The organism is Pseudoalteromonas sp. OF5H-5 (assembly GCF_021530695.1).
In the GTDB taxonomy this organism is placed as follows: Bacteria; Pseudomonadota; Gammaproteobacteria; order Enterobacterales; family Alteromonadaceae; genus Pseudoalteromonas.
Window position 1 is genome coordinate 1 of the sequence record NZ_JAKGBF010000017.1, and the last position, 57,671, is coordinate 57,671.

39 protein-coding genes and 1 pseudogene are annotated in these 57,671 nt (G+C 42.6%); 16 read left to right on the top strand and 24 right to left on the bottom strand.

The annotated features are described in order from the left end of the window. Nucleotides 1-331: 331 nt before the first annotated feature. Complete coding sequence (locus tag L1271_RS20175) at nucleotides 332-1,303, top strand: integron integrase (protein ID WP_130165411.1); 972 nt, start codon at nucleotides 332-334, stop codon at nucleotides 1,301-1,303. A gap of 203 nt (nucleotides 1,304-1,506) precedes the next feature. Here L1271_RS20175 and L1271_RS20180 read toward each other — a convergent pair whose 3' ends face one another. Beyond that, nucleotides 1,507-2,202: a hypothetical protein gene (locus L1271_RS20180; protein WP_235368652.1), complete on the bottom strand. Its 696-nt coding sequence runs from the start codon at nucleotides 2,200-2,202 to the stop codon at nucleotides 1,507-1,509. A 331-nt stretch (nucleotides 2,203-2,533) separates the two neighbouring features. On the opposite strand from L1271_RS20180, the gene L1271_RS20185 reads away from it, so the two are divergent. Next, nucleotides 2,534-3,142 carry a hypothetical protein gene (locus L1271_RS20185; protein WP_010605268.1) on the top strand — a complete coding sequence of 203 codons (609 nt, stop codon included), beginning with the start codon at nucleotides 2,534-2,536 and terminating at the stop codon, nucleotides 3,140-3,142. Nucleotides 3,143-3,249: 107 nt separating this feature from the next. Here L1271_RS20185 and L1271_RS20190 read toward each other — a convergent pair whose 3' ends face one another. From L1271_RS20190 to L1271_RS20200, 3 genes are all read right to left on the bottom strand, one after another. Further along, entirely contained in the window at nucleotides 3,250-3,870 is a 621-nt protein-coding gene (locus L1271_RS20190) for a LysE family translocator (protein WP_206471908.1), read from the bottom strand. 103 nt (nucleotides 3,871-3,973) lie between these two features. Next, the gene (locus tag L1271_RS20195) at nucleotides 3,974-5,587 is read right to left on the bottom strand and encodes a PepSY-associated TM helix domain-containing protein (RefSeq protein WP_235368653.1); all 1,614 of its coding nucleotides are present in this window, start codon (nucleotides 5,585-5,587) and stop codon (nucleotides 3,974-3,976) included. Then, nucleotides 5,584-5,904, bottom strand: coding sequence for a hypothetical protein (locus L1271_RS20200; RefSeq protein WP_102057945.1), 321 nt, complete (start codon nucleotides 5,902-5,904; stop codon nucleotides 5,584-5,586). Before L1271_RS20200 ends, L1271_RS20195 begins: the two co-directional genes overlap by 4 nt. A 540-nt stretch (nucleotides 5,905-6,444) precedes the next feature. On the opposite strand from L1271_RS20200, the gene L1271_RS20205 reads away from it, so the two are divergent. From L1271_RS20205 to L1271_RS20235, 7 genes and pseudogenes are all read left to right on the top strand, one after another. Further along, nucleotides 6,445-7,194 (top strand): substrate-binding periplasmic protein, encoded by a 750-nt coding sequence (locus L1271_RS20205; RefSeq protein WP_235368654.1) that lies wholly within the window; start codon nucleotides 6,445-6,447, stop codon nucleotides 7,192-7,194. Between the two features lie 115 nt (nucleotides 7,195-7,309). Continuing rightward, nucleotides 7,310-9,460: a DUF6351 family protein gene (locus tag L1271_RS20210; protein WP_235368655.1), complete on the top strand. Its 2,151-nt coding sequence runs from the start codon at nucleotides 7,310-7,312 to the stop codon at nucleotides 9,458-9,460. A gap of 62 nt (nucleotides 9,461-9,522) precedes the next feature. After that, a complete protein-coding gene (locus L1271_RS20215) occupies nucleotides 9,523-9,873 on the top strand; it encodes a gamma-glutamylcyclotransferase family protein (RefSeq protein WP_199539716.1) in 351 nt (116 codons plus the stop codon). A 262-nt stretch (nucleotides 9,874-10,135) separates the two neighbouring features. After that, nucleotides 10,136-12,472, top strand: coding sequence for a TonB-dependent receptor (locus L1271_RS20220; protein ID WP_102057941.1), 2,337 nt, complete (start codon nucleotides 10,136-10,138; stop codon nucleotides 12,470-12,472). Between the two features lie 76 nt (nucleotides 12,473-12,548). Continuing rightward, a complete protein-coding gene (locus L1271_RS20225) occupies nucleotides 12,549-13,676 on the top strand; it encodes an alkaline phosphatase family protein (RefSeq protein WP_102057940.1) in 1,128 nt (375 codons plus the stop codon). Beyond that, nucleotides 13,673-14,751 (top strand): annotated as a pseudogene (locus tag L1271_RS20230) (alkaline phosphatase D family protein). Before L1271_RS20225 ends, L1271_RS20230 begins: the two are co-directional and overlap by 4 nt. Before the next feature lie 198 nt (nucleotides 14,752-14,949). Continuing rightward, complete coding sequence (locus L1271_RS20235) at nucleotides 14,950-15,705, top strand: hypothetical protein (protein WP_235368656.1); 756 nt, start codon at nucleotides 14,950-14,952, stop codon at nucleotides 15,703-15,705. 287 nt (nucleotides 15,706-15,992) lie between these two features. On the opposite strand, the gene L1271_RS20240 is transcribed toward L1271_RS20235, so the two are convergent. The 10 genes from L1271_RS20240 to L1271_RS20285 all read right to left on the bottom strand — a co-directional run bounded on the left by L1271_RS20240 (nucleotide 15,993) and on the right by L1271_RS20285 (nucleotide 34,915). After that, the gene (locus L1271_RS20240) at nucleotides 15,993-27,986 is read right to left on the bottom strand and encodes an Ig-like domain-containing protein (RefSeq protein ID WP_235368657.1); all 11,994 of its coding nucleotides are present in this window, start codon (nucleotides 27,984-27,986) and stop codon (nucleotides 15,993-15,995) included. A 93-nt stretch (nucleotides 27,987-28,079) separates the two neighbouring features. Then, complete coding sequence (locus L1271_RS20245; RefSeq protein ID WP_235368658.1) at nucleotides 28,080-29,411, bottom strand: S8 family peptidase; 1,332 nt, start codon at nucleotides 29,409-29,411, stop codon at nucleotides 28,080-28,082. A 145-nt stretch (nucleotides 29,412-29,556) separates the two neighbouring features. Next, entirely contained in the window at nucleotides 29,557-30,090 is a 534-nt protein-coding gene (locus tag L1271_RS20250; RefSeq protein WP_206471903.1) for a phage tail protein, read from the bottom strand. An 11-nt stretch (nucleotides 30,091-30,101) separates the two neighbouring features. Then, a complete protein-coding gene (locus L1271_RS20255; protein ID WP_206471902.1) occupies nucleotides 30,102-30,626 on the bottom strand; it encodes a phage tail protein in 525 nt (174 codons plus the stop codon). An 11-nt stretch (nucleotides 30,627-30,637) separates the two neighbouring features. Beyond that, nucleotides 30,638-31,159 carry a phage tail protein gene (locus L1271_RS20260; protein WP_206471901.1) on the bottom strand — a complete coding sequence of 174 codons (522 nt, stop codon included), beginning with the start codon at nucleotides 31,157-31,159 and terminating at the stop codon, nucleotides 30,638-30,640. 11 nt (nucleotides 31,160-31,170) lie between these two features. Next, nucleotides 31,171-31,464: a DUF6916 family protein gene (locus L1271_RS20265; RefSeq protein WP_223192109.1), complete on the bottom strand. Its 294-nt coding sequence runs from the start codon at nucleotides 31,462-31,464 to the stop codon at nucleotides 31,171-31,173. A gap of 120 nt (nucleotides 31,465-31,584) precedes the next feature. Continuing rightward, nucleotides 31,585-32,094, bottom strand: a complete 510-nt coding sequence (locus tag L1271_RS20270; RefSeq protein ID WP_039494928.1) for a GNAT family N-acetyltransferase — start codon at nucleotides 32,092-32,094, stop codon at nucleotides 31,585-31,587. An 18-nt stretch (nucleotides 32,095-32,112) separates the two neighbouring features. Beyond that, nucleotides 32,113-33,420, bottom strand: a complete 1,308-nt coding sequence (locus L1271_RS20275) for a class I SAM-dependent methyltransferase (protein ID WP_235368659.1) — start codon at nucleotides 33,418-33,420, stop codon at nucleotides 32,113-32,115. Between the two features lie 47 nt (nucleotides 33,421-33,467). Further along, a complete protein-coding gene (locus tag L1271_RS20280; RefSeq protein ID WP_235368660.1) occupies nucleotides 33,468-34,085 on the bottom strand; it encodes an aspartyl/asparaginyl beta-hydroxylase domain-containing protein in 618 nt (205 codons plus the stop codon). Between the two features lie 98 nt (nucleotides 34,086-34,183). Continuing rightward, a complete protein-coding gene (locus tag L1271_RS20285) occupies nucleotides 34,184-34,915 on the bottom strand; it encodes a hypothetical protein (RefSeq protein ID WP_235368661.1) in 732 nt (243 codons plus the stop codon). Nucleotides 34,916-35,171: 256 nt separating this feature from the next. Here L1271_RS20285 and L1271_RS20290 point away from each other — a divergent pair, with 256 nt between their 5' ends. The 4 genes from L1271_RS20290 to L1271_RS20305 all read left to right on the top strand — a co-directional run bounded on the left by L1271_RS20290 (nucleotide 35,172) and on the right by L1271_RS20305 (nucleotide 41,983). After that, nucleotides 35,172-39,008: a TOMM system kinase/cyclase fusion protein gene (locus L1271_RS20290; protein WP_235368662.1), complete on the top strand. Its 3,837-nt coding sequence runs from the start codon at nucleotides 35,172-35,174 to the stop codon at nucleotides 39,006-39,008. A 10-nt stretch (nucleotides 39,009-39,018) separates the two neighbouring features. Next, on the top strand, nucleotides 39,019-39,267 hold the full coding sequence (locus L1271_RS20295; RefSeq protein WP_010605248.1) for a hypothetical protein: 249 nt from the start codon (nucleotides 39,019-39,021) through the stop codon (nucleotides 39,265-39,267). 185 nt (nucleotides 39,268-39,452) lie between these two features. Then, nucleotides 39,453-40,391, top strand: coding sequence for a hypothetical protein (locus L1271_RS20300; RefSeq protein ID WP_102057930.1), 939 nt, complete (start codon nucleotides 39,453-39,455; stop codon nucleotides 40,389-40,391). Nucleotides 40,392-40,393: 2 nt separating this feature from the next. Beyond that, complete coding sequence (locus L1271_RS20305) at nucleotides 40,394-41,983, top strand: hypothetical protein (protein WP_235368663.1); 1,590 nt, start codon at nucleotides 40,394-40,396, stop codon at nucleotides 41,981-41,983. 131 nt (nucleotides 41,984-42,114) lie between these two features. On the opposite strand, the gene L1271_RS20310 is transcribed toward L1271_RS20305, so the two are convergent. Next, nucleotides 42,115-44,298 (bottom strand): OsmC domain/YcaO domain-containing protein, encoded by a 2,184-nt coding sequence (locus L1271_RS20310; RefSeq protein WP_235368664.1) that lies wholly within the window; start codon nucleotides 44,296-44,298, stop codon nucleotides 42,115-42,117. Between the two features lie 262 nt (nucleotides 44,299-44,560). On the opposite strand from L1271_RS20310, the gene L1271_RS20315 reads away from it, so the two are divergent. Beyond that, on the top strand, nucleotides 44,561-45,463 hold the full coding sequence (locus L1271_RS20315) for a phytanoyl-CoA dioxygenase family protein (protein ID WP_235368665.1): 903 nt from the start codon (nucleotides 44,561-44,563) through the stop codon (nucleotides 45,461-45,463). Nucleotides 45,464-45,544: 81 nt separating this feature from the next. Here L1271_RS20315 and L1271_RS20320 read toward each other — a convergent pair whose 3' ends face one another. The 8 genes from L1271_RS20320 to L1271_RS20355 all read right to left on the bottom strand — a co-directional run bounded on the left by L1271_RS20320 (nucleotide 45,545) and on the right by L1271_RS20355 (nucleotide 55,159). Beyond that, the gene (locus L1271_RS20320; protein WP_010605243.1) at nucleotides 45,545-46,153 is read right to left on the bottom strand and encodes a GNAT family N-acetyltransferase; all 609 of its coding nucleotides are present in this window, start codon (nucleotides 46,151-46,153) and stop codon (nucleotides 45,545-45,547) included. 128 nt (nucleotides 46,154-46,281) lie between these two features. After that, a complete protein-coding gene (locus L1271_RS20325) occupies nucleotides 46,282-46,875 on the bottom strand; it encodes a sulfotransferase family 2 domain-containing protein (RefSeq protein WP_102057926.1) in 594 nt (197 codons plus the stop codon). Between the two features lie 70 nt (nucleotides 46,876-46,945). Beyond that, nucleotides 46,946-47,608: a hypothetical protein gene (locus L1271_RS20330; protein WP_102057925.1), complete on the bottom strand. Its 663-nt coding sequence runs from the start codon at nucleotides 47,606-47,608 to the stop codon at nucleotides 46,946-46,948. Nucleotides 47,609-48,006: 398 nt separating this feature from the next. Beyond that, nucleotides 48,007-51,123: an efflux RND transporter permease subunit gene (locus tag L1271_RS20335; RefSeq protein ID WP_235368667.1), complete on the bottom strand. Its 3,117-nt coding sequence runs from the start codon at nucleotides 51,121-51,123 to the stop codon at nucleotides 48,007-48,009. A 12-nt stretch (nucleotides 51,124-51,135) separates the two neighbouring features. Further along, complete coding sequence (locus tag L1271_RS20340; protein ID WP_235368668.1) at nucleotides 51,136-52,863, bottom strand: efflux RND transporter periplasmic adaptor subunit; 1,728 nt, start codon at nucleotides 52,861-52,863, stop codon at nucleotides 51,136-51,138. After that, nucleotides 52,856-54,178: a TolC family protein gene (locus L1271_RS20345; protein WP_010605238.1), complete on the bottom strand. Its 1,323-nt coding sequence runs from the start codon at nucleotides 54,176-54,178 to the stop codon at nucleotides 52,856-52,858. Before L1271_RS20345 ends, L1271_RS20340 begins: the two co-directional genes overlap by 8 nt. After that, nucleotides 54,178-54,651, bottom strand: coding sequence for a DUF411 domain-containing protein (locus L1271_RS20350; protein WP_235368669.1), 474 nt, complete (start codon nucleotides 54,649-54,651; stop codon nucleotides 54,178-54,180). The genes L1271_RS20345 and L1271_RS20350 overlap by 1 nt, the downstream gene beginning before the upstream one ends. 124 nt (nucleotides 54,652-54,775) lie before the next feature. Then, on the bottom strand, nucleotides 54,776-55,159 hold the full coding sequence (locus L1271_RS20355) for a hypothetical protein (RefSeq protein WP_235368670.1): 384 nt from the start codon (nucleotides 55,157-55,159) through the stop codon (nucleotides 54,776-54,778). Between the two features lie 151 nt (nucleotides 55,160-55,310). On the opposite strand from L1271_RS20355, the gene L1271_RS20360 reads away from it, so the two are divergent. Then, nucleotides 55,311-55,919, top strand: a complete 609-nt coding sequence (locus L1271_RS20360) for an outer membrane beta-barrel protein (RefSeq protein ID WP_102057919.1) — start codon at nucleotides 55,311-55,313, stop codon at nucleotides 55,917-55,919. Nucleotides 55,920-55,952: 33 nt separating this feature from the next. Here L1271_RS20360 and L1271_RS20365 read toward each other — a convergent pair whose 3' ends face one another. Then, nucleotides 55,953-56,870, bottom strand: coding sequence for a LysR family transcriptional regulator (locus L1271_RS20365; protein ID WP_102057918.1), 918 nt, complete (start codon nucleotides 56,868-56,870; stop codon nucleotides 55,953-55,955). Between the two features lie 116 nt (nucleotides 56,871-56,986). Between L1271_RS20365 and L1271_RS20370 the strand changes: the two genes are divergently transcribed. Continuing rightward, complete coding sequence (locus L1271_RS20370; RefSeq protein ID WP_010605233.1) at nucleotides 56,987-57,616, top strand: LysE family translocator; 630 nt, start codon at nucleotides 56,987-56,989, stop codon at nucleotides 57,614-57,616. The last annotated feature ends 55 nt before the right edge of the window (nucleotides 57,617-57,671 follow it).

The window sequence follows — 57,671 nt, forward strand, 5'->3', positions numbered from 1 at the left end:
CTGTTTTGACTTGTTCTATGAGTGGGTTCATGACTTACCTCCAAGTTATGGGATAACCTCAAGGTAAGTGTGGCTCAGTTGGTGAGAGTAGGATCTCCGCGTAGCGGCTTAGTTCAACAATTTAATATCGACCCAATGGGTCGTTTATCTACCGAGTCATGGGGCATTATTCTCATTGTACCAGTTCTATCACAATAACTAACTTGTTGCTACAGATATATTTTTCATCATTATGAAAAGGATGAAAACGACCCAGTGGGTCGTTTTCTTGACTATAGGAGAAATACGCCAACACTGTATATAAATACAGTTTCTTTTTAGAGCTAATTCAATGAGAACTCGTTCACCATTTCTAAACCACATCGCAGAGTTTATGCTGACTAAGCAATATTCGCTCAGAACAGTTGATACATATCTTAAGTGGATTTCTTCCTATATTCATTTTCATGATAAGCGTCACCCGGCTTCAATGGGCGATAACGAGGTTGTCGAATATCTCGACTACCTCGTGCTTAAACGTAATGTGTCGCCTAAAACACAAGCGACAGCGTTAAATGCATTATCTTTTCTGTATAAGCAAATAATTAAACAGGATTTGTGCCCCAATCTAACGTTTATCAGAAGCAAGCGCCAATCTAAGTTGCCAATTGTTATGACCCCCGAGGAGGTTAAACGTCTCATGTCGTTTTTAAGTAAACGATATTATTTAATTTCAGGCTTAATGTATGGTAGCGGCTTACGTGTAATGGAAGCTGTTCAACTACGAGTTCAGGACATTGACTTTGACTACAAGTGCATCCGGATCTGGAATGGAAAAGGGAATAAACATCGGGTGGTTACTCTCGCCACAGAACTTATACCTTTGCTAAGAAATCAAATTGCTCAGGCTGATGAATACTTAAAATTAGATTCCCAGAATGAACGATATGCAGGTGTTTGGATGCCAAACGCACTAGCAAGAAAATATCCTAGCGCCAATAAGTCAATTGCTTGGCAGTATCTATTTCCCTCATATAAGTTAAGTGCAGATCCTGAAACTGGGGAGATCCGCCGACATCATTTTCATCAAACAGGAGTACGTAAAGCGGTTAAAGAGGCAGCCAAAAAAGCACAAATAACAAAACCTATAACACCCCACACTTTTCGCCACTCTTTTGCTACACACCTGTTACAAAGTGGGGCAGATATTAGAACAGTACAAGCTCAGTTAGGCCATTCAGACGTTAAAACCACTCAGATTTATACCCATGTTTTACAGCAAGGCGCAAACGGTGTTGTAAGCCCTTTGAGCAAAATTTTCTAGCTCATTTTGGGGCATAAATGAGTTAGTGGAACGTGCGCTTTGTAGAACAAAAGTAACGTTGACGGCCGTCTTTTGTTCCACAAAGCGCATGTCAGGTAAAGTCTCGCCCCGTTCTTTTTAAACGGTGAGTTTCGGGTATGGGCTACTACATTTTATACCTGGTAAAAAGTGCAAATCCCAGCAAACAATAATGATCACGGCAATCAAGTCGCGCCAGTTACTGGCATATCCGAATCAAAGCCAACACAGGTAAAGAGGCTATCTAATTCAAGCTCAAAATCTTTGCGATTTACATCCAACGCTTTTAATGTTGTTCCACCAAGTAACGCCTCTTGGCCCTTTTCTAGGCGTGCATGTAAACTTGCAATTACTGCACGAATGCGATCTCTATCTTGCTGCACCAATGCTTTTTGACTTTCAGTTTCATGGTCAAGCTTTGCTAACATTTCCAGCCGCTCAGAGAGCTCCTTGTACGCTAAGAAATCTAGCTCTAAATTTTTAAACAGTAATTGCTGCGCTTGATCTTTACTACTGATATCAACCTTTACAGGCCCTGTCATCATATCAGCCAGCAACGCTCGGAGCTTTTCGTAAGCAGCCTCATCATGAGAGGCGATGCTTGTAAGGTCGAATAGAACTTCGTGATCCGCAAATTGGAACTGCAGTAATGCTTCACTTTTGTCATGTTGCGACGTTTCACCAGACGAGCCATTGCTCATGGCATTCATAAAGTTTTGTTTAAAGGTGTGAGCACGACCGCCGCCAGCAAGGTGATTGTCATTTGCTGTAAGCTGACTATGAACGCTCGGGATCACTAATTTCTCTCGCTCTACAGGTGAAAAGTTCAGTGAAGTAGGCTCAATGAGCGATACTTGATGTCCAGTTAAAAACGTTGGCATTGGGCAAGTCTAAAAAACAATCTCGGTGCTAGACCTTTGCAAGCATTATTCCAAATAAATATTTTCAACAATCAGCCGATGAATTGATATCAATAGCCACTGAACACGGAAATATTTCATTTTCTTAAATAACACGTACAGCTTCATGGGCAATTCATTGCCGCTTAGGTACGTTAGATTGCCCTATTTGAAGGCTAAATGGCAACAAGTCTACTGCTGAACAAATTGCAAAGCCCGTACTTAAAAAAGAAACGCCGCAGTAGCAATCAAAGCGGAATTTGGTATAAACCTTGCTGTATAAATATCAACCACCCAATGGATGTGCTTAATCATGAAATTGACGAAGGAAGAATTACAATTCATTAACCGAACCCTAGCCGGTAATCGCGTTGCAGGTTCGCTATTGCCGGAAGCTAGGGATCAAAAGCAGCAAACGCACAGCGAGATTAAAAAGTTACTTGCGAGTATTTCAAATAGTTCTCAGTTTAGTCTCGTTGCCAAAAATGCCAACGAGCAGGTCGAGTTTCCACTTAGCGACCTATCGGCATTGATGGAGATTTTAGACAACAACTTAGAAGCACCTAATATCGTGGAAGCCGCTAACTCTAGTGCACCACGTAGCTGGCGTACCTGCCCATCAACGCCGGTCAGGTTTAGATTGTCCCCTCAAATGATGCCGTTTAACATGGTCTCCATATCCCAATCCGGTGGACTGATTAATACTTTTCCCTACCAAGCAAATGCAATCCAAATTAATGTGATCAGTCGGATAGCTAAATTATATCTTGCCGACCCGATTCCACTGTTTGCAAACGTCCACTCGATAAAGGTGACAAGCCCACTGGAGCTCGCCGTATCCTTTGCAATGAATAAAACCGATAACGAAAAACTCAAAGCATTTATTCTTCATAACTACATACAGCGCAAGGGGTTAGATTAGTTCAGCTTGATAAGCGCGAACTGGCGATCCCCGCTCCCTATGCATATTATGCGATCATTCCTGATGGACGCAAAGATAGAGCGCCTACCAAGAAGTGCTTACGATGGCTACAAGGATTGGTAAATCACTCGTATGGCGAGCAGTAAAAAGGCACAGCCAAGAATTTTATCAATCACAGCTCGCTTAGCCGTTAAATCGAATTTATCTCTTGCTGAAGCACTCAAAATTGAGACAATAAAATACCACAACGCATCTATCGTTAGCACGGTGATACACATGATAAAACCTACCGTTAATGTCATCTTTTCTGGGTCGATAAACTGCGAAAAGAGCGCAACGAAGAAAATAGCTAACTTCGGATTCAAAAATGCAATTGCAAAACCATCCTGCGCAGCTTTGGCATACGACGTTGCCACTTGAGACTGTGATACCGCTAACCCTTGGCTCTTACTCATTAGGATTTTTATCCCCATCCATGCCAAGTAGGCGGCACCACCGTAAACCAAAAATTGGTATACAATCGGAAATTGATGAATAAGCCCTGACAACCCTAAAATTGCTAGACTGGCATAAATTCCAACTCCCAAACCATGCGCAAGGCTTGCGACAATACCGTGTTTGGCACTATGAAATAGGCTATAACGCAAGACAACCGCTAAACTTGGGCCTGGTGACATCGCACCAAAAGCACAAATAGCAGCAAGGCTTAACCAGGCTGTAAGCTCCATAATTTTTCCGTAGAGAATTGCAAAACGAGTAGGATAACAGATTTGAAAAAATAGATGGCACTTTGTAAGTAAAAAGGAGCTACCAGCCCCTTTCTACGTGTTTTTATACAGACTGCGTTTGTAATTCACATTCTGTTTTATGCTGACCAATAAACCAAATGCTATTGGCTTCGCCATAGTAAGCCCTATGCTTTGTCTTATCTGCCATTCGCCAAAAAATAAAACCTAGGATCATAGCAGTTAACTCTAAACCAATAGAAGACCAAGCTGTCGCAGGCCAAATACCTAGACTTGGGATTGCAAACGCAATGACTGAAGTCAGTGGCAACGAGAAGCACAAAATGGCAATCGCCTTTTGTGACCAAATTGCCGTTTTACTCATACCGATAGCGAACGCTGCAATCAAGGTAAAACCAAAACACAGATAATAGACCCACATATACACAACATTGATGTTTATTGTGGTCAAGGCGGCCCATTTTGTTACAGCAAACGCGGCAGCTACACCAAGTAATGAGCCCATTGCCACGCCAATAGTCAATTTACCCATCACTCGGGTTGATTTTGACTGCTCCGGCTGCTTTTGCTTACGGCGCTTCTCAAGCCACAATAAGTTACCCGTATAAAACAGCACTGCGCCTAAAATACCCATAATAAAATAAGCCCAACGACCAAACTCACCACCGTAACTCCCGAAGTGAAGACCGAATAACGTGGTCACTACCGCCCCCCATACCCCTTGCGCATCATCTGCAACACTGCTTGCCGATACTTCAAATGTGTAAGGGTTCATAAACAAATAGTCAGTTTTAGGTCCACGCATCAAGTGTTTATCACTTAACAGTTGAATTGACGCAGAAGGCATGGCGCTATTTAATCGACTCAGGGTTATACCTTTGACTTGGTAGTCAGGTGCGTAGTCTTTCGCTTTTTTCAAAATTACGTCGAGACTTGGCAAGTTTTCAACCTTGTATTCAACGGCTGAGGGGGCTTGACGTGAAAAAAGAGGTTTATCTCCATATAATTTACCTAACCCATCGTACAAAATATCGTGGAATGCGAATACAATCACAGTGATGGCGATAATAATATGAAACGGTAAGCTAGTGATCCCAATTAGGTTATGAGTATCAAGCCAAAAACGGCTCGCGCCTTTTTTATCTCTTAGGGCAAAAAAGCTTTTTACTAAGCTCGGCAATAAGAAAATAACGCCCGAAACAAGCGCAATAAAATACAAAATTGCCGCAATACCGAGTACATAAACCCCTGCCTGATCATGGCCAATTTCCCCCGCAATGCCTGCACTGCGGTGAAGATAATCCACTAGTGATGATAGTTCATTAATATAGCTGGTATGCGCATCAAGCTCCCCTGCTTCATTTAAAGTGCCGTGCCAGAGCGTTTTATCAAGGCTCAAGCCCCGAGCGCCACCTTGCTCATACCAATTAACTGGAGAATTGTCTGCTTCGAAACTAATATTGATACCACTTAGAGCTTCAGGATGTTGTTTAAATACACGGTGGATAAGCGCATCATATTGGCTGGCATCGACTTGAGGCAAATGGTGAGAAGGAGGCGTTGCCCACTTGTCGATGCTACCTGCAAACATGGTGATAGCGCCAGCAAAGAAACCGATAAACAGCAGTAGACCGGTCGTTAATCCCGTCCAAGTATGTACACTTTGATAAATCCTTAATATATCGGCGCGGATCTTCATGCCATCCCTCTTACAACAAATAAAATAACGTAAACAACTAAATTAGCGCCGCCAAGCCAAAGTACTGCTTGTTTTGAGTTTTTGAACATAAAAACAAAACTCAAAATGAGCAACCAGATAGGAGAAATCATCCACATACTAAATTGAGTCCGCCAACTTTGTCTCGCAGGAGTTAACGTCTCCATCAAACCATCACTGCCCACCCAAGCGAAAAGACCAACGATCCCAAAGCTTAGTGCCAAGCCAAGTATGACACCTGCAAGTGTCTTCCCCCACCAGTCAGGCTGGATTTTATCAGCATGTGACAACCTGCTCATTGTGATTTCCTAAAAAGTATTAAAATGGTGAAGGGAATAAGCGCGGTAAGTACCATGACACCGATAAGCCAACTAAATACGACCGCAGCACCAGTGAAAATTTGTATTGCAAAAATGAATGTAATTGCCAGAAGAATGTAGCCAGCAGTTCTAGCATTGTTTGGCAGTGGTCGCTTTAACAAGCGCTGATGCTTGTTTGTGCAGTAAATTAACGTAATTGCAAGGCTCAGAAGAGCGACAAAAAACACACTTAACAAGGTAAAACTCCGTTTTACAGTTAGATTGAGGATTAAGGTGAGGTTAAGATTATAGCGAATGTTTTATTTTCAGCAACACAAAATACAATTGATATGATAATCATTTTTATTACAGATAAGATATAACGAATAGCCTGATACTTCTGGATGCAACGGTCAGCTAATAGCGGCCACATTGAATTGATTTATGTATAAACGTAAAACAGTCATAATATGTTCTTTTGTTGCGCTTTTTCCAATCTATCATTACGCTTAGAGAAGGTAATTTAGGACAAACTTGCCGATGCGCATTATTTTTATTTTGCTACTAACTCTCTCCAGTATTTGTACTCAGGCAAAAACGGATAGTCGGGCGGTACACATTTGCTTTGAACGGTGGTGGCCTTACAGCTTTGTTAACGAGCAAAAACAAGTTCGGGGCATAGAGGTTGATATAATTAAATCAGCACTTATAGGTACTCCCTATCGAGTCACATTTCATGAACTTCCTTACCGTCGCTGTTTAGCAGGCGTTGCCGATGGTACATTTGATTTTACCTTACATGTGGATGAGGCCGATGGCTTTCCAATTATCGATGTGTCATTCACCACCTGGCTGCTTTCTCTTGCGGTAAAACAAGGTCGCTTCAGCAACCCTGATGACTTTTATCAACTTGCCGCCCCAAGAGTCATGATCTCAGAGGATTACAGCTACCCGGAAGCGGCTGTACAAGGGCTGAAAAAAATCAACGCAGCCATTGTAAGACGTTCGTTTTATGAGCAAAACCATGATGACGGCAAAAAGTTTTTTAGCGTACTCAATAACAACAGAGTTGATGCCATTTTAGTCGATAAAGTGTGGGCTTTAGAGATGATCCGCCGCCATCAACTCGAAGTCACTTTTCTACCGCGTCCTTTTCATGCTGAGCAGCAATTTATGGGATACAACATCGCTAACCAAGCGATGGCGAAGCGTATCGAATCGCTCTTAGAAAAGGTTCCGGATAAAACAATTAAGACTATTGAGATTAAATACTTAGGCGATGATTTTTAATTCCTAACGCAATAATTTCATGTTCAAATAACAAACAAATAACCACACTAGGATGATCTAGTTCTACACTTATAATATCCGTTTATCCATTTGCCTCGCACTCGAAGGAGCTCATATGAAATCCTTATTTTCTTGGCTCACCGCAGTATTATCTTTGATTGTTCTTGGCGCTTGTGGTTATTGGTTTTGGCTAACGAGTGCGCAAGAAGAAATACACAGTGTAGAAAAAATAGCAAACAGCGAAAGCAATCCTATTCTTGAGTTTTATCCGCATATTTCAAAAGTTAACAGGCCCGTCGATACCTTCGTATTTCCGATTTCGATAGGAGATATTGGTCCTAATACCAGCCTATACTCTGGCCCTAACCAATATCCTTTTTACTGTATGACCCTAGACTCAGACCTTGGTCAACCAGAGATAGACAACCACGCGGGGCTCGGTGTGCCGGTGATGGATGAGCAATCAAACCAGATACTTGGTTTTAGTAAGGATTGCATGGCAAAAACGCGGTTACGCTACTTTGCGATAACCTCTGACAATCAAATCAAGCCGTTAGACAAGGGAAATAAAACGATAGACACAAACTTACTGTTACGCGTTGAGCAAGGCACCATAAATCGCTTCATTTACACCATAGTAATGCCAATCACAGTTGACGAAATGGGTGATAGACAGGCTAAGTCTCAATGGAATAACCGACTTATCTACCAATTTAATGGTGGTTCTGGGATTGGCTTTAGACAAGGCAGGCAAAAACCAGAGCGTGTGATAGATAGACAGCTTGAGCAGTTAAAGCTTGGCTACGCTGTTATAAGCTCTAGTGGCAATAAAACTAGCTACACCTACAACATGTTATTGGCCGAAGACACCGCAAGACGGGTGAAAAAGCAATTCACGAGTTTGTACGGAGAGCCGCTCTATACGGTCGGAATTGGCGGCTCTGGCGGTGGACTCGCACAATATTTGATTGCACAAAATAGCCAAGGGATCTTAGATGGCCTTATTCCACTTTATAGTTACCCTGATATGATCACCCAAACCACTTACGCGTTAGATTGTGATTTACTAAATAACTACTTTACTTTTAGAGCTAATGACAGAAAAGCATGGCGTGATTGGACCCGCCGCCGCCATATTGAAGGCATGAATGCAATCAACGACTTTCCGCAACGAGCTGGTTTTTTACAACCACTCAACCAATTAATGTCCGGGTTTGTGCCCTCCTTTCCTGACGGCAATAGTGAATGCATCAATGGTTACTTTGGATTATCTACTTTTATTAATAATCCGAGGCAAGGGTTTTTAAGGGCCTTTTTTGAGGATGAGGTAGTAGAGAGAACAAACTGGAGTTACTGGCAAGACATGGCCAACGTATTTGGCACGGATCAATCAGGCTTAGGATTAAGCACTTGGGATAACGAAGGCGTTCAATATGGACTAGAAGCATTAAAGGCTCAGCAGATCACGATGGCTGAATTTATTGATCTCAACAAAAAAATAGGCGGATGGAAGCCCCAAAACCAAATGCAACAAGAAGAAATTGTATTACCGTTTGGCCACAAAGTACCTATTTGGCTCACTCTTTGGGGCAATCATAATATCACCACGCCAGATGACAATGGTATAGCACCAAGGCACAGTGGCAACCTTGCGGCGATGGAAAAAGCGTATCGCTCTGGACAGGTATTTATTGGCAAGGTTGATATCCCTATTATTGATGCCAGACATTATCTTGAGAACGAGTTAGATATGCATCATATGTCTGCTTCATTTTATACTCGATTGAGAATGTCCGCCGCTGATTCAACCCCAGAGAATCAAGTGATTTGGGTTGCACATCAAGCGTTTAATCCAACTCAACTCGCATTTGAAAAAATGGATGAATGGTTACTCAACCTCAAAGCGCAGCCGAATTTATCCGTTACAGACGCAAAACCGAAGACACTTGCTGATACGTGTTTCGACGAACAAGGTAAAGTCATCGCCAGCGGCAACGCAGTGTTTAATGGTATCTGGAATAACCAGCCGCAAGGAACTTGTACCGCCAGATATCCAATGTTTTCTACCAGCAGAATTCAAGCTGGTGCAAACTGGGCTGGTGATATATTTAAGTGTCATAAAATTTCGATTGAAGCGGCGCTCGCGCAAGGGATCTACGGGGATGTAGATATCTCAACACAACTCACCACACTTAAACAAATTTACCCTAAGGGCGTATGCGATTATAGCCAGTCCGATATGGGTAGACCGCAAGATCTTGATTGACCATGAAAATGTCGCAGCTTAGACTTAAAACTTACAGGAGAGCAACGGATTAGAATTAAGTGATGCAAGCATTATTTTCGTACGGCACACTGCAGCAGGAGCAAGTGCAACTTGATACATTCGGCAGACGATTAGAAGGCGAAAAAGCGGTACTTTGTGGATTTAAAATTGGCCAAGTTAAAATAACAGATCCCGCTGTTATTGCCAGTAGCCAAAAGGACATTCATCCCATTTTAATCACGACAGGTGATGCAGAGGATAAGGTAGAGGGCACTGTATTTTTAATCACGGAAGCTGAATTAGCTCATGCAGATGGGTACGAAGTGGATGAATATCAGCGCATTTCGGCAACGCTAAGATCGGGAAAAATCTGCTGGATTTACTCGGCGGCTCCTAATGCCCAATTAATTTAGTTCCCAACTAATCCTCGAGTTATTCGTTGTGAATAACTCCGCTTTTCCTTTGCTTGCTATTCAGAGCCACTCTCAAATGTAGATTTTACGTCCCACGAATAAAATACAAATATGCCCTGTGTCTTAATTCTTCCTGTGTCTTAATTCTTTAAACTTTTATTAATTGAACGTTCAATAAAAATGGCCTGAATTGTCATAAAAGCTCCCCATACTTGCGCCGACTCTTTCAGCGATCACAATTAACCTAGAAGTTGGAACAATTATGAAAACGCAGCGCAAGCTAAATCTGATCACTACCGCACTACTATCCACCCTAGCAATTAACGCCTATGCTAACGATGACAAGACTAAAGACGATAAAGTCATTGAAGAAGTTACGGTTGTTGGACAAAGTGTTTCCTTTGCAAATAACGCAACAAGTGACGAAATGAGCAAGCAACAGTCTGCTATGACATCGGCTTTGGCTGTTATCGATAATTTACCTGGTGTACTCATCAACGAAGGGGATACTTTTGGTTCTGACGACTGGTCAACCACCGTTTCTATTCGTGGCTTTCAGCTGAGTTTAGACGAGCAGCAAATCGGTATTACGGTTGATGGCATTGCCAATGGTAATTCAAACTATGGTGGTGGTGCGAAAGCAAACCGCTACATTGATACTGAAAACTTGGGTGCAGTGCAAGTATCTCAAGGTACCGCTGATATTGCCTCACGCTCCAATGAGGCATTAGGTGGTACACTTAACTTCACTACCATTGACCCCACTGAAAAGAAAGGTTTAACGCTGTCTATCACCAGTGGTGACTTTGAAGCGCAAAAGTACTTCGCTCGTTATGAAACCGGTGAAATAATTGAGAATACCTATGCTTGGATCAGCGTTTCTAGCTCAAGCAACTCAGACTGGATCCAACAAGTCGCGAATAATGAACGCGACCATTTAGCCGCTAAAATAAAACACCAAAAAGGCCCGCTGACGGTAAAAGCTTATGCATCTTATGACGATGTGGTTGAAGCAAACTACCAACGTGTAAGCCAAGAACAATTTGAAGCAGATCCAGCATGGGATAGACTAACGGATACTATCACCGGCATTCCACATATAGACCAAGTATACCGCAATGGCTGGCGTACGCACCGCGAAAACATTTTCGGCTACATAGAAGCAACCTATGAACAAACTAATTGGGCACTAACGAGTAATGTCTACTATCACACCAATGAAGGTCGTGGTGATTGGGTTCCTCCCTATTTAGTTGATATCAACAACGACGGATTAAATCAGCCTCATTCAGAAGTAACAGGTACTGCGCCTTATACTGGCGGTAGTCCTATCGGACGCATTTACTTCGTTGATAGCGAAGGTAAAGCACTAAAACCAAATGCAAAATGTACCTCAAGCCTGACTTTCCCATACGGTGGTGCTGACGAAGAGTATGACCCAGCATGTTATGGTGCAGGCGCCATTCCGGTAGGCTCTTACCGACATACGCACTACGGTAAAGACCGTCTCGGGATCAATGCTGATTTTACTTTCTACGGCAAAATTGCCGATATGGATAACACCATTCGCGCAGGGTTTTGGTATGAAGACTACCAACGTGAAGAATGGCGAGATTGGCACAAGCGTATTGATGCTCGAGTCTCTGCTAATTTTGATCATACGCCATATTGGATCCAATATAGCCGTGAGTTTAATGTCGATACAACCATGCTCTACATTGAGGATGAATTAGACTTTGGCCTAGCTCGACTGCGTGTTGGCGCTAAGAAATTCTTGGTCGAGTTAGAAGGTGTCGACAAGTTTAGTGGTCAAAAAGTGGCGCTAGACTCAGACTCTGACGCATTACTAAGCGCAGGGATCGTCGCCCCCATGCCAATTGAAGGCCTAGAATTATTTGCAGGCTATGCCGAAAACTTTGCAGCTATAAAAGACAACGTACTAGAACGCGAAGCCTCTGCACTTGAACAAATCGAGCCTGAAACTGCTGAAAACATTGATTTAGGTTTTAGGTATTCATCTACCGAATTTAATGCCAGCCTGACCTATTATGATGTAACGTTTGATAACCGAATTAGTTTTATAGCTCCAGATTCACCAGATGGTATTGATTATCTGATTGGCACAAATGGTTCATACGTGAATGTTGGCGGTATCGAGTCGAACGGTTTTGAAGCTTCTGCAACTTGGTATGTAACCAACAGCTGGGGTATTTATGCATCATATACATATAACGACTCCATCTACACGGGTGGTTTGAATGACTTCCCGGCGGGTAACACAGTATTTGGCTCCGCAGAAGATTTAGCCGTTATTTCTATTGATTGGGCTGAGGGGCCATATTTCGTGGGTCTTTCAACGAAATGGGTGGGCGAACGTTACATAGATGCAAAGAATACTCAAAGAGTCGATAGCTATATGACTTCAGATTTTTATGCCGGTGTTGCGATTGATTCACCACTATCTGGTGTTGAAAATATGGAGCTAAGGTTAACTATCAATAACCTAACCGATGAAAGTTATATGGGTGGTATTGCTGGTCAATCTGCATGGATAGGTGCTCCACGCACCGCTGCTGTGAACTTTAAGCTCACTTTTTAATAATAAAGCCAAGTAAATAAGGGCACTTCGGTGCTCTTTTAACACCGATACGCCCTAATGTGGATTGGGAGATAAAATGAAGCGTGCAATGTGGTTATTCATACTCACTTTTAGTGTATTTACTCAAGCAAAGCAAAGTGATCCGAACCTTATTCTGGTTACAATAGATGGTGTTAGATGGCAAGAAGTTTTTTACGGATTGGATAATCAGTTAGTTACCGATAAAGAATCAACAAGCGATCCAAAAGCGCTAAATACACTTTTTCAAGGACACAACGCTCAACAAAGCCGTGAAAAGCTAATGCCATTCTTATGGCAATACGTGGTCGAAAATGGCGTCATTCTCGGCGATAGAAAACAAAACTCAACAATGCGAGTTTCCAATCCATGGTATTTTTCATACCCGGGTTACAACGAAGTAATTACTGGTATTGCCGATCCCAATATTGACTCTAATGACAAAAACCCGAACCCAAATATATCGTTTCTAGAATGGCTGCAATCTCAGCCTAGTTTCGAGCCAAATCTTGCCGTGTTTGGTAGCTGGGACGTGTTCCCTGCGATTTTTAATCGTGAAAGGAGCAAATTGCACATAAACGCTGGATTTGAAATTGCAAAACACACAACTAATCCCAAGCTGCTATTTTTAAATGAATTACAAGAGCAAGTTCCGAGCCCTTGGTCCTCTGTGCGCTTAGATGCCTTTACGTATCAATATGCAAAAGCCTATCTTCAAACCCAAAAACCAAGAGTGATGATGCTAGCACTGGGCGAGCCAGACGATTATGCGCACGGTGGAAACTACGACGAGTACATCAAAAGTATTCACCGTGCTGATAAAATATTGGCCGACTTATGGCAAACCTTACAAGCAATTCCGCAATACAAAAACAACACCTACCTACTCATTACTACCGATCACGGCCGAGGCATGGATCGTGAGGATTGGAGACATCATTCATCAAAAGCAGCGATTGAAAAGAACTACCCCAGCATGCTTGAGAAGCAGCCTGCGGGGATCGTAGGTTCTGAGCAAGTTTGGTTTGCAGCAATCGGACCCAAGATAAAAGCCAAAGGATTAGTGATCCCAAAGCAAGAGCAAACCTTGTCGCAAGTTACCGCGACTGCACTTCAATTACTTGGGCAAAGTCCTTCTACCTTTAACCCCAAGATAGCACCACCGCTTGAAGGCATAGCGCAATGACCAAACTAAAACGACCTAAACTCTCTGAGCGCAAGCGTTTCACTTGCCTAATGTTATTTCCTTTAATGGCGTTTGTTGCAATGAACGTGTATGCAAACAAGCAAGCCCCTTTGTCAACAATTCTCTTTGGTTCATGTTCTCATCAAGATAAGCCTATACCTATATTAGCGGCAATTAATAAAGAGAACCCAGAGCTATTTATCTTTCTCGGAGACAATATCTATGGTGACACCACGGATATGGATGTGCTTAAGAAGAAATATGAAAAGCTTAACGCAAACGCGGGTATACAAGAACTAAGGCAACAATCTCAAGTTATCGCCATTTGGGACGACCATGACTACGGTGAAAATGACGCAGGTTTGGAATATTCTCAAAAAGAAGCCTCACGAAAGATCATGTTAGACTTTTGGCGTGAACCTGCAAACTCTTTGCGACGCACTAGAGACTCCGGAATTTATACCTCGTATGAATACGGCCAAGGAAATCAGCTAATTCGCGTCATTATGCCCGACTTGAGATGGAACCGACCGGCGTTAACGTCAGTATCAAAATCAGATTACGACAACAAACGTAAGCCAAAAAATAGGGAACCGTATAGCCCGGTTCTAGATGCGAGTATGCTGGGTGAGCAACAGTGGCAATGGCTTGAGTCTGAGTTAAAAAAACCTGCCGCTATTCGAATTATTGCCTCTAGTCTACAAATATTACCCGAGTTTACTGGGTGGGAAGCTTGGGCCAACTACCCTACTGATAGAGCACGCCTTCTGAACTTCATCACGCGCGAAAAACTTGGTGGCGTTATCATGATTAGCGGTGATACACACTGGGGTGAAATTTCGAAGGTAGTACATCAAGGCTACCCGTTTTGGGAAGTCACCAGCTCGGGGCTTACAGAAGAGTGGAAACAAGTCAGCCCAAATCGGCACCGAGTGTCTGGGTTTACTCATGATGTGAACTATGGGTTCATCGATATTGATTGGTCTCAATCAGATCCCACAATCACAATCGGCTTAAAAATGTGGAAGGTAAAGAAGTGATGTCAAATATGCTTAAGCTATCTGATATTCAATAAATGCCGCCAGTTAAGTCGTATACCTCCATTGTTTCTTCATATTTACGCAGTAATATGACAGCGTTTTTATCTAGGAACATGGAGGTTCCCTTTCTACTTTGCATCACAACAAATTGTTATAAATTGTTAAACCCTATTCTAGAAACATTAAAATAGCGCTACACTCTTTTTGCACATATTGAAGAAAAGGAAATATTCGTGAAACGAGCCAGTGTTTTATCGAGCTGCATTGCTTTAGCATCACTAATTGGTTGTTCAACTGAATCAACACAATCAGATGTAGTAAAAACAGAAGGGATTTGGGCGGATATTCGTGTTACTTCAAATGGTGAAGGCTCCGGAGTTGTTACTGAGTTCAATTTAAACAACAGTTCCGGCGCAAACATCATTCTTTCTGAAGGTGATAGTGTGGTTGCCGAACTAGGAAACGAAAAGAAGCAATTAGAAAAAGATGACGACTTATTTGATGTCGATTATCAAGGCTATTTTACAGCGACCGAAAAAGACACTGAGTTAACTCTTGAGTTTCTTCGAGATAAAGAAGATGAAACGCTAACCTCCAAAGTTAGACTTCCTACTCCAATTAAACTTTACTCTCCTGTTTCTGAACAGTTTAATCGTAATGATGATCTTTTAGTCGAGTGGAAACCGGAAAGTGACATAAATACCACGTTACTTATCAGCTTAAACTCAACTTGTATAGCGAATAATGGCGCTTCACATTTTGTTAATTTTGAGTCTGAAATCTCTGAGTCTAGCGGCCAATATAAAATCCTGTTGGGTGAATTAACTGGCTTTGATAACGAAGCACTGGATAAAACTAAACCGTGTGAGACAACAGTTAAGTTGTTCCGTATCCGAAAAGGTACTATTGATAGCAAGTTTAAACCCGGTAGTCGAATTAATGCGATTCAAGAAAAAGAATCTGAAGAATTCAAAATTACTTTAAATTAGTTTATTAGCGTAACTTACCCCTCTTCTAAAAGTTCGTTCGAATAACTAGTCTAGAGTAAACATAGCCCAAAAGCTCTCGCAAGAGAGCTTTTTCTTTAATGTGTATCCCACTTCTTACCCGCACTTTCCGATTCAAAGCAGCTGAAGATTTCCAAATAAGCTATTGAAGGGACTTACCTCGTATCAAAATGGCTCCATCATGAAACAAACTGGCACGAGTGACAGCCAATATAAAAAGGCCTCAACATTTAGTTGAGGCCTTTTCAATGCTAAAACTGCAGTTAAGCTTAAAAACGATAGCTCAAATTAAGAGCTAGGTCATTTACATCATTTGCTGAAATGAAATAATGGCTATAATCGACTCCAAGTGATAATGATTCACTTAACTGATAGTGAACACCACCACCTATGTAACCGCTAGTACCGCTGTCTTCATAACGAGTGGAAAATTGACCATCCCGAACGCTGTTAATCTTGTAATCCCAATTAAATGCGCCCAAGAACATCTTCCCTACAAATTTGTCTGCAAATGGTTTTGAATAATTGAACTGCAACGCAAGACCCTCAGGCAAGACAGGAGCAACTCGTGCCAAAGTCATTTGGCTTTGTTCAGGATCAGCACTTAAGCCCGAAAACTCAACGCGACCTTGGCCAAGATCGATATAACGAAGTCCAATATGCCAATTGGGTATTAATTCGTAAAATGCGCCTATCGACCAACTGCTACTTTCCTCATCTAAGCTGACAACGTTTAGCTCAGTAGAATTAATTTCACTGTCTGCATTTGACTGCCCAAATGTCGCCTCTAACTCCCAATTACTTGCCTGTGCCTGTGTTGTTAATAAACAACTACTACTTACCAATGCAAAGGCAGGTAAGAGTGATTTTCTGCGGCGAATCACCACCGCGCTGATTAATAGTATCAACATTCCTCCCATAGTCCCTGAGGACTTGTTAGTTATTGATGTAACTTGTTTCACCGCTACAGTGACATTTACTTGGCCTTCAGCCGTCGCACCAAACTCATCTTTAACAACATAGTTAATTGTATCTGTACCTTCAAATCCCGTTTTTGGTGTGTAGCTCAACGTACCATCGATATTGACGGCCACAGAACCTTGGCCTGCTGTTGCAGAAACAATGCTTAGCACGCCACCTTCAGGGTCACTATCATTTGCAAGTACATCAATGATAATTTTTGAGCCATTTGAGGTTGCCGTATCGTTCGCAACTTGTGGTGGTTGATTAGCAATAATAGAAACCGTTGCGGTACTATTACTCGATCCCCCCTGACCATCAGTGACACTATATTGGATAGTAGCATTACCCATAAATGCAGCTGGTGGCGTGTAATTCAATTGATTATTTTCTATACCAACCACACCAAAATCAACGCTTGCACCAGTTATGGTGAGTGCATCATTATCACTGTCCGTATCGTTTGCAAGTACGTCAATAACAATAGTTTGCCCCGAAGCAATTGTCACACTGTCGGCGTTAGCTATGGGTTGTGCGTTATCCGTAATTGGTACTGCAACTCCACCTGGGTCGACAATACTCCCATTGGCAATACCATCGTCATCGTTCGGACCACCATCAACTATACGTAGTTGCACACACCAGTCACCATCGCTAAGACCAGCAGTCCATTCGTTACTTCCAGGAGGTGGACAGAAGCCAGGTTCACCTTGAGTTGAAAGCAACTCGTTCCCCTCTCCAATCACAAAGTCTTGCCACTCACCACCAATTAGCTTGCGATACATCGCATTGAATGGAATTGGTTTACGCTGAGGTAAAACGATACTATACACATCACCAGGCTGTGGTAACCCCGTAGCAATAAAGTCGAACAAACCACCTGCATTATTTGCATCCGGATCTGAAGGTAACTCAGACTCTAACAGCTGTAAGCCACCCGTATTGTTCTGCGGTACAGTTGCACCTTTACGTAAGCAAACACCAGGGTCACCTTCCACCAAGAACTGATTTGATTCTAATGCTTGTTCTTGCACCACATTACAATCGGTGATCGCATCCATGAAGTCAGGAATACCATCACCATCCTGATCGACATAGCCTTCTTGATCATCAGGAATTAAATCCCCATCAGTATCTTCTCCGGACAATAACCCTAATGACGGAACAACCTCAATAAACACGGTTCGAGATGTCGACAAACTTGGGCTAGCATTATCTTCTGCCGTAACCCCTACTTTATAAATACCCGTAGGTACATTTTCAGGGTTAAACTCAAAGATAAATGGATCATCCGATGTATTGACTAACACTGCATCTGGCTGCCAACTGACACTCACTTGATCATTTGGATTAGGATCAGCAACCAAAGCTTCTATGGTAACCACATCATTAGAGGCGGTAATTAGGCTACGCTCTTCACCACTTTGCTGCACGACCGCCGTTAAGCTCGGTGCCACATTCTGCTCAACAATTGTTACTGTTGAAGTAGATTTAGCGCCTCTGTTAACTGAGTCACTCAAGGAAATCACAATGGTTTCGTTATCTTCACTTATACCATCAGCAAAGATATTAAAGGTGATGGTAGCACTAGTACCTGCGTTTATTACCACTTCACCCGACTGCAAATCGTGATCACTACTATCGGCTGTACCAGTTACAGTATAAGGCACCGTTACTGGGTAACTTGGTGCTGTGCCATTTAGATACACCTTCACAGAATGACTACGATCTTCGGCAACTCGACTATCTTTTTGCAGCGAGATCAGAGGATTGACGTTTAGATTTTGACTCGCAGTGGCTTGTTGTCCTTGATTATCAGTTGTCTGCCAATAAACAATATGTTTACCAGGTGCAAAGATAGGTGTACCTCTAACCAATGATACTGGCAGTGGGTTTCCTGAGCTATCTGTAGCGACAGCAATACCAAGGTTCACTTTTGTGAATAACCCAGTTGCATCCACTGTTAAATCACTTGGCGTAGTGATTGAAGGAGCATTGCCGGTGCTTGTATTATTAATCGTAATACTTGCATTAGCCTTTGCTCTGGCTTTACCTTCATCTTCAATCATATAAGTGACAACAATTGGCCCTTGTGTATTTTGCACGGCTTGGTAAGTCAAGGTGTTATTTGAAATAAACGCAGAGCCTATCGATGCTTTTGCACCTATAATTCTTAGCGTTCCGCCATCTGGATCACTATCGTTGCTCAAGACTGGCAGTACATACTGATTAGAAGCCACAGCATCGAAGGTGAAACTGTCATCAACGGCAATAGGTGCATCATTTACGGAAGTTACTGTCATCGTGACTGAAGCCGTATTTGACTTAAATTCACCGTCTGACACAGTGTAAGTAAATACATCGGAACCATTAAAGTTTGGCAATGGTGTATAACTAAACACGGTGCCTTGAATTTGAACTGCACCATTTTGTGGCTGCGACACTAACTCCATTGTTAATGCATCACCATCTGGATCGCTAACATCTGCTGAGAAGCTTGTCGTTCCATCTTCAAGCACGCTTCTTTGCATATTGTTTGCAATCGGCGCTGCATTAACTGCCTCAACATTGATTTCAAATGCAGGTAAGCTTGCTTGCAAGGCACCATCGCTTACACTAACGACAATATTGCTATAAGTACCTACATCTTCTCTAGTCGGCGTCCCCGCAATATTACCAGAGGACGTATCAAAACTTGCCCAAGCTGGTAAGTTGGTCACAGCAAACGTCAATGTTTGAGAATCTACATCAGATGCCGTCGGCGTAAAGCTATATGCTTCGTCTTGTTTAACACTTGTTGATGGCGTACCTGAGATAACTGGAGCGTCATTCACAGCGTTTACCACTATGCTGAACGCAGGCAACGATACATCAGCTTGGCCATCTGACACCGTAATAACAATACCGCTATATGTGCCATCTTGTCCTTCAGTAGGCGTTCCTGTAATAGCCCCTGTTAAATCGTTGAAATTTGCCCAAACTGGAAGGTTTGTGACGCTAAACGTTAAACTATCACCATCTGTATCCGTCGCCGTCGGTGTAAAGCTGTATGCATCATCTTCATTGACAGAAGTTGAAGGCGTTCCTGAAATAACAGGCGCATCATTTACTGATGTCACGGTGAGATTCACTGTAGCCGCGTTTGAAACTAGCCCTTCAGTATCTTGTACCGTATAAGTAAAGCTATCATTGCCGAAGAAATTAGCATTTGGTGTATAAACAATATTACCTGTTGTGAGTACTTGTAGTGAACCGCCTTGAGGCTGACTAACAATAGCAACACTTGCGACATTGAGCTGACTATCTACATCCGTATCGTTACCCAATACGTTGATTTCAATGTTGCCATCTTCAAGTAATTGAGCCGTATTGTTAACAGCAACTGGCGCATCATTAACTGCTGTGATATTGACTGTAACCGTCGCCGGATCAGAACGCAGCCCTTCACTATCTTCTACGGTATAAGTGAAGGTCAATATACCATTTTGGTCTTGTTTTGGAGTGATCGCGAGCACACCATCCGAACCAACTGTAACGGTTGCAAGGTCGTAGTTACCTGCACCATCGCCTTTATCTTCAAGCGCAATATCCGAACCATCAAAACCTTGGTCTTCAACATCAGAGTCATTTGCAAGAATTGCCAATGTTGTCGCGGTATCTTCGTTTGTTGTTACCGTGTCATTACCCGCTATAGGTCGGTCGTTTACAGCGCCAATATTGACGGAAATAGTCGCAATATTTGACTTCCCACCCTCACTGTCAAGAATCGAGTAAGTAAAGCTATCACTCCCGGTCTCATTGGCATTTGGTGTATAGGTAATAGTGCCATTATTCAAGTCTATTGCCGCTTGACCTTTACTGGGCTGAGACTCAAGTGCAATAGTACCAGTTGGGTTGGTATCTTCGACATCCGTTGCATTTGCTCTGACGGGCAATGCTGAAGTTGGCGTGTCTTCGTCTATATTCGGTGTAAAGTTAGCCGCGATTGGTAAATCATTTACAGGTGTAATGGTTATACTAACCGTTGCCTCATTAGATTCAGCCAGAGTCGAGTCTTTAACCGTATAAGTAAATGAATCCGAACCATTTTCATTCTCGGTTGGCGTAAAGGTCACTACCCCATTAGTAACGCTTAACTGTCCCTTAGTCGGTTGAGTTTTGATAGTAACCGATGAGGCAACCATGTTGTTTTCAGGGTCACTATCATTAGCAAGCACATTCACTGAGTTTGAGGCATCTTCAAGCGTAGTCAGCGTATCATTCACAGCCGTTGGTGCGTCTTCAATCGCGTTCATATTGATTGTTACGGTGTACACCGGTGAGCTGGCATTAGCACTGTCTTCAACATGATAAGTGAAGCTATCGGTATGATTCTCACTCCCCCCATGAACATAACTAAAACTACCATCGGCATTCAGGGTTAACGTACCGTATTGCGGATCTGTGTCTTTTACTATCGTTAGACTATCGTTGGAATCGAGATCATCGTCACTCGCAAGCGACAGTAAGCCATTGTTGAAGTCCCGCGTTAATGTTGCGCCTTCATCTATAGTGAAGCTAGTGCTTTGCCCCGTTGGCGCATCATTGGTATTAACTACTTCAATATTAAATGCTGTGAGTGTATCGCTATCCGTTCCATCGCTCACCGAAATTTCAATATTAGAAGTCGTGCCAACATGAGAGTCATCTGGAGTACCTGAAAGTTTACCCGTTTGCGTATCAAATGTTGCCCAACTTGGTTTATTCGTAATACTAAAGGTATGAGTATCGGCTGTGTCAGAATCAGTCAAGGTCGGCGTAAAATCGTATTCACTGTCTTCATTGACGCTCGTTGCCGGTGTGCCTGTAAGCACAGGGGCAACATTATACTTTTTAGTGACGGTGTCAGTTACTGCACTCGATTCATTCCCAGCGTTATCAGTTACAGTAACAGATAACGTCAATGTTCCTTCGTTTAATGAGGTGACATTAATTCCAGTCTCTTGGTGGGTAGTACCCGTTATAGATATTGCACTTGAGCTAGTTACTGAACTGCTACCGTCTGAGATTTCATAAGTAAAACTACCCGCTGATTCCAAGCCCGTTAATGTGAAGCTAAATGCAGTTTCATTACCTGCATTGATTAAATCTTGGTCAATCTCAGCTGAAATCCCACTTGGTGCAGAGTTGTCTAGCGTGACTGTCGTGCTCGCTGCGCTTGAGGTATTGCCTGCAGCATCACTTTGCGATGCCGTTACCGTCAATGTGCCATTGTTAAACGTACTAACATCAAATTCTGAGCCACTTATTGTCCATTCGCCGGAACTATCAGCAGTGACAGTACGATCCAAACTATTCGCACCATCATTGATAGTGACAACTACGCTATTTCCAGCTTCCGCTCCCGTTCCTACTATCAAAACATCATCATCTTCTGATGCATTTATTAAATCATCGCCTTCTATAGGCGTTGTGATCGCAGGTGCTGAAGGTGCTGAGTTATCCAATGTGATCGTGGTGCTAGCTGCACTTGAGGTATTACCTGCTGCGTCACTTTGAGTAGCTGAGACAGTAAATGTGCCATTGTTAAACGTACTGACATCAAATTCCGAGCCACTTATAGTCCAGGCCCCTGAGCCGTCCGCAGTGACCGTTCGATTAAAACTATTTGCACCGTCATGAATAGTAACGGTTACACTATTACCCGCTTCAGCGCCCGTTCCTACAATCAACACATCATTATCTTCCGCCGCATTTACTCGGCCATCACCTTCAATTGGTGTCGTAATTGCCGGTGCTGAAGGTGCTATATTATCGAGTGTAACAGTGGTACTTGCTGCACCAGAGATATTTCCTGCTGAATCTGTTTGCGTCGCCGATACAGTTAATTCGCCATTACTAAATCCGCTAACATTGAACTCACTGCCACTGATAGTCCAGTTCCCGCTACCATCGGAAGTTACATTTTGATTCAGCGTTGCTGAACCGTCAGTAATACTCACGCTAACAGTCACGTTAGCATCGGCACCAGAGCCAGCAATCAAGACATCATTGTCTTCAGCGGCATTAATTTGACCATCACCCTCAATTGGAGTCGTAATACTAGGCACTGAAACACTCGTATCAATGACCATTGATAAGCTATTGCTATTGGTAATATTACCGGCTGTGTCCGTTGATCGCGCTGTGATTGCGTGCGTACCACTGGTCATCGCCGAACTAGGAGTAATAGTCCATGCACCTCCCGCAGCTGTGGCTGAGCCAACAACGCCATCAAGATCAGAAATTAGTGTCACTGTGTCGCCGGTAGATGCACTTCCTGTGAATGTGGGCGTTGTATCATTAGTAATGTTATCTGCATTTGAGGAGCCGGTATCACTCCCAGCGGTCAGATCTGGCGTACTTGGCGCGGTAGGGGCTGTATTATCGATCGTTACGCTTAAAGAACTAGAGCTACTACTTACGTTCGAGCTCGCATCCGTGGCGGTCGCAAAAATCGCATGTGATAACCCTGCAGTCAACGGATCCGTTGTAATTTGCCAATTACCACCAGTTGCTGTGCCAGTACCAATGACCGTGGTACCTCCGCCTACCTGATCACTATATAATTTAACCGTCGCCCCGCTCTCAGCAGTACCACTGAAGGTTGGTGTGGTGTCATTGGTAATGTTGTCTGAGCTTGAAGCCCCAGAGTCTGAAGCTGCATCCAAGTCTGGTGTCGATGGCGCATTTGGGGCCACGTCATCGTTGACTGTTATCGTGAATGACTCTTGGTAACTTGCGGTTCCATCACTCGTTTGAATACAAATAACATAGTCACCCGGAGATGTTGATGCTTGCGTTTGTAACGTATCTCCTGAAAATTGGAAACTGCCGTTACCCGTATTTGCGCTACATGTACCACCATCGCTACTGCCAGCCGTAACCAAGCTATAGGTATGACTGTCACCACTTTCCACATCTGTGGTGCTGGCTGTCGCCACGGTCGCAGCAGTTCCGGTATTCGATTGGTCTATGCTTGTTGCTGTCAATGCAATATCGGTAGGGGCATCATTTACAGGAGTAATAGTAACTGCGGCCTGATTTGTACCAGTACTGTCTGCCGTACCATCATTAAAGGTATAGTTAAGTGTTACAGATGAGCTTGGATCCTCAGAGCTGTTACCGTAGCCAATTGATTGCAATACATTATCCACTAGAGCAGAAGTAGCACTGCTGTTGAAAGTGAGTACCAGTGTGCCTGCAGAGTTAGTTGTTACTGTACCGACCTGAGTGCTATCGTAACTTAACGTGCCTCCCTGAGTCAGCGTACCAAGCAATCCTGTGTTACTAAAGATATCTTGACTGTTAGCGCCACCTGAGCGTGAGATTGTTAGCGACGCACCATCATAGTTACCATTTCCGCTATTAAGTGCGTCAAGTTCAGTATCTGAAATGGTTACATCGCTGTCTATCGCAATCGAAGTTCCATTTTCAGTAAAGGTATTACCACCATTTAAATTACTAAAGATAGGCTCATCATTCGCAGCTTCAAAGGTGATCACTGTATCACTGCCAGAGTCAGCGACCGTAAACGCAAGATCGTTCCCTGCGGCATTCGTGAGCGATATACTTATTTCTGGGTTAGCAAAAGTAGTAGCGTTGGTGTCCACCTCCAGCGTACTAGTACCATTAAAGCGAATATTGCTGGTTGATAATCCTGTTACACCTGTAATTGTTATCTTATCTCCGATGCTAAGATCGGCTATTGTGTCACCATTTAAGTCACTTTGCGCTCCGATAAAATTATCGTTACCATCGTTACCTGTCATGGTATCTGTACCGCCGCCAGGACGTATAGTGTCTGCACCACTACCACCTGTGATCGTATCAGAACCATCCAAATCTGTTGCCGTTATTTCTAGCACATCACTAGAAAAGGCCGAAGCGTCTATGACTAAGTCTGACGTGATTGCACTGCCGCTGGCATTTGTAACCGACACAGTTTGACCGTCGGCATTAAAGTTATCAGTAAGGGTGATCGTTGCTGCGCTATTGGTGCCAATTGAAATGCCTTCAACAGCAGAAACCGAGGTGGTCGAGAAGTCAAATTCTCCACCATCCATAAGTTTTAATGTCTCACTGCCCGCCGCCCCTGAAATCGCTGTTGCAAAATCACTCAGATTGGCCGTATCAATCGCAACAGTTGCACCACTTGATAGACTAAGGTTTCCTATATTGAAGAATCCACCTCCAGTTACATCCGCACCATCTGACGCTAAAACAAGATCTGCTACGTTCGTGTCGCCAGTTAAATCGCCAGTGTAGGTGCTACCACCGATATTAAACGTTACAGCATCATCGCTCGACGTTGCAGAAACATCAGTGGTACCGTTACTGATGGTAATAGTCCTAGTATTGCTAGAATCGTCACCAACACTATAAACTTCAACCGAAGAGAAAGTTGTGATATCCCCATCACCAGAAATATTGATAGTTTCTGATCCAGCTGCTGAAATATTACCAGTAAAACTTTCATGTTGAGCTACTGTCATGGAAACAGACGCGCCGGAGGCTATCGTTAAATTACTGACCGCGTTTATACTTGCTGCCGTAATATCAGCACCAGAACTTAAAGACAAAGTATCGGCAGTGGTATTTTCGCCTGTAATTGTTCCAGTATAAGTGAGCGAACCTAAATCGAAGGTAATTGCATCTGAAGTTGAAGTACCAGTAACAGAATGACCCGCACTGCTCACGGTCACCGTTCTTGAATTGGTTGAATCATCGGATAAAGTATAATTTTCAAGCGCTGAGACCGTTGTAATATCACCATTGCCAGAGACAGTTAGAGAATTAGTGCCGTCGCCAGAAACCGAACCAGTAAACGATGACAACTGAGATACTGAAACTGTTGCAGAGCCACCAGTTGCTACAGAAAGGTTTTCAAAACCGCTTACTGACGCGCCTGCGATATTTCCGCCATCACTAATTGAAAGCGTATCTGTACCACTGCCTCCTGCTAGCGTACCAGTAGCTGTGAATGTACCAACATTTACGGTGTCGTCACCACTGCTGCCTGTTACACTTTGCCCAGCAGCGCCAAGCGTAAAGGTATTAGCCGCTGAAAGTATGTAAGTTTCAATTGCACTGTTACCTGTTAAGCCATCACTCACATCACTGATAGTGATACTCTCAGAGCCTGCCGCAGTAATCGTCGTAAAGCTGTCATGCTGAGCTTCCGTCATAGTGACTGAGGCATTATCACTTAAGGTCAGTGATTCGAAACCGCTGAGCGTAGCACCACTGATGTTTGCACCATTATCTGCTTGTAGAGTATCTGTGCCTGCGCCAGCTGCGAGTATACCTGACGGCGTAAACCCGGTTACATTAACCGTGTCATCCCCGCTGCCACCCGTCACATTTTGTGCTGCTGCTCCCATGGTAAAGTTCATTGCAGCGCTTAACACATAGGTTTCAATATCGCTATCACCGGTTAGGGTTTGATCTCCATCAGCACTAGATATTGTAAATTGGTTTGTACCTGAACCGTTGATGGTAGTAAACGCATCATGCTGCGTTTCGGTCAGCGTTAAAGAACCGTCATTGTCTGGGGTTAATGTTTCGAAATTAGCTAGCGACGTAAAGTTAGCTAGATTAGAGCCAGTTACTACAAATAGCGTATCGGTACCAGCGCCCCCATCCGCAGTTGAACCGGCGATATGAATAGTATCAGCAATAGTCAGTGTTTCATCGTCACCAGTAAAGGTGATTGCTGGAGATAAGTTTGTGCCGTTTGTTGTATTAAAACCGGCTGCGGCACTGCTCGCTGCAGTAACGTTGCTCACAGAGACAGTGGCTGTGCGAGATACACTATTGCTGGTACCATCGTTGATCACAACAGTTACGGTTCTTGCGGTTTCGTTGGGAGTACCGGAGGTATTGTTGTAAGTGATCGCCTGTAGGAACGTTTGCACTTCTGACGCTGAAGCAGTTGCACCAGTTATAGAAATTGTATCTTGTAGCGAAATATCAGAAGAACCCGAAATTCCCGTCAATGCATCTTGAGCGGATGCACTGACATTCAGGCCTTCAGATGCACCGTCTTGATCGTTGGTAAGACTTACTGTTATGGTGGTAATTGTGTCGCCATCAGCTTCCGTCACAGCAGCATTCGCGGCGATATTTACCGCTCCACCACCTTCAGAAAATGAAGCACTACTATTATCGCTACCACTCGTTGAATCTAAATCAACTGCAGGAGCGGTGTTAACCGTCGAGAAATTAAAGGTAGTATCGTCACTGATCCCCGCAAAACTATTTCCCGCAGAGTCATCAACAGCAGTTGCATCAATACGAATGGCGTAGTCGCGATTACCGGTTAGGTCATTAGTAGGGTTTATATAAATTTTATCATTTGTAATGCCAATACGACCTGCACTTGGGCTAGTCGTCGTACCGTCGCTTTCTGTCGCGACATCAAACACTTCAAAATCACTACTACCACTGACGTCACGAATAGTAATGTTACCAGTTCCAAGGGCTATATTTTCGTTGAAGTCAATAGTAATATTACTACTTCCTGAGACCCCTGTCGCATTGTCATTCGGTGTTGAGTTTCCACCATCGAACGTAGGTGCAACCTCATCGATATCTGTAACCGTAATGGTAATATTTTGTGTCGCTTCATTGTTGCTACTTCCACCATCATCGGCAGTAACCGTAATATTGTAAATATTGTCGCCGCCGTTGTCTCCCGGCGATTCATAATCCGGTGCAGTCTTAAACGTGATGACACCAGAGCTTGAGTTAATATTGAACTGCGAAGCATCTGTGCCAGATAAAGAGTAAGTGATCCCTGAGTCATTGCTACCGCCATCACCATTGTCAGCATTAACATCAAGCACTGTGCCCGTGTCATTTTCTGCAAAGTTAGTAGATGCGCTGCTGTTAAAGGATGGAGGATTATTACTAGGTGTTCCAGGATCCCAAGCACAAAGAGGTGCGTAAGCATTACATGCCGTCTCGGTAAGAAATTGACTACAATACGTATTTGCGGGGTTCCCGTCAGCAGGTCCACATTGCAGAAATTCCAGCCGCCCCCAATTTGGATCGCGCGTGACCGTAATGGTTTTGCTAGTCAACCTTGACTGCACGTACTCTAGCGCTTGCTGGTTAACAGCTGTATGAGCCGCCCCGCCCTGTAATGTCTCTGCATTTGCTAGCGTTGATGAAGCCACCGCCACAGGCAACTGAATAGCAGCACTGCATAGCAATGCAGCCTTAATATGGGTTTGTAGTTTACTGTGCGTAAATACCATTGCGCTGTTATGTTCTGTATCCATAGTTTTATCCACATTTTATACCCAGAAGCTCACTTCCAAGGTAGGAACGACCTTTATCCAACTTGTTGTGTTATCAGTAGCTAACACAGCAGGTTAATTACTTTGCTTACTCTGGTTGTCCAACATTAAACCAGACACTTGAGCCAGCTTTTGCTTGACTTTATTTGCCGATAATTCAGGTTCAGCAGCCAACAACAGTGCAATCATACCCGTTCCATATGCCGCTGCGTAAGAAGTACCACCAAAACCACTGTAAGCATTATTTTTTGCGGTTACCTTGGCGCTGTAACCTGGCATCCAAGCACTTACCGATTTACCAAAGTTGCTAAAACTTGCCGGCATACCGCCACTATTCATTGCGCCCACCACCACCGCAGACGCAATACTCGCCTCTGTGCTGTTTGCTTTAATCATCTTCCCGCTGTTTCCGGCGGCTATTACTACCAGCGCACCTTTACCGCCTCGGCTGGTTTGTGCTAAGCCATCAATGGCATCTTTTATTGGTTCTAGTAGTAACTGTGTTCGCCAACTCATGTTAACAACATCGGCTTGCGCCAGTTGCGCGATATGTAACGACTCCAATGTATGGCTTGTCCAGCTTTTTGTTTGCCTTATTGCAATAAGCCCTGCGTCGATTGCAAGGCCCGCCATTTCAGCTGGCAAAGCGTCATTTGCTCTGGCAAAAATCACTCCAAGTACCTTAGTACCATGGATATCAAAACCGCTTTGCGGCTGTACGTCCTTGACTCTTCTTTCAATATCGTAGGTGAGTAATACCTTAGTTTTACTTAAGGCCTCATGTTTTAAATCAAAGCCATCATCGATAACAACTATTGTTACTCCTTCACCTTGAGTCGATTGTTGTAGTTCTTTTTTCCATTTCTCTAACTGAAATAAACGAAAAGGTAAGCTTTTCATAGAACCTGATTGCGACAAGGTTTTTGTTAACCATTGAGACGCGTTATGATTTTCAACTTCGAGCTTACTTTTTATTTGTAAAATATCTGGTTGGGCATATATTACCCCCTCCAAACCACTGGCAATCGCTAGTGCAGCAGTCAAGCGCTTTGCGGACGCGTCTTTTAGCGATACCACCATAAACTCGTGCTCTGCAAAGGGCCCAAAGGTGGCTAGCTGACCCACCTCTATTTTTTGCTTTAAGGCGTTTGCAACGTCACCGCCCATCCCAGCCTTTATTTTTATAATTATTCTGTTACTCAGCTCTACCAATTGCTCTGAATTAGCAAACTTATACACACTCTTAGGTTCAGCGTTGCTCTGTTCAAGCTTTATCTTGTTGCCAAAATTAACAAACTCAATTCCCTGTGCATTCGTCGTACCAATAAATAAAACAACAAATATAAAGCACAGCACTAGCTTAAATCTTGTTAGATAAAAAAGCTGACAAACCTCTTTTTTACACATTGGTTACCACTCTTACAAACACCACAGTAAGTTACTAATTTAAAAGCTATAATAACACCCAATTACCACCGTAAAATATAAGTATTAGTAAGGACCAGCACCAACAACAGGCCAATCTCTTACCAACACTTTGCGCCTTACTAAGCTAGTTCCTTGGTGGAAATGTACCATCTAGTGCCAATGCAAACTGAATCGCCAAAAATGGTTGGCGGTTTTCATGCCCCAAATTTGCCATGCCATTAGTACCAAGCGCAGTATAATCCATCTCTACCTGCTCTTGCGCGTTAGGAGCGTTATCATAAACGTTACCGCCTGAAGATTGTGCGAGTAGATTCCCCTGCCCCGTATCAACCGTTCCGCCTAATGAAGTCGTACCATTAAAAGTATGGGTATGAGCAGGTAAGTTCGACTCATATAACACAACTTCATTTTCGCCTTGCTTTTCAGTTAACATATTTGGTGTCAGGCCTGGGCCTGTCCCCGTCCCCATCGGAACTCTACATTGTAAATTTGGCACCCCCATGGTGGTGCGACAATCACCACCAAAGTTACAGCCTATTACCGCAAAAAGTGCTGAATTTTGCGATATAGGTAGTAGCTGTCCTCCACAACTGGTCCACCACTCTGGTGTAAAATTGCAAACAAACATTCGAACTTCACCTAAAAAACAATCAGCCATTCTTCTTCTCCTTAATTTCTAGGTGGATATATGCCATTTAGGCATATGATAAAATTAACCCCAAGGCTAGGCATTTTGTTTTCATGAGCCTGATTGCTTCCCGCTGAGGCAATGATGCCGTCATACATAGCTGAAGGACCATCATTATACTGGGCCGTTGCTGGTTCACAGTACATATCAGCTTTACCCAACACTTGCCCACCAGGGTTTGTACCCGTAGCGGTATTGTTACTTACCTGAAAATTATGGCTATGCGATGGTATTTGACTGACGTCCAAGGTAACCGTTTCCACCCCTTTCATTGTTCCTATCAGTGTTGGCGTTAATCCGGTACCATTGCCAAATCCCATAGGTAATCGACCTCGCATATCAGGAAACCCAAAACTACTTCTACCATCTCCACCATAAGTATTCCCAAGCAAAGAGAATAACGCTTCATTCCCTGGAATTGCGGTGATCTGTCCGTAGCAAAACGCCCATTTAAACGGCGAGTAATTGCCGGCAAACATCGTTATCTGTCCAATAAACCCTTCCATTTACGACCTCCTTAGTTTCGGCTCGGATAAATGCCAGTGAGTGCAATGGCAAAGTTAAGAGATAAGCTGGGTTGCATATTATTGTGGCTCTGACCGCCGCCAATGCTTGATACCGTGGAGTCAGAGGTATTTACCAAACTTGTAGCTGCGGCATATATAGGCTCTGCCGTCTGCGTCGCCATTTGGTTTGGTCCCGGAATATTAGCAAGTGGAGAGTTAGCCGTTTTCGTACTTGCTTGCACATCGTGGGTGTGTGCAATATTTGCTAAGGTTAAGGTTACGTTTTCAGCGCCACCAGCATTGCCTCTATCGTAACTAGCGTTTCCTAAGTTACCAAGCCCCACCGGCACTCTGCCACGAAAGTCTGGCAGACCAAAGGTTGTTCTACCATCACCACCATACGCGGTGCCGGTAAGAGAATAAAGCGCTGGATTTTGGCTAATTTGAATTAGCTGACCATTACATAAAGACCAATTTTTAGGTGCCCAATTGTAGCCATAGAGGGTAACCTGTCCAATATAGGGTTCTGACATTTTAAACTCCTTTATGCTTCTTTTTTTATACTGATAATTATTTGATACTTGTCTTTTTCGTATGCAGATAAAAACAGTGGCATTTCACCCAGCTTTTGATGCTTTAATGTATACGTATCATCAGTAAGCGGAAAATTTGATTTGGCGGTTAACGTTACAGAAAATCCTTCAAATTCATTACTGTTTAGCTTGCACTCATCAATAGCATCAACTTGCAACTCATTTAGCTTATGCTTGCCATCGGCCGTAAATACTTCAACATCCTGACCGATTAAGTCTTCAAATAAACTACTAGTTAGTTTCACAACACTTGCTCCTTTGCTCATTAAGTTAGACTCGCTCTTGTTAACTAAAAAAACAGTTATTACTACCAATGACCAAGCGAGGCGCTTTATTACCTTTCGTTTATTACTCCTCTTTTTAAATTAACCTAAAACTATATTCCTCAACGCTGGCGGATACCAAATTAGCAACTCATAAGGAGCCTTAATTGATTCAATTTTAAAGCCTAGCTTCTGATATAAACGCTTTGCATCGTAATTATTTTGCAATACCGACAGAGTCATCGGCACGCCGGATTGAGCAGCAGCTTGCTGGAAAGATTGAACAACTGCTGCACCGAGCCCTAATCCACGAGCTTGAGGTATTAAAGCAATTTCTATTAATCTCACTTCATTATTACCAAAGTCAATTGTCGCCTTGCCTATTCGCTCATGGTGTTTTTCAATAATGAAATACATAGCGTTTGGAAATTGATCTCCATAGCCATTACTTTGCGCTTTAAACTGCATTTCAATAATTGACTCTATAAAATCCTTATCTCCATCAATCAACTGCAAATCTTGCCGAGTGCTATGGTGTAAGCTTTCCAGAAAGCCTTTATCTTCTGGTTTTGACGGTCTAACATATAAACCATCTGGAGGCGTAAACTTCATCACTCTTACCTTTATATTTTAACTATAAAAACCAACTACTTTTCGATTAATAGCACCAACTAATTTATCATCAAGTCGATTACCAATTTTATCAAGCAGCCAAAACTCAAATTCCTCAAACAACCTAAACCGATACAAGGCTTCTAAAACCAATTCTAAACTTAACTCAAGTTCACCCCATATTTGTGTATCCAAAGACCACTCACATTCATGGTTGTTAATATCAAGCTTATTTACTTTATTTAATTGGCATTTAACGAAGATACGTTTAATTTGGAAAATTCCAGACTCACCCACCTCATGATAAGCGGGAAGATTTGGTAAACTTTCATCAGGGAAGCTAAAGATGAACTCAGGTATTGGATCGTCAATATACTCAAAAGTAATCCGATCACCGGCCTTTAGATTTTTATCTTGGTACTTAATTGGTAAATTCAAGCTGCATTGGTTTTCGGTGAGTCTATGCTCCCTATAGACTTTGATTTCCGTTTTCAATTCCAGTGTATGATAAACTTTCCCGCAATCCGGTACCTCAAACGAACCAGATAAAACATCTAGATTATTCTCATTAAGTGCGCTTGCTGTGTTTTTATCGAGACGGAAAAACGAACCAAGCTCAGCTGGGTTGACTCTTTGCTCACTTTTCGTCAGAGGACTTGGATTGCATAGCCAAGCAGTAAGCTCAATTTCTTGAGGTATGAGCTCTCCATCTGGCTTTAAAAACTGTTGAAGGTGACTAAAAATCCATACTTGAGGCTCTCTGCGTAATAAGGTATTCATGGTCTCGGAAATAATGAGATCAAACTCTATTGGTTCTTCAGGTAGCCAAGTCGTTGCATCTGCGTGCACTATACGTTTCACCATATGAGCGATATCAAGTTTAGTTACCAGCTCATGTATTGCTTGCGTATTTTCTGGATGAATATCTAAAAGTGTTACTGAGACTGGACTCGTTTTGTGGAGCGCGAGAAAAGGTAATAGTAATACACCATATGGCCCGGTCCCTGCGTAGAGGATATTTATATTATCTTGCTGATTGATTTTGTCTCGTATCGCGCTCGCAACGCCCTGCATAAATATCTGACTACGTAGCGTTTCTAGTAAACATTTAGCTGCCTGAACAGGTGAAATCGCGACCCCTTTGTCAGTGTTTATATCAGACCAATCATTCATATCGAAGTCAGTGGATACGCCTGTTAGCTCAGCTAGAGCCTCAGACATAGATAGTGCGTGAGGTCTATTTAGCCCAGCATCAATGTCATTTAGGAGCAAAGCTTGAGAGTGCTCTAGCAATTTTTTTACTTGGTACACGCTGCCAGACGTCATTACAGATCCTTCAACCTATTATTTTTAAATCGCTTGCTAACATTTTTTTAGCTTGTATACTCTTCACAAGGAACGCCCATTGACCCTGACTGGCAACCTAATAACCAATCATTTACTTTGCAATCAATAACGATATTGACTCTATCAAGGTTTCCTCGGTTAGCGACACTGTGTATTTTGTCCGCATTTATGTACCACACCTCTCCTTCTTTCATTGGTACTTGCATACCATCAACGACAAACTCAAGAGCAGTGTCGATGACCAAAGGTATATGAAGTCTTGCTTCACCATTTTCGATACAAAGGCCGCCATCTCTGTGAGGTTTTATAAAAGCACCTGCTTTCAATCGCATGATTCTTACAGAGAGAACTTCACAGGGGAAATTATCAACGAATGATTTAAGTAGCGGCTTTTCTTCTAATATAGGTAAGTTTTGCCAGTGAGTGCCTGACTCAATCGCAAAGTTTTGTAAGATCGGGTGAGCAGATAAATGCTCTGACAAACAACGCAACGCAACTACGTCCCACCCGCCGTCGTAATTTGCTTTATTTACATGGTCAGTCCAGGCCAGCTCATTCAGCGTCCCAAGCTCGTCGAGTACTTGTTGATGTTCAAGAAAAATTGGAAGCTTAAAATAAGCTAACCGTTCCTTACTATATGGCATAACCATCCTTAAGTTCACAGATAACTAACCTAACGTAACTCAAGCTCCAAACTGCTTAAGTGGCAAAAAAGTAAAATCCGATCAAGCCCTTCCTCAGCTTAGTCCACCTCGATAAAATTGCGAATATTTTGATCTAATTTCCATTGGCGATCTGAAAACTTCCCACCATTGATAATAATCTGATTAGCGCCATCGATACTTGTAACTGTGCGTTTTTGCTTTTGACTCAATGTATAGTTTTTTAAAAATACTCCATTGCTTTCAAAAACTTTGATACTAGAACTGCCAGAATTCAAAACAAATAACTGATTAGACTTACCAATGGTGATGCTCTTTGGACCATTAAGTTGATAGTCTTGCTCAATTCCGAACTCGCCAAAAGTGCCCAATATTTCACCGCTAAAGTCGGCTAACACTATGTGGTGCTTTCCAGGTTGCAATAAATAAAGCTGTTGTTGTGTCGGATCTACAGCAAAATCTTTAAGATCGCTAATGTATTTAGGTAAAGGCAATTCATTGGAAGCAGGGTTACCCTGGGTATCAAAAACCCTGATCACCCTCTCATGTTCGAAGTAAACGTAGAGAGAATCTCCGTAACGCCTAATTATATTGGCTCTTTTTTTAAAAGAAACTCGTTCCCCTGAAGGGCTTAGAACATCCCTGATAGGTACTTGAATACCGAGTTCATTCAATAGATTTTCAGGAAGCCTTTCCGTTGTATCTTTTGATATTCCAGAAGCAGTGAAGCTTTGTCTAGCAAAACTAACAGGAGGCAAGACTGATGCAACCGTGAGTGCTGCACCAGCAAACATAAACGTTCGGCGTTTCATTCATTTTTCCTTTTTATTCTTATAGGTAAAGTATGCCAACTTTTTCGAGCAGAAGGAATTACACTCCATTACAAGCAATATTCCAAAAAACACACTCAAATAAAAACAAAATATTTTCAACTACTTACAAAAACACACTGTCAACCCCGCCTGTTAATTATCCAATTTTAAAAAACAATTAAAATTCTCATGCTAGACAAGTATTTACATTCCAATTACCCTATACCATTAACAAAAAATAAGAATTAGTAATCATATGTCTCTGACACAGTTTTCGGATAGCCATATTGTCGATGTTTTCCAGTCTGACAAATACCAACTACTTGAAAAAATTGGAGAAGGTGGATTCGGTAAAGTTTTCAAAGCACGCCAAATAAACACTGGGCAAATCGTTGCACTAAAATTTTTGGCGTTAGAACCACAACTAGAAGCGACGAAAAAACACAGATATGCGGAACGTTTCAATCGCGAAACCTTACTTTGTAGTCAATTAAATCACCCAAATATCGTACGATTATTAGATAAAGGACAATTAAATGAAAATTTAATGTTCGGGGTATTCGAGTATGTGGAAGGGCAAACACTACGGGACTATCTAAGTCAAAATGGTGCAATTGATTCAGTGTATGCAACCGACATCATGTTGCAGGTGTTAGACGCGCTCATTCACGCTCATCAACAGGGCATTATCCACAGAGACATAAAGCCAACCAATATCATGCTTAGCCAGTCTGGTGCAAAAACTTATGCCAAAATACTTGATTTTGGTATTGGTACACTGGCACAAGAAACCCGCCAGCATGACTTTGAAACAATCACACTTACGCAAGAAACATTAGGCACACCTTCTTACAGCGCACCAGAACAATTACGTGGCGAGCCAGCTTCTGCCAAATCAGATCTTTATGTATGGGGTCTGGTATTCTTAGAATGTTTAACTGGCGTGCCTGCGGTAACGGGCACTAGCGTCGCATCGATTTATCACAAACAATTAAGCGATGTACACATTCCAATTCCAAGCGCCCTACTTGGCCACCCCCTTGCGGGACTGCTTAGGCGTGTACTCAATAAAAGTGCGTTGGAACGTGTTATCACTGCAACCGAGGCATTTTCTGAACTTGCTCGGATGAACGTATCGAACCTTGTTGGTGTGCTAAATGATGTTAAAGCCCAGCATGGTTACGACGAAACCACAGTAATGATCCGTGATGACGATCCTAATCATCGCGCCATTCAAGAATATACTGCGCTTACCGAACGCAAACAGCTAACCGTTCTTGCGGTAAGGTTAAGTGTCAAAGCACTCGACAACAATGAAAAAGACTTCGATGTCATAGACACGGTTTATAAATCTCAACGCAATCACTTTATTGATATCGCGACTCGTTACGGCGCTTATCATGTGGGTAATCTCGCCGATACCAGTTTGTTTTATTTTGGCTACCCCGTTAGCAGCGATAATGATGCGCGATTATCTGCCCGTACCGCACTTGAAATGATAAGCGAGCTTGCGAAGCGTAACGCGCTAATGCAAGAAGCTCACAGAGTCGCGCTTAACGCCCATATAGGCATTCACACTGGGATATTTATTACCTATGCTAATGCCGTACCTGAAGGACATCACGCGAATATTGCAGCAGCACTCTCCCGTGAAGCTGGCGAGCGCCAAGTCTTATGTAGTGCAGAGTCACGCTCACTCCTTGATGCTTTTTCTGAATTCAATCTGTACGGCCAAGTACAAATAGGCCCGTTATTTGAACTAACGCCGGTTTATAACTTGCAAGGAGAACGTCGCATCGAAGCATTTGGCTTTATGCGTGGTACAAAGAACCATCACGAACTTGTTGGTCGTCACCTTGAGCTTGAACAGACACTTTCACTCATTAATAACGAGGTCGAAGGTGCAACCCGCATCGCTCACATTCATGGTGAGGCTGGCATAGGTAAATCTCGGCTGCTGCAAGAAATTCGTGCTAATGCACCGCAATATCAACATTTAGTCGCCCAGTGTTTACCAGAGCATCAAAATAATGCTTTGTATCCAATTTTAACGCTGGTCAAGTATCTATTTAACACCGAGCAGCTAGATGCTCATTCAGCCAATACCGTTTTTAGTTATGTATTATCCAACATGGATAGTAAGCTCGATTTAGCACAAGCTATCCCTGTGTTGCTAGTTTGGCTCAATATCTCACTTGATGATGAAATCACGCCTTCTACACTTTCTCCCGATGAGCAAAAGCAAGTGTTGTTTAAAGGGCTTTGTGCATTGTTATTGTCAAATCGCCATGGACTCAGCAAGTTTAAGCTTTACATTATCGAGGACATTCACTGGGCAGATAGCACCACCTTAGAGTTTTTACATCACTTTGTCGGTGCGCTCGCTTCAGGTGATGTTTTACTAAGCACTTCAAGACAAGCGGTACCAACTCAGTTAAAAGACCTCACCTTAGTGGATGTTTGTCTGAAAAAACTAACCGAAAAAGCCACAGAAGATTTTATCATTAATTTGTTTGATGGCCGCCGAGTGTCAGAGCAAGTTCTCAAATTACTTACCAGCCGCACCGACGGGATCCCGCTATTTATTGAAGAACTCGTCAACATGCTTAAACAAAAGGCATTAGTTGGAGATAAAGGCGGAGAGATTGACTTCCTCGCACCAGATAAACTTGACCAAGTACCTACGAGTTTAAGAGAGTCATTACAACAAAAACTAGATAGCCTTAGTCACGCCAAAGAAACAGCCCAACTAGCAGCCACAATTGGCCGAGAGTTTGAATATGATTTACTCGTTGCGGCATCTTCTTTAAGCGAAAACCAGATCCAAAACGACTTAAATGAGTTGATAGCAAACGACCTTATTGTGCAGCAACGTCGTGTTGATAACGATAGCTATATTTTTAAACACGCTTTGGTACGTGATGCTGCCTATGAAAGTATGGGTAAGCATGAATCGCATGCACACCACATGAGTATAATTGAGGTACTCAACAATACAGGAATGAGCCAAAAGCAACCACTGCTTACAACCCACCATTTAGCAAAAGTGGGAGAGCATGATGCGGCTGTTGAATTATTACTAACATCAGCAAAAAGCGCCGCTGCGATTTATTCTGTCGCAGAGGCCAGTATTTACTATGCAGAGGCATTGAATTTCTTCCAAAATGGTTTAATCGATAACCAGCCTTTACTCCATAAGATTAAAAATGCACTTGCCTCATCTAGGATTGCATACAATGGTTGGCTAGATACGTTGGCAAAAAAGCACGTGCTTCAAAATATCAGTGAACTCGCCACAATTTTAGACCCTAAAGAGCGCTTCATTACGATGAGAGGCGAATGGCTGCACGCCTACGCTACCGGTGATATTTTAAAAGCTCATAATATAGGATTACAGCTGCACGAAAACAAAAGCGAATATCCACCTCACCAACACCCAGTGATCTTCGAGCTTTTATCGCAATCCTACTTTTCACTGGGGGAGTTTGACAAAGTAATAGCGCTTGTCGATACGTTACCAAAAGAAGGCTTTTTCGATAATAGCTCTCAAGCCATAACTGATAATTACGGCTTTTGCTCTGAACTCACTTGTATTGCTTTTAAAGCTCTATCACAGTTGCTCACTGGTAAGGTTGATTTGGCACAAAGCGCTATGAATAATTTAGCTGAACTTTCCAAAGATATAAATATAAATGATATTAGCTCAGCAACAAATGGAATATGGGCGTGGTTTAAGCTAATACATGCTTCAATACAAAACGATTCCATTAATTTTAAAAAATATCAAGATGAAGCAAAATATTACTCATCAACAGGGGTAAGCCTTGCAAAAAACTCTAATAACGCTGGCTGGTTGGGTTATAATAATATGCTCAACTACTTGGCAAATTTAGATGATATAGGTAGTTTACAAGAATTCGAAGAAAAAATATCAAGCTTTGCTGGGTATCGTTCACATCGAACTTTTTATTATTACTTTTTATATAAAGTATTACTATTTAATAAAAACACAATGAAAGATGATGCTTATAATGAATACTTAAATGATAAGGCTAGCACTAAAACCTTATACCTCCAAAACTATGAAAATTAGGAAATGAAAAATGAGTGATAATACAAAACTACCAACCGGTTTAATCTCTTACATCTATAATGTAACTAACGATGAAGCTTTGAAACAACGAGCGACCGATAACTTGGCTGAAGTGATGGCTGAGTTTGATTTAACAGCAGATCAAAAACGCATTATTACTGAAATTTCTTTAGAGACTGGATTGACAGATGATCTGTGGGATCAACTATCTGCAGAACTAAGACCTGAAGTTCAACACACTATCAAAACAATTTGGTAATACATAGGAGCAGCGGGTGATTTTTAGCTTAATCAAGCGTGTATTTTTTTGTAGTGAAACTCTGTCAACGGTACAGGAACGATTTAGTTGTTTTACTTTGTAAAATTCTAATGTTATTAACATCAGAAACAGAACAAAAAATAGACCAAAAATTAAGTTAAATTGGTATTTCACCCGCATTCATCATGAAATATAGTAAAAGTGAGCTTTATAGCATTGCACTTGATAGTGAGGTTCAACATCTCAATCGCACAATAACGGAAAAGCTTCAGCCAATTGTAAATGGCATTCCTGAAAATATACATGCAATATGTTTTGAAAAGAGAATTGAACAGTTTGAAGAAGCAGTTGATTTCCTAGTATGCTATTACTGCTCTCCTCATAATTTAGATAGCGTTTTATCTTATATAAACCAAAAACTTCCAAATGAATACGCCCACAGAATAAACAAGTTTATAAAGAGGAGGAAGCTTTCTTCTACTTACAAACCTGTAAACTTAATATGGTTTAGCTTTGACTGGGAAGATGGTCGTTATAGCACAGTCCCAACATTTTGTATAAGTACACAACATTGTCAGTTTGCTGACTTTAGCCTATTAAGCGCATTTATAATTAACGCATCTGAGTTTTTAGCTCCTGAATTTTTAAATAAAACAAAAGAGTTACTTCCTAGTTTAGAGAATACTAGGATAAACCACTTCAGCTTTACATTTGGACGAAAGGAATTTAGAGCTAAATTCGTTTTTAAATTAGAAACATTGAAACTTCCCGGTTTACTCAAAGATCTAGACTGGAAAGGAAACTTATATCTACTGGAACAGTTATTAAATGCTATTGTTCATGTATCAGATGAAATACAAGTTGGGCTTTCCTATTCAACGGAGTTGTCAGAAAAAATTGAAATTGAACTGCCTTGGATCACAAACCTTGACGAAAATTACCTACATGACAGCTTTTTGAGCGCACTAAGAAAAATAACAGACAAAAAATTAAGCACTAACTTAACTCCTTGGCTCAACCTGAAAGTACAAACTGGTTACTATATAAAAATAACCCTCACATCAACATCTGAATTTAATATCAAATCATATTTATATTCTTCACCTTATAAGAAAAGGAAATAACCATGAAAAGTGTAATAGCGAAGCTCTCTTTACTATTAGTAAGTACTGGTACTTTTGCTACTGAATACAGCATTTTTCCTGATTGGCTAGTCAAAGACGAATGCACATTAACTGAGCCCTTTCCTTTTCCTAGCGACTTGACTCAGCTAAAACCTTACCCTCTTGACGCATACAATAAGTTAGTGAAGTCATGTGAAAAGTTAAAACCCGTAAAATCCTCTGAATCGAAGAAGCTTGACTATTTGGATCATCGTTACGCACTATTTTCATGGTTGAGCTTTATTGCACTAAACAGGCAATTGGACGAAAACTATAAGCTCACACAAAATAATCTAAAAGTGTGTACTGCCGACTCAGGCGCCAACTGCCCGCTTCCACTTTGGATAAACTGGCGTGAAACCGAGACCATTTTCACAGTAGATGCAACGCCTCCGGTAAACTGGGATATATCCAAAAACTTTGCCATGATGCAGCCTTTATCTGCTGTGGAACAAGTTGCGCCTAAAAATGAACCGAAAAAACATGCTATTTTAACCGATCAAAAAAACAATCCTGTTTATTATCAAAAGTTCGTCAGTCCATATGTTTTCAATTTTATTACTAAAAACAAACTATATAGCATAGATGGCCAAATTGAATTCGCGAATAACCCGACTTATAGTTGGGCGTGCAAAAGTCAGCAGGCAAGTAATATGTGTATCAACATGAATACTATTGGCTTTTTAGCTTGTTCCGACAAATCTTCACTACCAACTTGTAACTTGCCACAAAACTTGACAAGTTTTGACCCTAAGCCGCCAGGCCTTGCTATAGAGATAAAGGTAGCTTGGAAATTGCTAGATGAGTCAGATGACCCTAGTAAATATATTCGAGCCAAACTACCCGTAAAGCGCTACAACCAGATACAAAATGGCGAAGCTGGTTCATTTAAAATCGAAGAAAAAGAAGTTGGCGTTGTTGGATTTCATATAATGCAGAAAACTGGCACGTCTAGTAACTGGATTTACGCAACCTTTTCACATCAGAATAATGTTTGGGGCAACTCACCAACATTTTTCAACAAGCAATGCCCAACATGCGCAATCAATCATCCAGTAGGAGGCACTAAGCCTACTCAGGTGGTGCGATTAGAGCAAATATCACCTGTTGTTGAGCAAGTGAACCAGCATATTTCTAAGTTGTTTAAACAAGAAAACGCTGTCCTTCAATATTACAAACTGATTGGTACCCAATACTCAACTAATAACCGAAGTAAGCCAATGACTGATATTAACGGCCAAGCAAGTGATACGATTGAAACCAAACTCATTAATTATTCGGGAGGAATGCCTCACCCGGTTTATTTGACCAATGAAGTGATTGAGACATTTTTACAACTAGGAAACCAACCTCAAGGTAAAGAAGAAGCGCTTTATTATAAAAGCTCCTCTTGTATGAATTGTCATGCGGCAGGCGGGATCGCAACTGAATGCGATAAGAGTACTGGCAAACCAATATTTACACCACGTACAGCAGATTTCTCTTTTATATATCACGATGCAAAGACACAGTTTAAAAACCAAAACTGTATCAAAGAGGAAAAATCAAATTAAGGTTTTTAACCTGAGGTTCGGGGCTTAGCTACTACAGTTAATGTGTAACCACTAAATACACACCAGTCTATCAAACAGTAAAAGCAAGATAAGCAGTCATGCTATCTTGCTTTTACTTAGAAACATAAAGCTTAGCGCTGCGCTAATTTCCCTCTTGCTGCATGAAGCTTCTTATAACTTTCAATAAGACGCAGGTGCTTATCCAAACCTTCCAGCTTCATGTTAGTTGGCGTTAAGCCATAGAATTTCACATCGCCATTAATTGAACCAATAACCGCATCCATCACGTCTTTAGAGAACATGCGAGTAAAGTTATGAATGTAATCTTCAATTTCTAGCTCTTCATCCAACGCGACTTCAAGTGTGGCATGCATTGCTTGGTAGAATAAGCCACGCTCAACGGTGTTGTCGTTAAACTGCAAAAAGGTTTCAACTAGTTCAATAGCCGTTTCGATATCGCCAAGCGCTAGATAGATTAAAATCTTAAGCTCAAGAATTGTAAGCTGACCCCACACCGTATTTTCGTCAAACTCAACACCAATTAGGGTGATAATATCGATATAGTTATCAAGCTGGCTGTCTTCTAAGCGCTCAACCAAGTTAGCTAATGCTTCGTCATCTAGAGAATGGATGTTGAGAATATCTTCGCGATATTGCAGTGCTTTATTGGTGTTGTCCCAAATAAGATCTTCGGCAGGGTACACCTCAGAAAAGCCCGGAACCAAAATACGACAAGCGATCCCTAAGTCTGTGAACTCCGCAATATAGGCTTCTTTACCTAACCCTTCCAAGATGCCAAATAACTTATCGCATTCTTCTTCATTCGTGCCTGTAAAATCCCACTCAACAAAGTCGTAGTCATGCTTCGTACTAAAGAAGCGCCATGAGATCACCCCCGTAGAATCGATAAAGTGTTCAACAAAATTCTCCGGCTCAGATACCGCCATGCTGTTAAACGTAGGTTTTGGTACATCGTTTAAGCCTTCAAAACTACGGCCTTGTAACAACTCAGTTAAACTGCGCTCAAGTGCAACTTCCAAGCTTGGATGCGCACCAAAAGAGGCAAATACGCCGCCTGTTTTAGGGTTCATCAGGGTCACACACATCACAGGAAATTGACCGCCCAGAGACGCATCTTTCACCACCACAGGAAAGCCCTGTTCTTCAAGCCCTTTTATCCCTTCAACAATACTTGGATATTTAGCAAGTACAGACTCTGGCACGTCAGGCAACACAATTTCCTGTTCGATGATTTGCTTTTTCACCGCGCGTTCAAAGATCTCAGATAAACACTGCACTTTCGCTTCAAACAGGTTATTACCAGCACTCATACCGTTACTTAGGAATAAGTTTTCTATTAGATTTGACGGAAAATACACGGTTTCACCATCTGAATGGCGAGTGTACGGAATAGAACAAATACCGCGCGCTACATTACCTGAATTTGTGTCGATTAGATGCGAACCGCGTAGTTCACCTTCTGGGTCGTAAATTTCACGAGTGTAGTCGTCTAAAATTTCAGTAGGAAGCGCATCATCAGCTTCGGGTTTAAACCACTTTTCGTTCGGGTAGTGAACAAATTCAGCATTTGCGATTTCTTCACCAAAAAACTGATCATTATAAAAGAAGTTGCAATTTAAACGCTCAATAAACTCACCAAGTGCTGAGCATAGCGCGCTTTCTTTGGTTGCCCCTTTACCATTGGTGAAACACATTGGTGAAGCAGCATCACGAATATGCAAAGACCAGACGTGTGGCACGATATTACGCCATGATGCAACCTCAATCTTCATGCCTAAATCCGACAGGATCTTGGTCATATTTGCGATAGTCTGTTCCAGCGGAAGATCTTTACCTAGGATAAAAGTGCTGTCGCTTTCGCTGGTATCAACCATCAGCATAGCCTGCGAGTCATCTTCAAGGCTTTCAACCGCTTCCACTTGGAATTCAGGTCCTGTTTGGATCACTTTTTTAACAGTACAGCGATCAATTGAGCGCAGGATACCTTGGCGGTCTTTTTCAGAAATGCTTTCCGGAAGCTCCACCTGAATTTTAAAAATTTGGTTATAACGATTTTCAGGATCAACGATGTTGTTTTGCGCCACACGAATTCCATCCGTTGGAATGTCACGCGCATTACAATACACCTTCACAAAGTAAGCTGCACAAAGCGCTGAAGAAGCTAAAAAGTAGTCAAATGGACTTGGTGCTGAGCCATCGCCTTTATAGCGAATTGGCTGATCTGCAATGACAGAAAAGTCGTCAAATTTGGCATCAATTCTGAGATTGTCGAGGTAATTTACTTTGATTTCCATTGGAAGGTTCCGGTGTGTTGCAATCGAAAACGCCAATTGTACTTGAGGATGCAAAGTGGTGCCAATGGAAGTTTCTGTTTATTCGAGTTGAGTTAATATAAACAAAATCCACAATGTAACCCACCGTAATTGCGCTAACTGGCATTTTACGACACTATAGTCAGTGCTGTAGCTGAGACAGACTCTATTGGCAGGCGAGTGAATATACTCGACAAACAACACTTAAGTCTCACAAGCAACAAAATAACTAGGAAGTACACGCATGACGATTGTGAGCAAAAGCAAACTCGATTTTTACAAAAACAACGGCTTCGTTTTATTTGAACAAACTTTACCCGACACACTGCTGGAACAACTGAAGCGACTATCTAATGCGCTCGAGAGTAAAGCAAAACAAGCACAGCAAGATGGAAAAGTCGCGACTCAATACCATTTATCAAATGAATCAGGTGAGCCAAAACTCTTTCGTTATAATGATTTGCTTTTTGAAGCGCCCGAGTTAATTATCGAACTACTCGCAACACCAGCAATGTTAGCGATCAGTGAACACCTTTGTGGTGTAGGCAGTGTTCCATTGCAATGTGACTTAGTCTGCAAATATCCACATCCCCACCCTCACATAGCTTGGCATCAAGATGCTCCTCATTCTCGTCATTTTGCATATTTAAATGTCGGTATCTATCTTGATGATGCGAATATAGATGACGGGTGCTTACGCTATTTGCCAAATTCCCAACACCAAATTTTGGATATTTATTCTCTCTCGAACGAATATGGCTGGAACATTCCAGGGGTTGTACAGCAACCAGCTAAAGCCGGAGATATCTTAGTTCAAGACATGATGGTTTTACATGGCTCTGAGCCGAAACGCAGTGAAGGTCCGAGAAGGACAATATATGTAGAGCTTCGACCACTTGCAGGTGTCAATGAGAATCAAAGTAGTGAATGGGCTGAGCTTAGAAAGCAGTGGATGGCACACGTTATTCAGGCTGCAGACCCAGAAGACGTGCCTGAGAATTGGCTAGCCGTTTATGGTGAACCCAATTATGATTTGAATACGCTAGTAGAGCGTATCAAACAGAAACGAGAGGCCGTGATCCCAGCTGTTTGGGCACCGAAAATTGTTGAGCACCCAGACTATCCTACACCCGCCGACCTACGTTAGTCTGCATGAAGTAATTGTCACCGCTTATCGATGACAATTACCTCTGACCATACGGTGTTTGAAATTTCCTCTCACTTCACCTTAGCTAAAATCAAAAACACGATTTACTTCAATGCCATAGCACACTTCTTCAAACCTAAATCGTTTCATTGTTATCCCTTGGGCTTGGTCGAGGTTTACCGCCCCATGCTTTTCGTAAAAGCGTCTTGCTTGTTGGTTTTGTTCATAGATCCAGGTGTAAGCGCTTTGACAACCCAGCTCGTAAAGCTTTAACAAGCGTGCTTTCAACAGCGCCCTACCGAGCCCGCGGTTTTGGTGACTTGGTAAAATGTAACCACGATAAAGCTCGCCAGCATTCGTTCTCGATACTTTTTGGCTAACCGGGTTATACATTCGGCGATAAATCCCAGCTGCGCCGCAGCCTAATATTTTCCTGCCATCAGTCACAAGCAATGCTGTTTGGGTTGTCGAATTTTTGATAATCTCAGACCAAATAGTTGCAAAAAATTCGACGTTTCCCCTTTTTAGCACGTGCTCTGGTAAAAACCCGCTAAAGGCCGCTTGCCAACTCACCTTGGTGACTAAAGCCATTTCCTCTATATCTGCGGTGCTAGCAGTCTTTATGGTGATTTTTTCTGGCAGGTTAAATACGTCAACAAATGCCTTTTCATCTAACTCAGTGATATCCATATAAACACTCAGAAGCTCTTTTAAGTAACAATTAACACATTATTGTTACAACTTGTGATTTATACAAATATTTATTCCAATTTCCTTCTTGCTTGGATATTTACCGTTTTTCACAAGGCCGACCACTATCAAAATTTATACCCAAATTGATAAATATCATCTAGGAAAAGCTCCTCAGCCAATTTTAACGCTAAATCAGAGTAGTAATGACGGTAGTGCCTACTTGATGCTTGATTATAATAAGGTAAATAATAATCTTTGCTCCCCAACTTCCTTAAAATTCGCTTACTGTCTTTTTGATAGTTTTCAAAGCGGCAAATTTCATTAACGAGTGAATTTCCCAAATGGTCAGATAACTGGGACCATTGACTCCACGCTATTCCGCCGTGCTGCTCTGCAACCATCTCTTGTACAAATAGTTCAAACCTCTCTTTCTCTGCATAATGATGCTTCTCAGATACCGCTTCTGAGTGTAGACTTTTACCTTTCTCTAATAGTGAATACCAAGAAACGAGTCTTTCCCATGGGTTACGTACAAAAGCAAATTTAAACGTACTCTCAAACGCTTCCGGCAATGCCGCTCTAGCCTCTAGAAGCGATGCATGCTGGCTGCATATCATCCTTAGGTCTGGCGCCGTTTGCCTGAGGACACTACATAACGACGTACCGCCAGTGCGGCTAATATGGCAGAACAAAAAATTGTACTTTTTAGAATAAAACATAAGCCTCAATCATTTCAGACTACAAAATGCATTTTCTTCACTTTGTTAAAGCATCCTTGGTCAAGAATAACTACAAAGTCGAAATCAGGTCTCGCTGACTCACCTTACCAAGTTTAAGCTGTTCGTAAGAATGATAGATAGCCTTTTTGCTATCTTGCAGTCGCTGGGTAATGTCTTCACCTTCAAGTAGCGCCGCTTGCGCGGCTTCTAGCCTATCTTGCGTATCAGTAATAATTGCTGTTAATTTTGCTTTATCTGATCTAATTAGCGTACTGTCCTGCTCGACTTTTTGCTCAAGCATAGTTAACAACTCTGAGCGTACAGTTACCGTTTTATACTCTTTAAAGTCCAATCCCAGATGATTAAATAACAGTGCTTGGTTCATCTCTTCTGGTGCAATTTCTACTTCAATTGGCATCTCTACAATGTTCGTCATCATTTCACGATACATCTCGATGTTATATTCGCGGCTGCCTATTTTGTGATTCGAACTCACCAGAGCTTCATGGGCTAGCTTTTCAGCTTGCTCAAAATGCTTGGTAAGGTAGGTCGATTGGGTGTTGTTCGGGGCTTTTTCTTGAACGGCCTTTGCGGCTTCCATAAACGAAGGTGTTCCTGAATTTTTTGCCACTGAATTAGAAATGTCTTGATCGCTCACAGCATTATTGTTCTTTCGACTATAAAGATCGTTCGAACCATACATTTGTGAATAAGGTGAATTTTGAATGTACATACTCGCTCCTTGGTGCATTGGCTGTTCTAGTACAGCAATAAGTGCGCCAAGGAAGCGTTATTAACCTGATCTCGGGTTAGTTAGAGTCCTAGGAGTCTTTTATCCAATTTTTCGATGTAATCGGGTTTTACCAAACCAAAGTTTGCCGTTCAAGCGCTTAATATTACTGCGCTTGAGGCAAACTTTTTCCGCTATCGATTAACTAACCTGAGCTTCGGATAATTAATGCCTTTCTAGCAGCCAATTTTAGCGCTAACTGCGTTGAATTCACTTCCAATAGCCAGCTATTGGTGCGTAAATTCGTCTAGTTATCCCTAAAACTCTCTGGCTAGATAAGGGAATAATTTAATGTGTGTTTAAAAACAATTAGTTAGTTCATTCCTTATCCAAACCTCAGGTTAATCATTAACTTTCTCACGCCAACGGATCATCAACATATACACTACAGGTAACACCACTAAGGTAAGTAATAGTGCGCTTGCCATGCCGCCTACCATAGGCGCGGCGATGCGGCTCATTACCTCAGAACCTGTGCCCGAACCGTAAAGGATTGGCAATAACCCGATAATAATTGTTGCCACCGTCATCATGACTGGACGAATGCGTTTGCCCGCACCTTCTAAAATGGCATTATTAATGGCTTCAAGGGTTATGATCGGTTGTTTCTCCTTAAGCTCGCTGATGGCTTGGTTGAGATACACGAGCATGATAACGCCTATTTCAACGGCAACACCAGCAAGCGCTATAAAACCAACGCCAACTGCGACCGAAAAGTTAAACCCCTCAAGGTATAGTAACCACAGTCCACCAATCATCGCCATAGGTAACGTCGCCATGATAATTGCCACTTCGCTAAAGCTTCTAAAGTTCAAATAGAGTAAAACGATAATGATCCCAAGCGTGAGCGGTACCACATAAGTCAATTTAGCTTTAGCACGCTCCATATATTCGTATTGACCAGCCCAACTGATGGAATAACCTGCAGGTAACTCCACCTGCTCGCTCAGTACTTGTTTAGCGGCTGCCACATAGCTGCCAACATCGACACCATCTAAATCAATAAACGTCCAACCATTAATGCGAGCGTTCTCGCTTTTAATGCCCGGTGGCCCGTTTTCAATATAGATAGTTGCCACATCACCTAGGGCAATATTTAATCCCTCGGCGGTGACTATAGGAAGCTTCCGCAGTGCTTCTGGAGAATCGCGTAAGTCTTGCGGGTAGCGCAAACTAACCGGATAGCGCTCTTGTCCTTCAATGGTTTGCGTGACGTCCATTCCACCAATTGCAGTTGCGACCACTTGCTGTACATCAGCAATATTGAGCCCAAATCGCGCGGCTTTATCACGTTGAATATCGACCTTAATATAACGACCCCCAGCTACCCGCTCTGAATAGACCGAAGCGGTGCCCTCTACCTGACTCAAAATACGTTCAAGATCTTGACCAATCTTTTGGATAGTATCTAAATCTGGACCCGCGACTTTAATCCCGACAGGCGTTTTAATCCCCGTCGCGAGCATATCAATACGCGTTTTGATGGGCATCACCCAAGCATTGGTCAAGCCCGGAAACTGCACTAGCTTATCGAGCTCTGCTTTGAGCTTTTCAGTGGTCATTCCCGCACGCCACTGATCTTTAGGTTTTAATTGAATAAAGGTCTCGATCATCGTCAACGGGGCAGGATCGGTTGCGGTTTCCGCGCGACCAATTTTACCAAAGACATTTTTTACCTCAGGCACCGTCTCTATCAACTTGTCGGTTTGCTGTAAAATTTCTCTGGCTTTACCAATCGAAATACTTGGATATGTAGTCGGCATGTACATTAAATCCCCTTCATCCAAAGGAGGAATAAACTCGCTGCCGATTTTATCCATTGGATAAAAACCAACGACAGTAATAGCAGCAGCAGCCAACAACGTCAGCTTAGGAAAGCGTAAAACTTGTTTCAACAAGGGCATATACGCGCCAACCAACATTCGATTGATTGGATTTTTATGCTCGGGCACAACTTTACCGCGAATAAAGTATCCCATCAGCACAGGAATAAGCGTAATGGCAAGCCCTGCCGATGCGGCCATCGCATACGTTTTAGTGTATGCCAGAGGGGCAAACATACGCCCTTCTTGCGCCTCAAGAATAAACACAGGTAAGAAGCTTACGGTAATAATCAGCAAACTAAAGAACAGCGCAGGACCAACCTCAGAAGCCGACTTTGCGACGATTTCCCAGCGATTTTCATCATTGAGTGGCGTTTTTTCCATGTGTTTATGCATGTTTTCAATCATCACGATTGCACCGTCGGTCATCGCCCCGATAGCAATGGCTATACCACCAAGGGACATGATATTTGCGTTCACCCCTTGAAAATACATCACGATAAAAGCCACCAGAATGCCAAGTGGCAAAGTGATCACCGCAACCACGGAAGAGCGAATATGAAATAAGAACACCACACACACTAAGGCCACCACCACCAGCTCTTCAAGTAACTTAGACCAAAGATTATCAATGGCTTTGGTGATAAGCTCGGAGCGATCGTAAACCGTCACCACTTCCACCCCTTCAGGTAAGCCTTGTTGTAGCTCAGCAAGTTTTTGCTTTACCCCATCTATGGTCTTTTGCGCGTTTTCTCCAAAGCGCATGACTACAACACCGCCAACAACTTCTCCTTCGCCGTTAAGCTCAGCAATGCCACGACGCATTTGCGGTCCAATATTGACAGACGCAACATCTGCTATCGTTAATGGCGTGCCTTTGACAGCTTGCCCAAGTGGGATAGCTTCAATATCTTTAACGCTTTGAATATATCCCGTACTGGTCACCATATATTCGGCTTCAGCCATCTCAATCACAGAAGCGCCCGATTCTTGGTTACCGCGTTGCAGCGCCTGCTGTACATGCGTAAGCGGAATACCGTAAGCGCGCAATTTGTTGGGATCAACCTGTACTTGATACTGTTTCACCATACCGCCAATCGGCGCTACTTCTGACACGCCAGCAACCGATTGCAACTCAAACTTTAAAAACCAATCTTGTAGGCTGCGTAGTTGGCTAATATCGTGTTTACCGGTTTTATCAACTAATGCATAAAGATATACCCAACCCACCCCAGTGGCATCTGGGCCCAACTGCGGCTTAGCCGCATCGGGTAATTGTGGTGCGACTTGACTTAGATATTCGAGCACCCGACTGCGCGCCCAGTAAAGATCCGTTTTATCGTCAAAAATAACGTAAACATAGGAATCCCCAAAGAAGGAATAACCACGTACGGTTTTTGCGCCCGGCACAGAGAGCATGGCAGTGGTCAGCGGAAATGTCACCTGATCTTGCACTACTTGTGGTGCCTGTCCTGGATAAGATGTTTTGACAATAACTTGTACATCAGATAAATCTGGAATGGCATCGACAGGCGTGTTTTTAAGGGTAAATAGCCCAGCCCCCACCAGCATCAGTGTCAGCAGTACCACAAAAAAGCGGTTGTATACTGACCATCGAATTATTGCTTGGATCATTGTAAATGCTCCTTAGTGGCCAGAGTGCATATTCATCGACATCTCACCTGCAGGTTTGATATCAGTCACCACAAATTCGTCACCCACTTCAAAGGTGAAAGTCACCTTCATTCCTGTCATAAGCTGGCTTAAATCAATGTGCTCAGCTGCAACAAAGTCCATCGTTGTTGCGGGACGGTCCCATTTTTCAATGGCATCGCGAGAAATATTAAGCACTCGGGTGTCAGGGGTGATGGTGTTTATCACGCCACCCACGGTTGCTGTTGGTAAGGTATTTTCGGTCGTACTTCCTTCGGACATAATGTGAATGCCTGTCAGTAATACGCTACCGTCATCCTGTTTCGTGGCTTCAAAATGCAAAGTCTGTCCAGCGTTTAATTCGTCAACATCGACACTTTCAGCCACGGTAAAATCCATCACCATTTCAGGCCATTCCCACTCGGGTACGGGTTGATGATCGATATTCACTACTCGACTTTGGTAGTTCACGCTTTGAATTTCTCCTTCAATCCAAACTGACTTAGTCTCAGCAACTGGCGCCATACGCATAAAATCAGAAGTAATGCTCGATTGAGAATCAATCAGGAATTGGGCTGACGTAACAATCTTGTCTCCTTCGTTAAGGCCTTTGAGGATTTCAATGTTTTCATCACCAATTTGACCCAGTTCAACGGCAACCGATTTAAAGCTACCGGGTGCAACTTCAACGACAACACGATTTTGTTTGGCAGTGCGGATCACAGCTTCACTCGGCACTTGCAATACATCGTCACGAGAATCGGCATGAATGTTCACTTGCGCAAACATATTTGGCTTTAATAGCGCATCACTGTTGTCAAACCTGAGCCTTACTCTAAGTGTCCGTGTTTTTTCATTGAGTGAGGGGTAGACGTAATCGACTTGCCCTCGCCACGTTCTGCCGGGTAAAAAGTCTAACCTCATGGAAACCGCTTGCCCCTGAGCGACCAACATAGCATCACGTTCAAATACATCAGCTTCGACCCAAATTTCGTCAAGTTTGGCGATACTCATGAGCGTTGTGCCTGGTTTTACGTAAAACCCTTCTCGGATCTGGAGTCCATCCAACACCCCAGATTGACGCGCATAAGAGGTAATGCTTTGATGCACTTCACCCGTTTTTTTAAGCGTATTGATAAAGTCATCACTCAGGTGCAATGCCTTGAGCCTTTCATGCGCTGCGTTTATCAGCGCCTGATTATTACGCTTTCTAGCAATAAGGTATTCTTCTTGCGCATTAACCAGTTGCGGCGAGTACAAGGTATACAGTGGTTCACCTTGCTTCACCGGATCTCCTGCTGCTTTCACGTAGAGCTTTTCAACCCAGCCCTCAACTCGAGGATGAATGTGAACTAAGCTATCTTCGTTGTACTGAACATACCCAACCGTACGGATTTGGTGAGACATCGCTTGACGCATGGCCACCGCAGTACGAACGCCCAAGTTGTTTTCAACGTGAGGCGCTATCTCCACAACCCCCTCACCAAATTTTGCATTCGCAGACTCTTCTTCGTACACAGGTACGAGATCCATTCCCATCGGAGACTTACCTGGCTTATCACGACGATAGTTCGGATCCATAGGTGCAACCCAATAAAGTGGCGCTTTCTCAGCGTTTTGCGCTACCGCAGACTCGTTACTTGAAGAGAGATTTATCCCAACTAGCACGCCTGCCGTTAATGTCGTGACGGCAACCAGCGTCATTTTTAAGTTGTTATTCATGGCTTGCATCCTCTTCAATTTGAGCCAAATAGTAGTTACTGCGTACCACCGCTTTTAACAATGCAATATCAATGGAAAGTGCTGATAACTGCGCATTCAGTTTCGCGATACGCGCCCTCACTACCTCGGAAAAGTCGCCATCATCATTGGTATAAGCAGTCAACGCAGCTTCGGCCTGTTCAGCGCTTTGTGCCACAATTGATTTTGCGTATAGCGATTGCCTCTCTTGCAATCGTTGGATAGTTTGAATTTCTCCATTTAAGTTTGAAAACAGCTGCTTTAGCACCAGCAACCGGTCGGTTTTACTCGCCTCAACTTGTGCAGTCGCTGCCGCTTTTTGCTGATCTTGTTTTCCATCTGTGAATAACGGAACGTCGAATGACACACCAACGCTAAAAAAGTCGGTGCGAGACATCTGATCTGGTGCATCATCCCGATACGCGTAGCTCGCATTGACTGAAAACTGTGGTTTATATGCCTGCTCAGCTAACTTTACCCCTTGATTAGCACGGAATGTATCAACGTCGGCTGCAACAACCAACGGATGATGAGTCAAATGTTGTACTACAGCTTGGCTATCAACTGGGCGTTGCTGCATCAATTTTGGCGCAATTGAGCGGATCAACGGCAGTGTCACTTCGTTTTGGTCAAGGACACTCAGCGCATTTGAATTAGTGAATGCATCATTTAACAGCCATTGCGAAAGCTTTGCCTTAGCAGTGTTAAGCTGCTGATAAGCCGCGGAACGCTTGTCATCTAATTGCATCACCTCAAGCTGAGCACGGATCACATCTTGCTGGCGTGTAGCACCAAGCGCATTGGAGTAGCTAGCATTGGCAATTTCTACCATTTGGTCAAACAACACACTATCGCGTTCAATCAATTCTAACGTCTTTTTGGCTTGTACAATATCAAGCCACACCTGAGAAACATCGCGGCGCACTTGCGCTTTTCTATCCGCTTGTAAAATCGGTTGCTTTTTAGCGTCAAGTGCCAATTGTTGGCTCTTAATTTCGAGGCTATCTCCTCGCGGCAACATCTGCATCACACCAACTTTAAGCTGGGTCATCCCCTCTTGATTGAACTCCCAACTATCAACAGGCAGGTTCATCATGCCTATGGACACCTGAGGATCAGGATAGCTTAGTGCTTCTCGGCTCATCGACTGCATCGCAGATCGCTTGTATTGGCTAGATTGAAGCCAAGGATCGTTGCTGATGGCTGCATCTATCGCTTGCTCTAACGTTGCAATATTGGCCTGTGCTATCTGTGGCAGTATCAGAGTTGCGATAAACAGGGAAACTTTGATTGTCATTAGAATTGCTCCTCATAACTGTCAATTTCAGCAAAAACCTCATAGCTCCCATCTTTTTTAAGTAGCAATACTTGATAAGGCATAAAACGCTCGCCAACTTCCATACCAGGCGATCCAAGTGGCATAGCCGGCACGCTCAAGCCGATATTTTGTATGTCTTGAGTTAACGTTTCGTTTTGCAAAAACTGTTTAATAAACTTGGCAGGAACATGCCCTTCAAAAATAAAACCATTTTTAGAAACTCCAGAGTGACAAGATTGAAAATTTTGCTTAATACCAAACTTACTCTTAAGTGAGCCAAGATAATTTAAATCGGTGGCTTTGTGCGCGATACCTTGCGCAGTTAAATGGTTTAACCACAGCTCACAACAGCCGCAGGTTGGGGATTTAAAGACTTCCAATTCTATATTGGATTTACCGTATGCCACGGCACTCATTAGCCATAGCGTCATCACTAAATAAAACTTTTTCATGCTAACCTCGCATGCAATACCAATTACGTTAGTGCAACTGGTATCAATCAATTCGTTGAAAATTACGCCAAAAAAGACGATTAATCGTACAAAACTATGAAATTAAGGCAGATCTGCCCTGAGGTTAGGCAAGTATTGGGGGTTTATAAAGAGAGCGCGGGTAGTCGCTAAGCTGACCAGTTGTGAAACTTAATTTATCGTTTTTCAGTACAATAGGCGCTATCCACTCTCTTGGCGAAAACGCTGCAAGATTTGTGGAGCACATATGTGTGGGGCAAGTACAATCGCTGCATTGTGCTGTGTTCTGAGGGTCACAACAATCCATCTCAATCATCATTTCATGATGATGAGGCTCTGCCGATTGCACGTTACTTTGAAGCATTTGATGACTTGTTTCATGACTGGTAGCGCCATGCATTTCACATGCTGCCATAGAGGCAGCCGCGTTTTGACCACTGAGTGTAGCCACCACGAGCAATGTGATAAGTAAACGTAAGAATACTCGCAAGGTACTTTTCCAAATCAAAAATCAGGTTAATAATAAAAACCTAACCAAAGAAATGCAAGTAAATCACCCAACCTCGTTATTATTTTCTTTCATCATTGATATACTAGCGCCCAAATCTAAAAAACTCCTCCAACTCAAGGAAATGAACTATATGAAATTAGTTACAGTAACAACTATTTTAGCTTTGGCAGCATCTTGCAACGTCAGTGCTACAGATTTCGGAGACTTTGGTATCTCTATATATGGTGGCAAAACTTATAGCAGTGATATCGAAACTTCTCGCCACCAAACATACGAATTAGAAGACGATTCGCATTTTGGAGTGAGCGTAGACAAATATGTGCCTGAAGGCCGTTATGGTTTCTACTACAGTAAAACCGAGACTCAGCTTACCGCATACCCTCTAAATAAAGTGGAAATGGAATACCTACTATTTCAAACTGCAGTACTACGCCCTATCAATGATGATTTAGATGTTTATCTAGGTTTACAAATTGGTGCTACCTTCATGGATCCAAACTTTATCGACTCTGACACTTTTTTTGCATCAGGGTTATACACGGGTTTTGAATACAACCTTGGTGCAGGTTTTCATCTCGGTGCTGAAGCACGATGGATTGCAACTATCCTTAACAACAACTCTAAAGTCAGTTGTGATGTCGACCCAGACACCAAAAATACTTGTAGCTGGCACTTCGACAGTGAGGTAATGAGCCAATATCAAGCGAGTGCAACATTAAGTTATCGCTTTTCACTGTAATTATTACGAGCGGGTTTTAATATACAGTAAAACTCAACAACCCCTGGTGAGTCTCTGTACAATAAAGTCAGCAAAAACACTTACTTTTGCAGGAATATGGCGAGTAGCTGGGTATAGCATCCACAGCTCGCCAGAATAATTCGTTTCAAATTGCCATTCAGGTAATACCTGTATCAACCCCCCTGACGCTAACGCATCTTTAGCTACAAACATAGGTAAGCTTGTGATCCCAAGCCCTTGCAGCGCAGCATCTAACCTTACTCTAGTGTGATTTGCCTTATAGCGCCCGTTAACTGGGGTTGTGTGTTTTTGTGTGCCTTTTCTGAATCGCCACTTAGCATCGGCATCCGTTTCCCCCAAAGCAATGCAGCTGTGTTGTATTAGTTCTTTAGGGTGAGTAGGAATTGAGTGTGTTGCAAGATATTTTGGTGATGCCGCTACTATATGTTCTATCGTCATTACGCTTCTGCCTATTAAACCCTGCGGTGGTTCGTTAGTAATTTTAAATAGAATGTCTATTTCATCTCGGATCAGGTCCAGTGCGTTGTCATCCAACACCAAATGAACATCAATGTTTGGAAATTCGCCTAGAAACGCCATTACACTTGGATGAATTAGTGTATGTGCGACCGCTTTTGGCGCTGCAATTTTAACTGTTCCTTGTGCCGTTTGATGATGGCTTTCACAAAGCGAGATGACGTCTTTGGCGGCTTGTTCCAACTGAGTACAGCGCTCATACACAGCTCGTCCTGTTTCGCTCAATCTTAAGCTGCGGGTGGTACGCTGAAGTAAACACACCCCCAATTGCTGCTCAAGTTGTTTTATGGCACGACTCACTGATGACGGCGAGACACCTAATTGCCGAGCGCTTTCAGAAAAACTTCCAGTGTTGACAACAGAGACAAAAATCGACATTTCTTGCAGTAGCTCAATATGTTTACTGGTCGCCATAGCTCTCCCATTTGTGCGCTCTACGCAAAAGTTATTTCTATTTTTAGATTATTATCTTCTCAGGAGAATGAAAATACAATGTTCTCAATTATTCAATATTATATTGGGAGCTTATTATGGTGCAGTATTGGCCAGAGTTTTTGTCATTAGCCATCATTCATTTTGTTGCAGTGATCTTGCCGGGCCCCGACTTTGTTATTACAGTCAGACAGAGCTTAAAATACGGCAGACTACATGGCGCAATGACAGCCTTGGGGATTGGCGCTGGACTTAGTGTTCATATCTTATATACCTTACTTGGTGTCGGCGCACTGATGCAGGCCTCACCTTGGGTTTTACAAGTAGCTAAATTAATCGGCGCTACGTATCTTATCTACATCGCTATTCATCTGCTCAAAAGTGCAGGAACGATTCAACTGGATACAGAAAATGCCCAAGCTGATGTAAGCTCACAGTCGCTCAAAAAAGCCTTTAGTCTTGGTTTTTTAACTAATGCAACCAACCCAAAAGCAACCCTGTTTTTCTTAGCCGTGGTAACCAATGTCGTCAGCCAAGGAACTCCGTTACATATTCAACTTTTTTACGGCGCTTGGATGTGCAGTGTTAACGCTTTATGGTTTATCTGTGTCAGCTTATTATTCTCAGCTCCATCTTCTCGCGCTTGGTTCTTGAACAAGATGAACTTGGTTGAAAAGGCACTTGCTGTGTTGCTTATGGCCTTCTCATTAAGGCTGTTGATTGCTTAACACAAGAGTGCTGAATAAGGGTTTCAGCCTCATGCGTTAGCCCTTATTCAATTAC

Coding starts and splice junctions, on each gene's coding strand:
- L1271_RS20195 (WP_235368653.1), bottom strand. CDS start 5,587: ATGAAGATCCGCGCCGATATATTAAGGATTTATCAAAGTGTACATACT.
- L1271_RS20175 (WP_130165411.1), top strand. CDS start 332: ATGAGAACTCGTTCACCATTTCTAAACCACATCGCAGAGTTTATGCTG.
- L1271_RS20310 (WP_235368664.1), bottom strand. CDS start 44,298: ATGGAAATCAAAGTAAATTACCTCGACAATCTCAGAATTGATGCCAAA.
- L1271_RS20360 (WP_102057919.1), top strand. CDS start 55,311: ATGAAATTAGTTACAGTAACAACTATTTTAGCTTTGGCAGCATCTTGC.
- L1271_RS20280 (WP_235368660.1), bottom strand. CDS start 34,085: ATGCCATATAGTAAGGAACGGTTAGCTTATTTTAAGCTTCCAATTTTT.
- L1271_RS20220 (WP_102057941.1), top strand. CDS start 10,136: ATGAAAACGCAGCGCAAGCTAAATCTGATCACTACCGCACTACTATCC.
- L1271_RS20215 (WP_199539716.1), top strand. CDS start 9,523: ATGCAAGCATTATTTTCGTACGGCACACTGCAGCAGGAGCAAGTGCAA.
- L1271_RS20345 (WP_010605238.1), bottom strand. CDS start 54,178: ATGACAATCAAAGTTTCCCTGTTTATCGCAACTCTGATACTGCCACAG.
- L1271_RS20200 (WP_102057945.1), bottom strand. CDS start 5,904: ATGAGCAGGTTGTCACATGCTGATAAAATCCAGCCTGACTGGTGGGGG.
- L1271_RS20330 (WP_102057925.1), bottom strand. CDS start 47,608: ATGTACATTCAAAATTCACCTTATTCACAAATGTATGGTTCGAACGAT.
- L1271_RS20180 (WP_235368652.1), bottom strand. CDS start 2,202: ATGCCAACGTTTTTAACTGGACATCAAGTATCGCTCATTGAGCCTACT.
- L1271_RS20275 (WP_235368659.1), bottom strand. CDS start 33,420: ATGACGTCTGGCAGCGTGTACCAAGTAAAAAAATTGCTAGAGCACTCT.
- L1271_RS20315 (WP_235368665.1), top strand. CDS start 44,561: ATGACGATTGTGAGCAAAAGCAAACTCGATTTTTACAAAAACAACGGC.
- L1271_RS20270 (WP_039494928.1), bottom strand. CDS start 32,094: ATGAAGTTTACGCCTCCAGATGGTTTATATGTTAGACCGTCAAAACCA.
- L1271_RS20320 (WP_010605243.1), bottom strand. CDS start 46,153: ATGGATATCACTGAGTTAGATGAAAAGGCATTTGTTGACGTATTTAAC.
- L1271_RS20295 (WP_010605248.1), top strand. CDS start 39,019: ATGAGTGATAATACAAAACTACCAACCGGTTTAATCTCTTACATCTAT.
- L1271_RS20325 (WP_102057926.1), bottom strand. CDS start 46,875: ATGTTTTATTCTAAAAAGTACAATTTTTTGTTCTGCCATATTAGCCGC.
- L1271_RS20245 (WP_235368658.1), bottom strand. CDS start 29,411: ATGTGTAAAAAAGAGGTTTGTCAGCTTTTTTATCTAACAAGATTTAAG.
- L1271_RS20225 (WP_102057940.1), top strand. CDS start 12,549: ATGAAGCGTGCAATGTGGTTATTCATACTCACTTTTAGTGTATTTACT.
- L1271_RS20340 (WP_235368668.1), bottom strand. CDS start 52,863: ATGAATAACAACTTAAAAATGACGCTGGTTGCCGTCACGACATTAACG.
- L1271_RS20210 (WP_235368655.1), top strand. CDS start 7,310: ATGAAATCCTTATTTTCTTGGCTCACCGCAGTATTATCTTTGATTGTT.
- L1271_RS20350 (WP_235368669.1), bottom strand. CDS start 54,651: ATGAAAAAGTTTTATTTAGTGATGACGCTATGGCTAATGAGTGCCGTG.
- L1271_RS20255 (WP_206471902.1), bottom strand. CDS start 30,626: ATGGAAGGGTTTATTGGACAGATAACGATGTTTGCCGGCAATTACTCG.
- L1271_RS20205 (WP_235368654.1), top strand. CDS start 6,445: ATGCGCATTATTTTTATTTTGCTACTAACTCTCTCCAGTATTTGTACT.
- L1271_RS20290 (WP_235368662.1), top strand. CDS start 35,172: ATGTCTCTGACACAGTTTTCGGATAGCCATATTGTCGATGTTTTCCAG.
- L1271_RS20260 (WP_206471901.1), bottom strand. CDS start 31,159: ATGTCAGAACCCTATATTGGACAGGTTACCCTCTATGGCTACAATTGG.
- L1271_RS20240 (WP_235368657.1), bottom strand. CDS start 27,986: ATGGATACAGAACATAACAGCGCAATGGTATTTACGCACAGTAAACTA.
- L1271_RS20300 (WP_102057930.1), top strand. CDS start 39,453: ATGAAATATAGTAAAAGTGAGCTTTATAGCATTGCACTTGATAGTGAG.
- L1271_RS20370 (WP_010605233.1), top strand. CDS start 56,987: ATGGTGCAGTATTGGCCAGAGTTTTTGTCATTAGCCATCATTCATTTT.
- L1271_RS20365 (WP_102057918.1), bottom strand. CDS start 56,870: ATGGCGACCAGTAAACATATTGAGCTACTGCAAGAAATGTCGATTTTT.
- L1271_RS20285 (WP_235368661.1), bottom strand. CDS start 34,915: ATGAAACGCCGAACGTTTATGTTTGCTGGTGCAGCACTCACGGTTGCA.
- L1271_RS20305 (WP_235368663.1), top strand. CDS start 40,394: ATGAAAAGTGTAATAGCGAAGCTCTCTTTACTATTAGTAAGTACTGGT.
- L1271_RS20335 (WP_235368667.1), bottom strand. CDS start 51,123: ATGATCCAAGCAATAATTCGATGGTCAGTATACAACCGCTTTTTTGTG.
- L1271_RS20185 (WP_010605268.1), top strand. CDS start 2,534: ATGAAATTGACGAAGGAAGAATTACAATTCATTAACCGAACCCTAGCC.
- L1271_RS20250 (WP_206471903.1), bottom strand. CDS start 30,090: ATGGCTGATTGTTTTTTAGGTGAAGTTCGAATGTTTGTTTGCAATTTT.
- L1271_RS20190 (WP_206471908.1), bottom strand. CDS start 3,870: ATGGAGCTTACAGCCTGGTTAAGCCTTGCTGCTATTTGTGCTTTTGGT.